Here is a 57,671-nt window from a genome sequence, read left to right on the forward strand (position 1 = left end):
GCGGGTTCTCAGCGGTTCCCTCGCGAGGACAGCGATTTCTCCTGTGGCGGAGCCACCGGTGAAATCGATCCCGCAGCGAGGGAACCGCTGAGGTTCCGCCACCAGAGTGCTGAGCAGCAGGAGCCGAGGATCTCTCAGCAGCCCTTGATCATTTTTTGGATGGAGCCGGAGAGCCCGTGGTTGAACTCCTTGCTGCTCTTCTTCCCCGCCGGCATCGACAGGCACTCCAGCCAGGTGTTCTCCGCGTCGGCGAGCTGCACGCTGACCTTGGCGGTGGTGGAGCAGTGGTTGTTGTAGTAGACGCGGGTGTTGATGGTGCCGGTCGACCAGGACAGGTTCGCCTTGCCGCCGGTGCAGCTGACCGAGTAGGTGTGGTCGGCCTTCGTGGTCGCGTCGGGCGCGGCGGAGGCGGGTGCGACGAGCAGCGCCATGCAGGCGGCGGTGCCCGCGGTCGCTCCGGCGATGCGGCGGAATGCCTTCGAGTTCATGCGAGTTCCTCCCAGTGCGCGGCCGGGTTCGTCGGCCCGGCCATCGGTTTCACCGTGCGGCGCTCACCCCCGGAGCACCGCACGCCGATGACGTTAGGGAGTGCTCGCGGCCGGTTTCCAGCCAACTTTGACCAAAGCCGCCGCGGCCCGGCCGAAGCTTTGTGCGCTTCGCCCCGAACAATGCGCACAATGCGTTGACCTGCGAGGACGGGTCGTCCGGCCTGCCGACGCAGGAAGGGCCCGCACCGCGCGTTCGGCGCGATGCGGGCCCGGACGGCTGCGCCGTCGTTCCCGTTCCCGGCTCCTCCCCGGCCCTGCCCGAGCAATCCGGCCCGATCAGCCGCGGCGCCCGGCGGCGCACTGCCCGACTTCGAATCTGCCCGGCACGAAGACAGTCCGTCAGGCCGGGACGACCGGCACCACCCAGCCGTCGTCGGCGGTGGTCCAGTCGGCTCTGCGGGTCCAGCCGGCTTCGCCGAGCGCCTCGTCCGCCTGTTCCGGGCGGGAGATCTCGGCCGGGAGCGCGAGCCTCGTCACCGGGGACCCGCGGTCGTCCCGCACGATGATCTCCGGGGCTCCGCCCGCGTTGGTGATGAAGTGCGCGTTGTCGGCCATGTGCCGCGGGCCTCCTCGTCTCGGTCCTTCGACTCTTCCCGTCGCGGTACCCACCCGGGCGAGATCTCACTCATCGGACCGGGGCGGCGCCGGTCAGGCGACGAGTTCGGGGGTGCGGGCGGGCGCCGCGGGGAGGTCGACTTCGACGCGGAGGCCGCCGCCGTCGAGCGGGTGCGCGACGGCGGTCCCGCCGTGCGCTTCGGCGACGGCGCGGACCACGGAGAGCCCCAGGCCGGATCCGCGCGGGCGCTGCACCCGGTCCAGGTGCAATCGCCGGAACGGTTCGAACAGCAGCGACTCGTCCGCGGGCTCGATCACCGCGCCGCTGTTGGCGACGGTCAGCGAGGTCCGCCCGCCCGCGGTGCCGGTGCGCAGTTCGATCCAGCCGCCCGGCACGTTGTGCAGGCACGCGTTGTCCACCAGGTTGCGCACCAGCTGGCCCAGCAGCACCGGGTCGCCCGGCACCACCGCCGGTGCCCGTTCGGCGCGCACCGCGAGCCCACCCGCGGCCCGGGAGTCGAGCACGTCCCCGGTCAGCCGGGCCAGGTCGACGGGCTGCTGCTTGTCGCGGAGGGTCTCGGTGTTCTGCGCGAGCGCGAGCAGCCCGGTGAGCAGCGCTTCCTGCCTGGCCGTGTTCTCCAGGACCTTCCCGGCCAGGCGCAGCGCGTCGGGACTGGCGCCGGGCCGGGCCTGGGCGACCTCGGCGAGGGTGCGGGCGGTGGCGACCGGGGTGCGCAGTTCGTGCGCGGCGTTCGCGATGAACCGGCTCTGGCTGGTGAACGAGCTCTCCAGCCGCACCAGCATGTGGTCGAAGGTGTCGGCCAGCCGCTTCACCTCGTCGGACGGCCCGTCCAGGCCGATCCGCACGGCGAGGTCCTGCTCGGCGGCGCGCCGCGCGGTCTCGGTGATCAGGTGCACGGGGCGCAGCGCGCGCACCGCCATGATCCGGCCGAGGACCGCGGCCAGCGCCACGAACACCACGAGCCCGGCGAGACCGGCCAGCAGCAGCGCCGTGGTGGCGTCCGCGCGCACCTCGATGACCTCGGGGTCGATCGGTGGTGGCGGCGGGTTCGGGTCGTCCGCCGACACGGCGGGCACTGCTTCCATCACCTCGTCCGGCAGCTGCCACCAGGCGAGCGCGAGCGTGCCCGCGAGCAGCAGTGCGCCGATGACCGCGGTCAGCGCCGTGTAGGTGATCGTCAGCCGGGTCGCGAGCGTTCTGCCGGGATTCACGGTATCCGGTACCCCGATTTCGGGACGGTTTCGATGACGGCGGGGTCGGCGAGCTTGCGGCGCAGCCCGGACAGCGTCACCCGCACCACGTTGGTGAACGGGTTGATGTTCTCGTCCCACGCGCGCTCCAGGAGGTCTTCGGCGGACACGACGGTGCCGTCGGCGCGCAGCAGTTCTTCCAGGACCGCGAATTCCTTGTGCGACAGGGACAGCGGGCGCCCTTCGCGGGAGGCTTCGCGGCGGCCGAGGTCGAGCCGGACTCCCGAGCGCTCCAGCACGGGCGGGCTCGCGGGGCGGCTGCGCCTGCCGAGCGCCCGCACCCGGGCGACGAGCTCGGCGAACGCGAACGGCTTCGCCAGGTAGTCGTCGGCGCCGAGCTCCAGCCCGGACACGCGGTCCGGCACCTCCGCCGCGGCGGTCAGCAGCAGCACCCGGGTGTCGGCGCCGCTCGCGACGATCCGGCGGCACACCGTGTCGCCGTGCACGGCGGGCAGGTCCCGGTCCAGCACCACCACGTCGTACTCGTTGACGGCGCAGCGCTCCAGCGCCGCGGCCCCGTCGTGCACGACGTCGACCGCGAGCGAGGCGTCGCGCAGCCCTTCCGCCACCGCGTCGGCGAGCAGGCCGTCGTCCTCCACCACCAGGACTCTCATGGGGGCTGTCTACCACAGTGGACGCGGCGAATTCGGTTGCGCGGCAAGGTAAGGAAAACGTAAGCGCCGCGCTGCGCGTGGATTTACGGCTCGCTCCGTAACTTCCTCGCCGTGGCCGGAACCCCGGCTGCGGAAGCTAACGAGGAGAGAACCATGCAGCTGTCCCGCACCTTCGGCACCGCGGCGATCGCGGCGCTGGCCGCCGCCGGTCTGCTCTCCGGCGCGGGAGCCGCACTGGCCGACGCGCCGGTTCCGCCGCCGGTGGAGATCTGCCACGGCGAAAGCGTTCCCGGCGACCCGGGCGCCCCCGGCACCTTGGGCGACAGCGTCCCCGGCGACCCGGGCGTGCCCGGCGACGGCGTGCCCTGCGTGCCGACCGAGCCCTCCGAGGACCCGAACGAGAGCGTCCCCGGCCAGCCCGCCGAAGACCCCGTCGAGAGCGTCCCCGGCCAGCCCGGTGGCGCCCCGGTGGAGACCGTTCCGGGCCAGCCCTCCGAAGACCCGGTCGAAAGCGTCCCCGGCGCCCCCGGCGCTCCGGCCCAGCGCTGACGTTCGGCGCGAGAACGCCCCACCGACTCGTCTCGGTGGGGCGTTCTCGCACGTCCGGCGAAAGACCTCTCGCGCCCCGGGACGCGGGTGGCCGGGTGCGGCGACCGGTGGTCCCGCGGCCCCACCCGGGCACCACCGGCTCCGCTCCCGCGGCCACCCGCGGCAGGTCACTCGGCGGGCGCGCCCTCGACCGGCCGGGCGGGAACCGCGTCCGAACCGGGCTCCACCGGCTGTGCGGGTGCGGCGTCCTGGACGGGCTGGGCGGGCACGACGTCCTGGCCCGGCTGGACCGGCTGCGCGGGCGGCACGTCCTCAGCAGGCGGCACGTCCTCGGCGGGCGGCACGTCTTCAGCAGGCGGCACCTCCTCGGCGGGCGGCACCTCCTCGGCAGGCGGCACGTCGTGGACGGGCTGGGCGGGCACGGCGTCCCGGCCGGGTTCCACCGGGTGGGCGGGCGCGCAGCCGACGATCTCGTCCGAGGCACCGTCGACGAGCTTCGCGGGCTCGACGACCAGGTCGGGCCGATCCCGGTCCAGCGGTGTGGCCGGCGCGCACTCGACCGGGCGGCCCGGCTCGTCGGAGGTCCCGGCGAACGCGACGGCACCGCCCGCGCCGCCGAGCACGACGGCGAGGCCCGCGGCCGCGACGACGACCTTCTTGCGGATGGACTTCATGAGAACTTCCCTTCCCTGCGGGAGAACCGCCCGGTGGGCGGGACCGCGGCGGGGTGCCGCGCTCGGAACCCATCTAGCCAGGGCGGGGTTGTGGCGGGCGTCTGGCCGGCGCCATACGGCCGCCATATGCGCGGTCGCGGATCATGTGCACGCCCCGGCGCGCGGGGTGCGCAGTGGCGGGAGGTTCTTCGGTGCGGGTGCTGGTCGTGGAGGACGAGGAGTTCCTCGCCGAGGCGGTGCGCTCCGGCTTGCAGAAGGAGGGCATGGCCGTGGACATCGCGGGCGACGGCCGCACCGCGCTGGAGAACGTGGCGGTGCACGACTACGACGTGCTGGTGCTGGACCGCGACCTCCCCGGCGTGCACGGCGACGAGGTGTGCAGGCAGGTGGTGGCCGAGCACCCGGAGTGCCGAGTCCTGATGCTCACCGCGGCGGGCAGGCTCGCCGACAAGGTGGACGGGCTGCACCTGGGCGCGGACGACTACCTGGTGAAACCGTTCGACTTCCCGGAGCTGGTGGCCCGGCTGCACGCCCTGCGGCGGCGCGCCGCCCCGGCTCGGCCGCCGGTGCTGACCTTCGCCGACCTGCGGCTCGATCCGGCGCGGCGGGAGGCGCACCGCGGGCTGCGGCCGCTGCGGTTGACCCGCAAGGAGTTCGCGGTGCTGGAGCTGCTGCTGCGCGCGGACGGCGCGGTGCTCAGCGCCGAGCACCTGCTGGAGAAGGCGTGGGACGAGCACGCGGACCCGTTCACGAACGCGGTGCGCATCACCGTGTCCACGTTGCGCCGCAAGCTCGGCGATCCGCCGGTGCTGCGCACCTCGACGGGCGTCGGCTACTTCCTGGGGGCTCCGGCGTGAGCGTGTCGGCGGCGCTGCGGCCCGCCCGGTCGTCGATCCGGGTGCGGTTGATGCTGCTGCTGGGCGGTGCGGTGCTGGCCTGCGGGGTGCTGCTGCTGGTGATGGTGTACGCGTTGATGCGGTACCTGCCGGACTACGTGCCACCCGCGCTGCCGCTGCCGCGGGCGGACGCGCTGCCCGGGGTCGAGGTCCGGCCCGCGCTGACGACCTCGATCGCCACCAGGAACGACTTCCTGGACGTGCTGCTGCAGGTGTCGGGGGTGGCGCTGGCGGGACTGGCGCTGGTGGCGTTCGTGGTCGGCTGGTTCATCGCGGGCCGCATCCTGGCGCCGGTGCACCGGATCGCGTCGACGGCGCGCACGGTGGCGGGCGACAACCTGCGGGAGCGCATCCGGTTGGGCGGGCGCCGCGACGAGTTCACCGAGCTCGCGGACACCATCGACACGATGCTGGACCGGTTGCACGGCAGCTTCGAGGCTCAGCAGCGGTTCGCGGCGAACGCCTCGCACGAGCTGCGCACCCCGCTGGCGACGACCCGCACCATGCTGCAGGTGGCGCTGGCGCATCCCGAGGACCACGAGCTGGCGGTGCTGGGGCCGAAGCTGCTCGCCACCAACGAGCGCAGCATCACGACGGTGGAGTCGTTGCTGGCGCTGTCCCGGGCCGATCACGGCATCTCCGATCCGCGGCCGGTCGACCTGGACGTGGTGGCCGAGGGCGCGCTGGAGCAGGTGCGCGCGGAGGCCGCCGCGGCCGGGGTGGAGGTGCGCGGCGAGCTGCGCCCGGCCCGGGTGGACGGGGACCGGGACCTGCTGCACCACCTGCTGCTGAACCTGCTGCAGAACGCGGTGCGGCACAACCACCGCGGCGGCGGCGCCCGGCTGTCCGTCGAGACCGCCGACGGCGCGGTGACGATCACCGCCGCGAACACCGGCGAGGACCTCACCGCCGCGGACCCCGGTGAGCTGTTCGAGGCGTTCCGCAGGCATCGCGGCCGCACCGGCAACCGCGGGCACGGGCTCGGGCTCACCCTGGTCCGCGCGATCGCGCACTCCCACGGCGGGACGGCGGGTGCCGCCGCGAATCCGGGCGGCGGGCTCACCGTCACCGTCCGGTTCCCCGCAGCGGCCGTCGCGGCGCAGGGCTGAACGACCGTCAGTCCATTGTGGATTCAGAGCCGGGCGAGGGCGTCGGCCGTCCGGCCGCCGGGTTCCGGCGCGTAGACGACGAGCTGCTGGCCGGGCGCCCCGCGCACGTCGAAGGCCTGGTACGTCAGCTCCAGCAGACCGGCTTCGGGGTGGTGGAACCGCTTGTGCGCCACCGATTTCCCGCCTGCCGTGTTGCGCGCCCACAGCCGCCGGAACTCCGCGCTGCGCTCCGCCAGCTCGGCGATCACCTCGTGCAGCCGGGCGTCGCCGGGTCCGCGGCCGAGCGCCAGCCGGAGGTTCCCGGCGGTCACGGCCGCCGCGCCCGGCCAGTCCGAGTAGAACTCGGCCGCGTGCGGGTCGAGGAACGTCAGCAGCGCGAAGTTGTCGAGCCGCGCGAACCCCGAGTGCACGGCCCGCGCGAGGTCGTTCAGCGCGAGCACGTCGAGGGCGTCGCTGAGCACGACCGCCGGAGTGCCCGTCCACGCGTCCAGCAGGGCCCGCAGTTCGGGCGCGACGTCGGCCCGCGGCGACCCCACCGGGGCGGCACCGCCCGCGAGGGCGCGCAGGTGCCCGGTCTCATCCGGGTTCAGCCCGAGCGCGCCCGACAGGGCATCGACGACCTGCGGCGACGGATGCCGCTCCCGTCCTTGTTCGAGCCGGGTGTAGTAGTTGGCGCTCACCCCGGCGAGCACCGCGACCTCTTCCCGCCGCAGGCCGGGCACCTTCCGCGGCCCGCCGGGGGCGAGGTGCCGCGCGTCGGCGGTGGCGCGGCCGCGGGCCGCGCGCAGGAAGCCGCCGAGCGCGGTGGGACGGGTGGCGGTCACGTCCCGGAGCTTACGGCGGACGGGCGGTCCGCGGCGGGGGTGCAGCGCTCCCACCCGCGTTCCGCACTGCCGCAGCGGGCCCCCGGCCTCGCAGGATCGGTGCCGGGCGGTCGACCGGCCGCCCCGCTCGGATCAGCTCGGGTCAGCACGGATCAGCTCGGGTCAACTCGGAAGGCGGCGGATGTCACCCGTTCCCAGCACGTTGCGCGTCGTCGAGGACGGCCCGGTCGCCCGGGTCACGTTCGACCACGCCCCCATCAACCTGTTCGACCCGGCGATGATCGAGGACCTGCGGGCCCTGGTCACGCGGCTGGCGGCCCGTCCCGACCTGGGCGTGGTCGTGTTCGACAGCGCCGACCCGGACTTCTTCGTCGGGCACGCGGACCTGAACCTGTTCCTGGACCCGGTCGAGTCGGTGCCGCCGAAGCCGACGCGGCTCACCGCGCTGCAGCAGCTGTTCGAGGACCTGCGGGCGTTGCCGCAGGCGACGATCGCGGTGGTCGCGGGGCGCACGTCCGGTGCCGGTCCGGAGATCGTCACCTCGTGCGACATGGCGTTCGCGGTGCGCGGCGCGGCGGTGTTCAGCCACTTGGAGGTGGCGCTCGGGTTGTTGCCGGGCGCCACGGGCACGCAGCGGTTGCCGAAGCTGCTCGGCCGATCGCGGGCGCTGGAGGTGATCCTCGGCTGCGACGAGTTCGACGCGGACCTCGCGGCGAGCTACGGGCTGGTGAACCGCGCCCTGGACGCGGCCGAGGCCGGGCCGTTCGTGGAGCGGCTCGTCGGCAGGCTCGCCACGTTCGCCCCGGCCGCGATCGCGCAGGCCAAGTCCGCGGTCGCGGCGGCGGAGCTGCCCACCCCGCTGGGCCTGCTGGAGGAGGCGCACGCCGCGAACCACCTGCTGGTCGGCGGCGAGGCGCAGCGCCGGATGCGCCGGTTCCTCGACCTCGGCGGCCAGCGGCCGGAGTTCGAGCGGCACGGCCTCGCGGAGGCGCTGACCCGCCTCGCCGAGTGACCCGCCGACGTGCGCGCCGGACCCGCGCCCGCGGTGGGCGGCCGGGTCCGGCGGCGGCGGACCGGATCAGCGCTGCGGGCCAGATCAGCGCTGCGGGCCGAGTCCGGCGGCGGGGCGTCGCCGCGGCGGGCGTTCTCGACGAGGTCCGATACCGGGTCCGTGGTGGGCGCGGGCACGCCGGGCTCCGGCACCAGCGAGTCGGTGTCGATGCTGACGACCACGCTGCGCGCGCCGTCCGGGCTGCCCCCGTTGCAGGTCGTGAAGCCGCCCGGCGATCGGGGTCGACCGCGAGGCTCCGACCCGGCGGTGCTTTCTCCGGGTGGTGCCGAAGCTCGGCGGGCCGCGCGGTCGAACCGGGCGCGGGCCTCCCGCGCGTCGCCGGTGGCGGACGAGCCCGCAGCGGGAATCCCGCCGCGCCAACGATTCACCCGACCGGAGATCCCGTCGCACCCCGATTCCGGGAGAACGAACCCGGAACCGGTCAGCTCTTCTTCCGGGCGGCGGCCGCGACCAGCACGGTGCCGACGGCGAACGCGGCGCCCAGCGCACCCCAGCCGAGCAGCGCGCCACGCAGCACGACGACGGTCATGAACGGCGGTCCGACGGCGAACTGCACGGCCTGCCCGAAGTCGAAAGCGCCGAGGTAGGCGCCCATCGACCGCTCCGGCGCGAGCCGGTACGAGAGCTCGAACGCGGACACCGAGTGCATGTTCTCCCCCACCGTCATCAGCACGACGGCCAGCACCGCGACGAGCAGCACCACGTCCGCGGACGCGTTCTCCGCGCCGAAGAAGCAGCCCGTGGCGACCAGCAGCGGCACCAGCGCGCGGATGGCGGTGCGGCGCGCGGCCGGGATCGTGCGGGTCCACCGGGTCAGCGGCACCTGCAACCCGACGGTGAGCACGGTGTTGATCGCCAGCAGCGGACCGACCCAGCCGTCGGCCAGCGGGGTCCGCGTGATGATCCACAGCGGCAGCAGGGTGAACAGCACCGAGTCGTGCAGCAGCAGGATCGCGTTGCCCGCCACCAACGTCAGGTAGCGCGGGTCCTTCAGCACGGCCTTGCGCCGTTCGGGCGATTCGACCGCGGGTTCCGCGGGTTCCGCGGACACCGGCAGCGGGCCGCTGCCGCGCCGGATGAGCAGCCGCACGACGGCCAGCAGCACCGCGAACGACGCCGCGTTGATCGCGAACCCGGTGAAGTAGGCGGTGTCCGTGCCGATGGAGACGACGACGCCGCCGAGCAGCAGGCCCGCGCTCATCCCGATGTTGCGGGCGGTGCGCAGCACGGCCATCGCGCGGCTGCGGTTCTCGGGGCTCTCGGACTGGAGCAGGAACAGCTGCTGCACGGGCGTGCTGGCCCGGTCGGCCAGGCCGAGCACGCACAGCAGCACCGCGTACGCCCAGAACGAGGACACGAACGGGAAAGCCGCGTAGCCGACGGCGCGCACCAGCAGCAGGAACGTCCACACCCCACCGGCGCCGATCCGGTCGGACAACCAGCCCGCGGGCCCCGGCGAGGCGAGCGCGATCAAGTTCGCGACGCCGACGACCACACCGACCTGCACGGGGTCGATCCCCAGCCGCACCACCACGTACACCGGGATGAGCACCAGGAACAACCCGGTCCCCAGCGCATCCACCAGCCCGCCGCCGGCCAGGACCAGGCCCCGGCGGCTCCCTCGGGCGACATGCGTCAACTGCACGACGAAACCTCTCGATACCGCGATCCCCGCGCCGGGAACCGGGGCGGGCCGCGCCCTCTCGGGGCAGACGTGCATGCTGCCAGTCCCCCGTCGCGGCCCGGAATCCGGGCGGTGCGCGGCGCGAGCGGCGGACCGGACTCCACCGAACGCCCCGCACCGAGCGACGCGACATCCGGCGGCCGGGCGGATCAGCGCGCGTAACGACCCGACTCGATGGCGGCGAGGAACTCGTGCCACCGGGCGCCGTCGACGGCCAGGTACCCGGCCGCGCGGTCCTTCGTGTCCCGGACCGCGGCGCCGGACTCGAACCGCCCGACCTCGACGCAGTTGGAAACCTGGTGCGAACGGCTGAACTTCCGCCAGTTCGTGGGCGTCACGTTCATGGGATCTCACCTCCCAGGTCACTAGCCGGGACGACGGCGAGCTTCGCCGAGCACGGTCAGCGCGAGTAGCGGCCGGACTTGACCGCGGTGAGGAACTCGTTCCAGCGGACGTGGTCGGTGGTGAAGTACCCGGCGGCGCGGTCCTTGGTGTCCCGCACGCCAACGACGGCCGGGGTGACCGCCACCTCGACGCAGTAACCTCCGGAGTTCGACTGGGACGACTTGCGCCACTTCGCGTCGTGAAGATCCACTGCTAGCCCTTCTCGTGTCTGCACTGGTGGGCGTCCCGAATGGAGGTCACCCGTTCCAGTGTCGCAGGCACGGGAAGTGCATGGGATCGCACTTCGTCGAAGACGTATCGGAGCGCAGTGACGTCTTCGGCCCGGTCGATGATGTGCCCGCCGAGCGGGGTGTCGAGAAAGCCGATCGACTCGTCCTCCGGCTGGTCGAAGGCCAGCACGACGAACGATCCGCTAGGAGAGGCATGCGCTCCCGCCTCGAACGGAAGCAGCTGCACGATGACGTTGGGTTGTTCGCACAGTTCGAGAACTTGTTGCAGCTGTTCAGCCATGACCGAGTGACTCCCCACGACTCGGTGCAACGCGGACTCGCTGATCACCGCGCGGAGGTACATGGGGGAATCACCGGTGAGGCGTTTCCGACGCTCAACGCGTGCTTTCACGCGTCGAGCTATGTCCTGCGGATTCGTCGTGTACCGCCCTGCCCGGTGAATTTCATAGGCGTAGCGCTCGGTTTGCAGCGGCCCCGGGATCAGGTCGAGTTCGAAGCACGCCGCCTCCGTCGCGAACGACTCGAAGTCGACGAACGGTGCGAACCACTCGGGCACGCGGTAGGACTCCCACCAGCCGCGTTCCTCGGTGTGCAGCCGAGTTTCCTCCAGCTGGGAACGCACTTCGGCGGGCGCGCCGTAGCGCTCCACCAGCAGGTCGAGCTCGGCCTTCTTGACCTTGGACCGGCCCGCTTCGAGGTGCCGGATCTTGGATTCGGAGCAGCCGAGCGCCCGGCTCGCTTCCCCGACGTCGCAGCCGGACTGCTTGCGCAGCTTGACGAGCCAAGAACCTAGTTGCCTGCGGCGAGCTGTCGACATGGACCAAGCCTAACGATCATGCGCACACCAGGTGGATCACCCGAAAAGGGATCTTGCTCAATGATTCTGTCAGCAATAGATTCTGACAGTGTCAGCCACTGAATCAATCCTGAACTTGCATCGGAGGTGGGCGATGGATGTTCCGATCTGGGCCGCGTCGTGTGGTCCGGTGGATTCGCGGTGGCACGTGGTGTGGCGGTCCGACGGTGGTGCGTTGCCCGCGTGGTGCGGGGCGTTCGTGTACGGGCCGGTGCACCTGCGGCGCGGCGCCTGCCCGGAGGGCACGTTCGACCGGGATGCCTGCCGGGAGTGCGCGGCGGTGTCCGATGGTTGACCGGCATTTCTGGCGTCCTGGTGGGGATGTCGTGCGGCACGCGTTCCGGGGTCGTCGTTGGTGTGGTGAGCCGAGTGCGGTCGCGGTGTGCGGTGCCGGGGTGGAGCTGGCCGCGGATCCGTCCGAACAGGACTGGGTGGTGGCGCCGACCTGCACCGGCTGCAACGAGCTGCTGCGCGCTGAACTCCCGAGACCCGAGCCAGGACTGTTCGGCTGAAGACTCCCGGGGCGGACGGGCCCCCTCTCCCCGTCCCGTTCCCGTCCCGGGCGGCCTCCCGCAGGTCGCGGCGCCGGAAACCCCGACCCGGCCCGCACGCGGGAGGCGGAGCGGGGGCGCGCCACTCCGGCGCGCCCCCGCTCACCACCAGGTGAATGGCCCATCAGCCCAACGAAAATGGGCGAATGGGCCACTCACCCGACACGAACCGGCACCCATCCACCAGGTGAATGGCCCACCCGCCCAACCAGAGTGGGCGAATGGGCTATTCACCTGTGGTGGGTGGTGTGGGTGGCTACGAAATCGTCCACTGTGGTGGGTCGGGATTCCCAGCCGAGCGAGCCGGCCAGGCGGAAGAGCTGCGGCAGGCGGTGCGGGGCGGTGTCGGTGAAGACCTCGGCGGGCGCGCCGTCGGCGACCAGCTCGCCGTCGGTGAGCAGCAGCACCCGGTCGAAGTTCTCCACGCAGAAGTCCATGTCGTGCGTGGTGGCGATGACGGTCCGCCCCCACGCCGCGAGGTCCGCGATGATCGCGCTGAGCACGTCCAGCGCGAACGCGTCCTGACCGGTGGTCGGCTCGTCCAGCACCACCACCGGGGTGTTCATGGCCAGCACCGAGGCGATCGCCACCAGCTTCCGCTGCGCGGGCGCCAAGTGGTACGGGTGCGCGTCGGCGACGTCGGTGAGCCCGGTCGCGGCCAGCGCGGCCGCCACCTGCGCCTCCACCTGGCGCGCCGGGTGCCCCAGGTTCCGCGGCCCGAAGCGGACCTCGGCGGCGACGGTCCGCGCGTGCAGCTGGTCCGCGGGGTTCTGGAACACGAACCCGACCCGCGCCGCGAGCGCCGCGATCGGCTGCTCGGCGGTGTCCAGGTCACCGACCAGCACGCGGCCCGCGGTCGGCCGGGCCAACCCGTTGAAGTGCTGCACGAACGTCGTCTTGCCCGCGCCGTTGGGACCGATGACCGCGACCCGCTCGCCCTGGCGCACGGTCGTGGAGATCCCGCGCAGCGCGGTCACGTGCTCGTCGTACTCGTGGGTCAGTGACTCGACCCGGATGTCCACCCGCACGGCGGGGCCTCCTCGACACGTCGTTCCGCCCGGTGCCACCGAAATTCGGGGTCGGGCATTCGGGGTTGGGGCATTCGGGACTGTGAGCGCTCGGGGTGGGGAGCACTCGGGGTGGGGAGCACTCGGGGTTGCGAGTACTCAGGGTTGGGAGCACTCAGGGCTGGGGCATTCAAGGCTGGGAGCACTCAGAATTCGGGCATCCAGGGTTGGGCGCACTCATGCCGGGAGCACTCGGGCCAGGGGCGTTCGGAGCCAAGGGCGTACGGGGCAGGGGCGTACAGACCGGGGATTCGGACCGGGGATTCGGGCCGGGAAACGGGAGCCGGCAGTTCAGGGCCAGGGGCGTACGGACCGGGATTCGGAACCGGGCAACGGGAGCCGCCTGTTCAGAGCCGGGGCGCGTTCGGATCCAGGGCATCGGCGGTCATCGGGGACTGATCGGCTCGGGCGCGGCGAACCCGGCCGCGGCCTCCTCGAACAGCACCGGCAGCGGCCGGTCCGCAGGCCACGCGCCGCGTTCGGCGGCGAGCCGGGCCGCCCGGGTGTAGCGGGTGGCGGACACGCCGAAACCGGCCAGCCGCTCGTCGGTGAACACCTCCTGCGGGGTGCCGTCCAGGGCGATCGCGCCGTCGGCGAACACCAGCACCCGGTCCGCCAGCTCGACCAGCCCGGTCACCCGGTGCTCCACCAGCACCACGGTGATCCCGGACGCGCGCAGCGCCGCCAGCGCGCCGAACACGAGCGCGGCGCTCGCCGGATCGAGCTGCGAGGTCGGTTCGTCCAGCACCACCACCCGCGGCCGCATCACCAGCACCGCGCCGATCGCCACCAGCTGCTGCTGGCCACCGGAGAGCGCGAACGGGGAGCGGTCGGCGAGGTGCGCGATGCCGAGCTCGGCGAGCACCGCGTCGATCCGGCGCACCATCTCGTCCCGCGGCACCCCGAGGTTCTCCAGGCCGAACGCCAGCTCCTCGCGGACGGTGAACTTGGCGCCGGACATCTGGTTGAACGGGTCCTGCACCACCAGGCCCACCTCGGTGACGACCTCGGCGAGCGGGGTGGTGGCCACCGCTCTGCCCGCCACCCGCACCGTTCCGGTCAGCGCGCCGCCGGTGACGTGCGGGACCATGCCCGCGACCGCCGCCGCGAAGGTGGACTTGCCCGCGCCGCCCGCGCCCACCACGCCGCAGACCTGGCCCTCCGGCACGGTCAGGGTGATGCCGCGCAGCGCGACCCCGGTGCTCTCCGGGTAGGTGAAGCGGACGTCCTCGAACTCGATCACCGGGCCACTCCGACGACGTTGGCGACGACGGCGGCCACCGCGACCACCGCCATGAGCACCCGCGCCGCCCGCTGCGCCGGGGAATCGGCGAGGGCGAGCAGCGCGGTCCGGCGGTGGGCGGCGCCGAACGCGCGCGCCTCCATCGCCACGGCACGCGCTTCCAGGTCGGCCAGCGAACCCAGCAGCAGCGGCCCCACCAGCGGCAGCAGCGCGCGCAGCCGCCGCCGCAACCCGGTGGTGTCCAGGCCGCGGGCCTGCTGGGCGCGCAGCACGTTCCGCGCGCGGGTGCGGAACGCGGGCACGATCTGCAGCGTCGCCGACACCACGTAGCTCGTCTTCGGCGACAGGCCGCGCTCGACCATCGCGCTCATCAACGCGCCCGGGTGCGTGGTGAGCAGCAGGAACAGGAACGCGCCGAGCATCGCCACCAGCCGCAGCGCGGTGAGCGCCGCGAACGACAGCCCCTCGGCCGTGACCGACACCGGCCCGAACTCGGCGAGCACCGTGGTGCCCTCCGGGAAGAACAGGCCCTGCAGCAGGAACACCGCGAGGACCGGCGGCGCGGCGAACAGCGGCAGCAGCCGCGCGTAGCCGCGCCCCACCCCCGCGACCAGCACGGCGGGCACCAGCACCAGCAGCACCAGCAGCAGCGGTGCCCAGAACACCGGCAGCGCGAACGCCGCGGTCGTCACGGTCAGGGCCAGCGCCAGCTTCGTCACCGGGTTGAGCCGGTGCACCGGAGAACCGCCCTCTTGGAAGAACAGCGCCGCGCTCACGCACCCACCTCCAGCCGGTCCCGGCCGAACACGCGGTGCTCCCGGGCGAACGGGAACCGCTGGCGCAGCCGGGCGGGCAGCGCGGACAGCACCGCGTAGGCCAGCAGGCACACCACCACCTTGTCCAGCGGATCGGCGATGAGCCCGTTGATGGTGGCGGCCTCCACCATGCTGCTGCCGTAGGCCTGCAAGGTCCCGATCACCACCGACTGCCCCAGCTGCCCGCTGGCGTTGCCGAACACGAACGCGGTGGTCGGCGCGGACACCATCCCGGCGACCACCCCGATCACCACTCCGGCGATGACGACCGTCGGCACCCGGCGGAACAGGCCGAACCGGGCGAACAGGCCCACCAGCATGCCGACGGACGCGGCGGTGACCGCGTACGGCAGCGAACCCGGGTTGATCGTCATGCCGACCGTGATGCTCGACAGCGCCCCGCAGGCCGCACCCGCGGCGGGCCCGGCGAGCGCCCCGACGAGCACGGTGCCGATCGAGTCCAGGTGCACCGGCAGCCCGCTGATCCGCACCACCTGGCCGATCACGATGTTGAGCGTGATGGCCACCGGGAACAGCGTCACCGTCGACGTCGAGAGCCGCGCCATGGCACCGCTGACGACCAGCAGCGACCCGAGCAGGTAGCCGACGAGCGCGAGCAGCGCCGCCGAGCCGCCGACGCCGTGCTCCGACGTCGGCCGCAGCGCGATCAGGTAGGCGTAGGTCAGCACCACCACGGCGGCGCCGAGTCCGATGCGCGTCCGCGGCGACAGCCGGACCGGCGGGGCGAAGCGGGTCGCGGTCATGCGCCGGCACGGCCTTCCTGCCACAGCACCGGGCAGAACTCGGGGTCGGCGTAGTCGGGCACGCCGTCGGCGGTGCGGCGCACCAGCTCGTCGTGCTTGTAGGTGGTCTGCCTGCTGTCGGTGGCCAGCCGGTGGTCCCGGTAGGCGTTCGAGCCGTCCTGCAGGTGCATCGAGATGGCCCGGCGCGGCCGGTCGCCGAGGTTCGGCCCGCTGCCGTGGTAGAGGCGGCAGTGGTGGAAGGTCATGTGCCCCTGGGGGATCGTCATCGGCAGCTTGACCACCTCGGCGCCGTTGCGCCGGGACGCCTCGGTGAGCAGGTGCTCGCGCTGCTGGTCGCCTTCGACGGCGGCGTGCCCCCGGCGGCTGTCCCAGCCGCGGAACTCCGACCACCGGTGGCTGCCGTCGACCACGGTGAGGGTGCCGAGGGTCTCGTCGCAGTGGTGGAACGGGATGAACGCGGTGATCAGGTCCTCGGAGCTGCAGGACGCCCAGTAGTACTTGTCGAAGTGCCAGGGCACGATGTTCGACTTCTCGTCGGGTTGCGGTGGCTTGTAGATGAGCGTGGCCTGGAACATCCGGATCAGGTCGACCTGCGCGAGCCGCGCCGCGGTGGCCGCGATCTCGGGTTTGCGCAGGATCTCGGCGATCGCGTCGCTCTCGTAGTGGATGTAGTCGTTGTTGCGCTGCACGTCGCCGTCGGCGGGCGTCCAGTAGGACAGCTTCGCCGGGTGGTGCGGCAGTTCCCGGTCGCGTTCGCCCGCGTAGTAGCGCTCGCTGGCCTCGACGAGGGTGCCGACCTCGTCGTCGGTGAGCAGCTTCGGGGACAGGTACCAGCCGTGTTCGGCGTAGAACCGCACGTCCTCGGCGGAGGGCAGCAGCGCCGGGTCCGGGGCGGGCGGGGAGGTGGTGTCGGGCACGGTCTCTCCTCTCGGGTGGCGCGGGACGGAGCCGTTCTGGGCGGTCCCGGGCGGTTTCCGGGCGGCCCCGGGCGGTTCCGGTGCCTGCGCGCGCTCGCGGGCTGCCGATCAGCGGTTCCCGGTCCGGACTCGCGGGTTCGACGACGGGCCGCGGTCTCCGCACCCGGTGGGAGGCAGTCCGGCGTCGAATTGACCCTGCTGGTCCGCCTGAACTGCGAAGATGATCACGAGGAGCGAAGCTAGCACGGCTCAAATATGTGCCGCAAGCAATCTTCACGACATTTTCATTGCCGAAGCAACAATGTCGGCGCCACTTCCGCCGGATGATCAGCAGTACTGATATCGGTCACATCACGACGCGATCAGCGAGAACTGCCACAAATTGAGCTGCGTGACCATAGGACTGATTTTCACAGTGTTCACAACCAGCCCATCGCGCCAGGCCCGACCTGTCTGCTGCGCCCGTTTCGCCCGGTAGTCACGGTGCGTGCGACTGCAATGAACTGCTTGCACGGCATGAGAATCCTGGTAATCTCACCAGTGCTCGGGTGCTGGAATCGAGACCAGCCGGGGTTCATCCCATCGGCCCGAGCACATCAGTTCGTGCACGTAATCTCCGATCCCTCCTCCTTGTGGCTGAATGGCGAAACAACCATTCTCGCCACAATGCCCGCGCCCCCGACCGGCGGTTTCCCGCCGTGCCGACGGGTGCGGACAGGCGTGCGGAGGGTCCACCACGGCCTCGAGTGGAGCACAGTGCCTGAATTCGATTCCTTCGCCGACGCTTACACCAGCGGCCTCCGCGAGGTCCTCGACGGCGGAGCCTCCGTCCCCTCGGTGCGCGACCCGCACTCCAAGGCATCGGACTTCGGCCAGAAGGACCGACCGTACCGAGAACTGATCGCGCACTCCTTCCGCGTCCGCGACCCCAGGAAGTCGCTCGCGATCAGCTCGGCGCTGCCGGTCAACCTCCCGTACTGCTTCGGCCTGCTCGCCTGGTCGCTGGACGGGCGCAACGACGTCGACACCCCCGCGCACTACCGGCGCGGCGCGCACGAGTACTCCGACGACCAGCACACCCTCAGCGGCGCCTTCGGCCACCGGCTCATCACCGCCGCGGGCGGCGACCAGGTCGGCGCCATCGTCGAACGCATCCGGCAGGACCCGGCGCACCGCCGCACCTTCGGCCTGGTCCTCGAACCCGCCGACAACTTCCGCCGGTCCCGCGAATACCCGTGCGCGGTGGGCGTGCAGCTGTTCCTGCGCGAGGACCGGCTGACCTGGCTCACCGTGATGCGCGCGCAGCAGGCCCTCACCGTGCTGCCCTACGACGGCTTCCTGTTCATGCTGATGCACCAGTGGGCGGCCGCGCTGCTCGGCGTCGAACCGGGCCCCTACATCCACCAGTCCGGCACGTTCCACTTCTACGACAACGAGATCGACCTCGCCCGCTCCGTCACCGCGGGCACCGTCACCTCGGGTTCGCTGCCCGCGCTGCCGGACACCCCGGAGGCCGCGCAGGCCGCGGTGCGCGAGCTCGTCGACGTCGAACGCGGCGTCCGCGAGGCCGCCGCCGCGGGCGACACCGCCGCCCTGGACCGGTTCGCCGACACCAAGGCCGAAGCCGAATTCGCCGACGTGGCCCGCGCGTGCCTGACCACCTTCGCCTACCGCAAGCTCGGCGACTCCACCACGACGGTGGACTCCCCCGCCGCGACGGCCGAGGTGCGCGACCTGATCACCGCGCTGTGACCGCTCCGGCCCGAACCGCCGAGGGGAGTCCGAAGTGGACGTAGTCGTGCGCGAACCGCTGGTGCAGCGACCGGAACCCGCCGAACCGGACCCCGGTCTCGTCGACCGGCTGCACCGGCGCCGCACCGAGTTCACCGCAGCGGGCGGCGACCGGGAGGCGGCGCTGCGCTTCCCGGTGCTGGCCTCGCTGGTGCCGGTGGCGACCAACCGGGGCGGCGAGGTCGCCTACCCCGGCGACCCGATGTGCCTGTACTCCGCCCTGATCAGCACCGTCGAACGATCCGTGCACCGGCGCGCGACCGGGCCGTCCCCCGAACCGGACGTGGACGACGTCTACCCGGACTGGGGCCACTACCCGGACGTCACCTACCGGCGGGCCCGATCCGGACCGCGCACCGGGCTGGCCGCGGAGAACTCCACCACCGACGGCAAGATCTTCGATCCGCGCATCTGGGACGCGAGCGCGCGCAGCTCGTTCCTCGCCCAGCTGCGCGCGCTGCGGCCGAAGGTGCTGCTGCTCAGCTCGGTGTCCGCGGGCCACCGGTACGCGCTGGAGATGGCGGCGGTGGCGAAGCGGGAAGTGCCCGACTGCCTGGTGGTGCTCGGCGGCAGGCACGCCGACGAGACCATCCGGGAGGAACGCGGCTCCGGCCTCCTCCAGCTGTCCTGGAGCAGCACCGTCGAGGTGCAGCGCGACGGGCGCAGCGACCGGGTGGTGGACTTCGTCGTCGCCGGGGACGGGGCACCGCTGCTCGACCTGCTGATGCAGGCGATCGGGCTGGTGTCCGAACCGGGCTTCGGCCCGACCGACGTCGACGCGGTGATGGACGCGCTGGCACCGCTGGCCGCCACCCGCGCCGACCTGGCCGGGGTCGGCACCATCGTCGGCTTCGGCGCCCGCGACGCGCTGCTGCAACCGGTTCGCGGCCGGGCGCTGAGCCGGTCCGAACTGCCGTCGCCGTACGAGGCCTTCTCCATCCGGGCCCGCTTCGGCGTGTTCGAGCAGGCCGGTTCCTCGCCGCACGGCAGCCGGACCGCGCACATGATGACCTTGGACGCCTGCCCGTTCAAGTGCACCTTCTGCTCGGAGAGCAGCGCCATGAAGCGGCTCCCCACCCGGTTCGCGATCACCGAATCGCAGGAGGTGGCACGCCGGGTGCGCACCCTCGCCGACTGGGGCGCGGAGGCCGTGTTCTTCGACGACCCCGTGTTCTGGGGCGGCAACTGGACGGCCATCAACGAGTTCTGCCGGGACCTGCTCGAACTCGCCGCAACCCACCGCCCGCTGCGACGGCTGGAGTGGGGCGCGCAGCTGACCGTGGACGTGGTGCTGAACAAGGCCAAGCGGGACGAGGTCGCCGCCGGGCTCGACCTGATGCGCGAAGCCGGGTGCACCTACATCTACATCGGCATCGAATCGATGTCCGAACAGGTGATGAAGCACGTCAAGAAGAACCTGCTGCGCCGCAACCCGGAACCGTGGGTCGGCAAGGTCCGCGCCGCGCTGGAGACGATCCGCGACCACGGCATCCGGGTCGGCAGCTCCGTGCTGTTCGGCCTCGACGGGGAGGACCGGGACACCATCGCCGAGACCATCGAGCAGATCGGGCTGCTCATCGACGACGACCTGCTGATCATGGCGAGCCCGAACATCCTCACCTACCACCCGGGCACCGGCGTCGCCCGCGAGCACGGGCAGGACAAGCTCGACTACCACTCCCGCAAGGAGAACACCCCGCCGTACACGTTCTTCGAGGAGGCCTACCCCGAGGTGGTGTCGAAGCTGCTCACCGAGGACGACATCTGGTACATCCACGAAGCCGCGGAACGCCGCTGGGGCAACGTCCGCAACAGCGCCATCGACGAGAGCGGCGTTTCTGTCGGGTGATCTGCGTAGCGGGTCCGGTAGCGGAACCTCAGCGGCCTTCTCGCTGCGGGATCGATTTCTCATGTATGCCCACAGCGAAATCGCCGTCCTCGCGAGAAGGCCGCTGAGAACCCGCCGGTGGTCACCTCGCTCAAGCCGGTCACTGCTCAGCGGGTCCGCCGCTGACAAGACACAGACCGAGAACACGCGGCAAGAACGCCTGATGATCGAGAGGGATACGCGATGTTGGAACAGACGTTGAACCCGCCGCTGGAAGTGGACCGCGGCAGCTACTGGGCGCCCTACTTCACCTACTTCCCCGCCATGTCCCGCTACCTGCCCACCGGCAGGTACGCGCGGGAGGTGCGGCCGCGGGCGTGCGTGCTCGGCGCCTCGGACGGGAAGTTCGCGCTGCCGCTGCTGCGCGCCGGCTGGGAGGTCGTCGGGGTGGAGACCGACGAGCTGTTCCTCGACGGCGGCGAGCTCGACCTCGTCGACGGCAAGCACGAGGTGGTGGGGCTGCGCAAGCGGCTCGCCGACGAAGGGCTGGAAGACCGCTGCACCATCGTCGAGCAGGACTACATGACGCTGCCCGCGAACGGCGACTTCCAGTTCGTGATGGGCAGCGGGCTGTGGTCCATGCCGCCGAACCGGCACCACACGCTGCAGGCGCTGTTCGACCAGGCGATGGGCATGGTCGCGCCGGGCGGCATCTTCTTCGCGGACTGGCTGATCGGGCTCAACCCGGAGGAGCGGGCCTGCGGCTACTACCCGGGCCTGGCGGAGATGGAGCGGATCGTCGCCCGCGACGGCTGGGAGGTCTTCGAGAACGCGGACCTCGGCATCTACGGCGAGAGCCACCTCGGCTTCGAGCAGTGGCACTACCACCGCTACGCCGCCATCGTCGCGCACCGCTTCCACGCACCGGCGGCCGGATGACCACCGCACCACCGCGCCGGGTGTGGGTGCTCGGCGGCTCGGCGAGCGGGAAGACGACGTTCGCCGCGGAGTTCGCGTCCACCGCCGGTGCCCGGCACGTGGAGTTGGACCGGTTGTACTGGCAGCGGGACTGGACGCCCCGGCCGGCGGAGGAGTTCCGCGCGGAGCTCGCGGAACTGCTGCGCTCGCCGAGCTGGGTGGTGGACGGGCAGTACGCGGCGGCGGTGGATTCCTTCGCCGCCGCGGCGGACTGCGTCGTGTGGCTCGACCCGCCGCTGCGGGTGTCCTGGCCGCGGTTGCTGCGCCGCACCCTCACCCGGTACGTGCGGCAGGAGGAGCTGTGGGCGTCCGGCAACCGGGAGACGTTCACCAGCGTCGTCGGCCCGCGCTCGATCCTGTGGTTCGCGCTGCGGCTGCGCGGCCGCATCCGGGACACCAACCGGGGCCTGTTCGCGCGGCTCGACGGCACCGGCCCGGTGCTGGTGCGCAGCCGCACCGCCGATCCGGCCGCGCTGGCCAGGGGGATCGGGCGGGGCGATGCCGGCTGAACCGGGCGTCGAGGCGGTCGCCACCGACCTCGACGGCACCCTGCTGCGCTCGGACGGCTCGCTGTCCGAGCGGTCCGCGCGCGCCCTGCGGGCCGCGGCGCACGTCGTGCACCTGGTGTACGCCACCGCCCGTCCGCTGCGGAGCGCCCGCGAGGTGCTCCGCGACGTGGGCGCCGCGGGCGACCTGATCTGCTCCAACGGGGCGGTGGTCGCCGACGTCGCGACCGGCCGGGTGCTGCGCATCGCCGCGCTGCCCGCCGAGCTCGCCGCCGCCGCGGTCGCCGAGCTGACCCGCCGCTGCCCGGAGGCGAGGTGGGCGCTGGACCGGGTCGAGGACCGGGTGCTGTCCCCGGACTGGCCGGACGTGCTGGCCAGCGCCACCGCGCGGGTGCGGCGGGCCGCGGTCGTGCCGGCGGACTCCGGCGTGCTGTGCCTGATGGTCGTCGGCTGCCCGCCCGAGATCGGCCGGGACGTGGCCGCCGGGCTGGGCATCGGCTGCACCTCCTCGACCGCCGGACTGCTGGAGTTCTCCGCGCCCGGCGCGGACAAGAGCACCGCGCTGCGCTGGGTGCTCGCCCGGCGCGGCACCACGCCGGACCGGGCCACCTGCTTCGGCGACGCCCCCAACGACCTCGGCATGTTCGCGGTCGCGGGCACCGCCGTCGCCGTCGCCGGAGCCGCACCCGACGTGCTGCGCGCCGCCGACCTGATCATCGCCGGGAACGACGAGGACGGCGTCGCGGCCCATCTGGAAGAGTTGACGACCCACCACCGCCGCACCGCAGAAGGACGACCGATGAAGCTGACCGCCTACCACCGCGCCGACGACGTTCCGGGGCAGGCGTGGGATTCCCTCCGCGAGCGGGGCACCACCTACTCGGCGTCGGGCTGGCTGGGCGTGCGCGAGGAGGAGCTGCCCGCCACCGGCGCGGCCCGCCACCTCATCGCCACCGACGACGACGGACCGGTGGCCGGGCTGGAGACCTACGCGTTCACCGAACCGCCGCACCGCCTCTACGCCCCGACCTTCCTGCTGGACGGCATCGTCGACGAGCAACGGGCGCAGGCCTACGAGCGGGAACCGTACGTGCTCGGCGCGGGCTGGTCGGAGTTCCGCGGCCAGCTGCCGGTGCGCCCCGGGCTGCCCGCCGCCGACCGCGCCGAAGCCGTCGAGGCGCTCACCGCCGACACCCTGACCTGGGCGGTGGACCGCGGCGCGCACCTGCTCGGCTACCTGTTCCTGCCGCTGGACCAGGCGCTGGAGGTCGCCCGCGCGCACGAGGACGCCGAACCGGTCGTGGTGCTGCAGGACGTGGAGAACGTGCTGCGCACCGACTGGTCCTTCGACGACTACCTCGCCCACCTGCCGCGCAACCGCCGCACCCGGGTGCGCCGCGAGCTGCGCGAGTTCGCCGAGAGCGGCCGCACCATCCGCGAGGTGGAGCTGGCCGAGGTGGTCGACGTGATCGCCCCGCTGAACAACGCGCTCATGCAGAAGTACGGCCACACCTGGTACAGCCTCGACCGGGCGCTGGAGGTGTACGACCGGCAGGCCCGGCACCTGTCCGCGGACAGCTCGGTGCTGCTCGTCGAGGACGAGGGCAGGCCGGCCGCGTTCGCGCTGCGCTACCGGCGCGGCGACGAGATCTTCTCCCGCGTCGTCGGCTTCGACTACGACCTGCCGAACCGCGCGGACTACTTCAAGGTCCTGATGTACGAGGCGGTGCGCACCGGCGCCGAACGCGGCATCGCGCAGATCGGCCTGGGGCTCGGCACCTACGAGGCGAAACTGGGCCGCGGCGCGCAGCCGGTGCCGCTGTACAGCGTGTTCGTCGGCGTCCGCGAACCGCTGCCCGCCGACCCCGCCGCGGTGGCCGCGCACAACGCGCGCAAGGTCGACGAGTTCGCCGAGCAGTTCGGCCGGTTCGTCGTGGGCGGCGCCGACTTCGACTCCTGGCTCCCCTGACCGGCTCGGCGCTCGAACGGGAACGGCCCACCTGCTCGCCGAGCGGGCGACCGGGCCGTTTCCCGGCGATACCCGAAAGTCGTAGCCGGGATCGGCTCGGAAGGTGATCACCGCGGCGCCGCGGATCCCTAACTTGGCTCGGGCCGGGCGGACGACGCGCTCGGTTCCCGGAAACCGAGCCGCGAAGAAGTGATCCGATGCGAGACAGCGCCCCGCACCCCGGCGCCGACCCCTGGTCCGCCACCCGGCGGCTCCCCCGACCGGGCGCGCAGGACACGGTGCCCATCGCCGTCCCGGTGCCCACCGCCACCCCCGCGCCCGGCGGTTCCTCCGGGCAGCGGGTGACGACGCTCGACGCGCTCCGCGGCTTCGCGCTGTTCGGCATCCTGCTGGTGAACGTCCCGCACGTGCTGGGCATGCCGAGCGAGGTCGGCGGCGTCGAGGCGCCGGTGCGGCGCGCGCTGGACCTGTTCGTGCAGTACCGGTTCAACGTGATCTTCGCGCTGCTGTTCGGGATCGGCTTCGGCATCTTCCTGCAGCGCGCCGCCCGCAAGCACCCCCGGCCGCGGCTGCTGCTGGCCCGCCGGCTGGCGGTGCTGTTCCCGCTCGGCGGACTGCACCAGCTGCTGCACCCCGGCGAATACCTGCTGTTCTACGGCGTGCTCGGAGTCGCGCTCCTGCTGCCGCTGAGCTTCGCGCCGCGGTGGGCGGCACTGCTGGTGGCGCTGCTGATCCCGGTCAGCCCGGTGCCCGGCGCGCTGGTGCTCGGCTACGCCCTCGCCCGCTACGAGATCCCGCAGACGCTGCACGCCCGGCGGAACCAGCTGGTGGTCGTGTTCGCGGTGTCGGCGGCGCTGGCGGTGCCCGCGCTGCTCACCCAGCTCCACGGCCCGCGCGACCTCGGGTTCGCGCTGACCACGGTGCTCGCGGGGCTGTGCCTGGCCGCCGCGTACAGCAGCGGGCTGGCCCTGCTGCTCCGGACCCGGGCCGGGAAGCCGATCGCCGCGGTGCTGGAACCGCTGGGGCGGATGGCGCTGACCAACTACGTGAGCGCGACGCTGCTGATGGTGAGCGCCGGGCGGCTGATCGGGCTGGCGGACTCCACCTCCTGGTGGACGATGCTCGGGTTCGCCGTCGCGGTCATCGCGGTGCAGGCGGTGTGGAGCAGGCTGTGGCTCGCGCACTTCCGCTACGGGCCGTTGGAGTGGGCCTGGCGCCGCCTAACCTGGTGGAACCTGCAACCTATTGCCGGTTCTGCTGCTTCTGCTGCTTAGTGGCGGGGGTGGCGGAACCTCAGCGGTCTTCTCGCTGCGGGATCGTTTTCGCAGGTGGCTCCGCCACATGCGAAAACGCTGTCCTCGCGAGAAGACCGCTGAGAACCCGCTGCGGTGCCGGTTGATCAGGTGGTCGCTGGGCTCAGCGGCTGTGCCGCTGACAAGACTGGGTTGCGGGCGGTGGTGCTGTGGGCGGCTCGCGTAGTGGTCGGCTCGCGTCCTGTTCAGCTCGTGGTTCCGGTGGGGGCCAGGCGGGTGCGGATGGCGTCGACCAGCAGGGTCAGCACGTCGTCGAAGGACGGGAGCCAGATGCCGAGCGTCTCCGGCGTGCCCACCGCGGCGGCGTAGTCCTCCGCGGGCGCGTTCGACAACCCGCGCGCGACGACGGCGGTCGTGGCCGCGCCGAGGACCTGCTGCGAGAGGGCGGTGGCGGCGGTCATCCGGTCCTGCTCCGCTCCGCCGGATTCCTCCAGCGCGCTGATGATCCGCCCGGCCAGCGCCATCGCGTTCGGCCCGATCAGCGGCCGCGTGCCCGCGAACCCGGCGGCCCACGGGTGCGCCGCGAACGCGTCGTAGTACTGCTTCGCGACCCGGAACACCACGTCGTCCCAGGGCACGTCCGCGCCGGGGAGATCGTTCGCGGGCCCGGCCAGCACGTGGTCGAGCGCCAGGTCGATGAGGTCTTCGCGGCGCTGCACGTACCAGTAGAGGCTCGTCGCGTGCACGTCCAGCTCCGCCGCGACCTTGCGCATGGTCAGCGCGCCCGCCCCGTTCCGGTCGAGCAGCGCGACGCTCGCGGTGACGATGCGCTCCCTGCTGAGCGGTGACTCGGTGCGGCGCTTGCGCTGCGGGCGGTAGAAGACGCTGTCCACGTGCGGTTCCGGAGGTGTGTCGGGCATAGGTCCAGCATAATCAAGACATACGTTGTAGGAGAACTCTCCTACAGTGTATGGTTCCGGCATGATCACCGATGCGCCCCAGCGGCAGCTCCCCTCCGACTCCGGCGACCTGGCCCGCACCAGGACCCTCCCGGCCCGCGGCCTCGCCGCCTACTTCCTCCTCGCCTTCGGCCTCTCCTGGTCGATCTGGTTCGCGAGCAAACTGGTCCCCGGCGTGGACCCGATGGCCTTCGTGGTGGCCGGTAGCTTCGGCCCGGCGGCCGCGTCGGTGATCGTCACGGCGGCGACGCAGGGCAAGGCGGGCGTCGGCGCGATGTTCCGGCGGTACTCCCCGCTGCGGCGCGGCGGCGTCCTGCCCTACCTGCTCGCGCTGGTCCCCGGCCTGTTCATCATGATCTCCGGGATGTTCCACCTGCTGCTGCGCGGCGGGCAGATCGACGACACCGCGCTGCAGGCCGCGCTGCTCAGCGCTCCCACCACGTTCCTGTTCATCGCCCTGGTCGGCGGCGGCAACGAAGAGCTCGGCTGGCGCGGTTACGCCCTCCCCCGGCTCCAGTCCGCGCTGTCGCCGTTCGCCTCCAACGTGGTGCTCGGCATCATCTGGGCCGTGTGGCACGCGCCGCTGTGGGAGATCCAGGGCACCTCGCAGGCGGGCATGTCCATCCCGATCTACGTGATGCTGGTGGTCGTCCTCTGCATCGCGATGGGCAACGTCTGGAACTTCTCGCGGGGCAGCCTGCTCGCAGTGGTGATCGCGCACGCCGGCATCAACACCGCCTCCGGACTCAAGGTCGCGGCGTTCGGCTCGGAGGGCGAGGTCGACGCGCTGATCGCGATGACCGTGCTGTGCCTGATCATGCTGGCCGCCACCAAGGGCCGCCTCGGCCTGCCCCGCCGCGAGCGGAGCGAGCAGCCGGAGTCCTGATCCGCCGACCACCCGCACCGAGCCGCAGGCACCGCCGATCCGGGCGATACCTGCGGCTCGCACACGTCCGACCTCGGTGCGTAATCCTCCATACCGCCGTTCGGCCCAATGTGTTCATGATCACGATGCGCTGCGCGCAATGGCCCAGCCCCGAATCCGTTCAGCCGAGGTCTTCCGCCGAATCCCTGAATCAGCGGAGCACGAATCAACCGGCCGATTGATTGTTATCGCAATCAGCGACAGCCATCCCCCTGATCGGCCGTTTCGCATCGGATCCGCATCCATTATTTTCGAAACCAGACGGTTCACGACCAATCTGCGCTCGGCCGGAAAGGCGAGGATCGGTGGACCGTTCGCGACCTGGATGAGCCACTCCGGATCGGCGAGATGGCCGAATGCGCATTGATCCTTCCGGAAGAACGCATACGACCGCGCACCGCGCGAGAAGACCGCCGATCCGTGCCCGCGCAACATTCCGGACCGGTGCACCGGCGTCGATAATCGGCCTAAAACGTCCGCTGAACTGGCACTTCTCCGCGCGCCCCGATTATTCCAGCACCGCAGGCCACCTCGGCCATCCCTCAGAACGGATGCCCCTCCGGTTAGGTAGCGTGGCCGTCGCCTCCTTCGACATGAAGTTCCGCGGGAACAGCCCGACGAGGCCGCGCCACCGTTGCGCGGCCCCATTCGTCGTGCCCGATCTCATTCACCCGGCTCATTCGAACGTAGTGCAGTCATCAACTCGATTCACATGATTGGTGCGACAGCGTTGAGCGGGCGTTACGAGACCACGGAACTGCCGGACCGGCTGCAGAAGTTCTTCAAGATCACCCTCGGAATGGAGTGGCCCGAGGGCAGCGAAGGCGGCCTCCAAGCACTGCACGACGCGCTGAGCAAGTACGCCGAACGGGCCGAGGAGACCCGGCAGCGGCTGACCGCGGCGGGCGGCGACATCGCCACCTCGATGCGCGGCGAGACCGCTGATTCCACGGTGGACTACGTCTCGAACAAGCTGCCCGGCTACCTGGAGGAGCAGGTCGCGGTCGCCTCGGACCTCGCGAGCAAGGCCAGGGACGCGGCCGCCGACATCCAGAAGAACAAGATCCTCTTCGTGGCGATGACCGCGATGACGCTGGCCACCGTCATCTCGCTGATCGCCTCGTTGTTCGGCGCGTTCATGGTCCCCGCGGTGCTCGCCGCCGCGCGGGTGGGCATCACCGCGCTGCTGCGGGAACTGATCAAGCAGATCGCGCAGAACATCGTCAAGCAGCTCGCGCGCGTCCCGCAGGCCATCAAGGCCGGTGGCTGGCAGGCCGGGGCCAAGGCCGCGGGCTCCCAGGCCTGGCAGCTCGGCAAGTACCCCGCGGCGGGCGCCGCGATCGGCGCCGGGGTGATGGGCGGGCTCGACGCGAGCATCCAGGGCATCCAGAAGGCCACCGGCTACCGCGACAACATCAACACCGAGTCCATCAAGGGCATGATGATCGGTGGCGCGATCGGCGGCGCCGCCTCCGGTGCCGCCGCCGGAGCGGTGCGCGGCATCGCGAAGAGCGTCGACGACGTCATCACGGGCATGAACAAGAACATCGCCCAGGCCAACAAGCTCCGCGGCCCGAGCGACCAGCTGCCCGAGAAGACCCTCACCCGCGGGCAGATGGCGTTCGGGCGCTTCGCCGACGGCGCGGCGCAGATCGTCTCCGTCGCGGGCAGCAACCCGCTCGTCTACCTGGCCAGCGGGGACAAGGGCGGCGTCGCCTCCGACGGCATGTTCGGGGCGTTCGCCCGCGGCGGCCTCGGCGGCGGCAAGAACACCGGGGGCGGCACCACCTCCCCCGGTGCCGTCGACGGGCCCGGCACGCTGCAGATCCCCGGGCCCGAGGCGCTGGAGATCCTCGGGCCGGCGGACACCGGGAAGTCCACATCGGACGGCAAGGGCGGCGCGGAGCGGACCGGCGACGACGGGACCGGCGCCGGGGACCGGAAGAGCGGCGGCGTGGAGACGGCCGCGAACGGCCCGGCCTCCAGCGCGGACGTGAAGTCCGGTTCGGCCATCGACTCCGCTGCGGATGTGAAGTCCGAGTCGGCCGTCGACGCCGGTGCGGGCGAGAAGACCGGTGCGAACGCGGACTCCGGTGCGGGGGCGAAGACGGGCGCGGACTCGTACTCCGGCGCGGATGCGAAGACCGGGGCGGACGCGCGCTCCGACGCGGGCGTGCAGACCGGGGCGGACGCGGATTCCGGGACGAACTCGGGTGCGGCGGCGCACGCCGGTGCGAACTCGGGTGCGGCGGCGAACTCCGCGGTGAGCTCCGGTGCGCCCACGAATTCCGGTGTCGGCGGAAATTCCGGTGTCGGCGGAAATTCCGGCGTCGGCGGAAATTCCGGCATCGGCGGAAACGCCGGCATCGGGGGGAACTCCGGCACGACGACGTCCGGCGGCACGGTGTCCGACGGGACCGCCGGGCGCGGCTCGGACACGAACTCCGATGCGGGCACCACCGCAGGCGACCGCAAGGGCGGTGTGGTGGGCACCGGCGGCGCGGACCGCTCCGCGACGACCGACGTCGCCCCGCCGTCCTACGCGACGGTCCTGGCGGAACCGCCGTCCTACGAAACGGTCCTGCACCAGGACGCGGCCCGCGCGGGCGCGGAGGCCGGGACCACCGGCGGCGACTCGGCGGTCGTCCAGGACGGCTCGTCCCGCATCGTCGGCACCGGCGGCGCGGAGCTCGGCACGCTCTTCGCGCAGCCCGGCGACTTCGGGACCGAGTCGCGGGGGCTCGACGGCGACGCGAGCACCGGCGGCTCCCGTTCCGGCGAGGCCCCGGTCGGCACCGAGCAGGGCGGGGCGGCGCGCTCCACCGAGGCGAGCGGCCCGGCGGTCGGCACCACCGCGCAGGTCCAGCCCGCGGCCACCGGGAACCACTCGACGGGCGCCGACTCCGGGGCCGGGCGCTCCGACGGCGCGGCCCGCGGCGGGGCCGCATCCGGCGGGACGCGCGGCGCAGCCGACAGCGCACCCGCCGCGACCGCGCAGAGCTCGCCCACCCGGGCGGCCGGCGGCGCGCCGCGCACCGAATCCACCGGCCTCGGCGACGCCCCGGCTCGCGCCGCGCAGACCGGCGGCGAGAGCTCGCCGTCCTTCGCGCAGACCGCCGAACCCGCCCGGCACGCGACCGACGACGGCCGCACCACCGGCGCGGACCTCGACCAGGCCGCGGACCGGCCGGACACCACCTCGCGCGAAGCGCAGACCGTCGCGCACGACGCCGGACCGGCGCGCGCGGACGAGCAGGCGGCCCGCACCGATCTCCAGCAGGACGGCGGGTCCGCTCCCAACCGCGCGGAATCGGACCAGCACCGATCGTCCGAAACCCGCGCCGATTCCGGCGGCCGCACCGACGCCCCGGCGCACCCTGAAGGCCAGTCACGCCCCGAAGGCCAGTCCCGGACCGAGACCGAGTCGCGCGCCGGGACCGAGTCGCGCGCCGAGGCGCAGTCCCGGCCCGAACCCGGGTCGCGGACCGAGGCCCAGTCCCGGCCCGAGGCCGAATCGCGCGGCGACTCCCGGCCCGAGGCCGAAGCGCGGTCCCGCACCACCCCGGAAACCCGCGCCACCGAGCCGAGCTCGACGCGGGAAGCGCAGTCCCGCCCCGAGTCCGACACCCGCGCCGAGCCGGAGAACCGGGCGACCGCAGAGGACCGAGCCGTCCCCGAATCTCGCGCGACACCGGAAACCCGCACCACGCCGGAGAACCAGGCGACGCCGGAAAGCCGCGTCACGCTGGAAGAGCGGGCGACGCCGGAAACCCGCACCACCCCCGAAGACCAGGCCGCGTCCGAGAACCGCGCCGCACCGGATTCCGGCCCGGCCCGCGACGGCGACGGCACGCCGGACTCCCCGTTCGCCGCCCACCCCGCGGCCCCGGCGGCCCGGCAGGCCGTGCCCGCGGCGACCAGGTCCGACGCACCGGCCGCACAGCCGGACGCGGCCCGCCCGGACACGAACGGTCGTCCCGACGCCACCAGGCCGGACACCACCGGCCGCCACGGCACCAACGCCCGCCCGGACGCGACCGTCCGACCCGACGCCGCAGCTCGCCCCGACGCCACCGCCAGGCCGGACACCACGTCGGGCAGGCCGAACACCGGGAACCGGAGCACGCAGGGCGAAGCCACGCCCCAGCAGGACGGCCGCACCGTCCCCGCCCGGAGCAGCGACGGCCCGGCCCGCGGCGGCGAACGCCCCACCGCCCGCCCGAACCGGCCGTCGACGGAGAGCACCACCACCCCGGCCCGTCCCGGCCCGGACGAGGTGACCGCCCCGGAGCAGCACGCCACCGCCCGCCAGGACGCGGACGGCGGGGAGCGTCCCGCCCCGGCCGCCCCGCGGGACAACCGCCCGGCGGAGCTCACCGATCTCCAGGTGGCCATGGTGGGCAAGAGGATGCGCGAACTCACCGAGCGGACGGTCTCGGAAGAGGAGGTCCGGGCGGCGTACCGGGAGTGGCTGCCGCTGCGCCGACCGGTGCGGAACACGGACCGGCTCGCGTACGAGCTGTCCCACTACGCCGTGTCGGGCGAGCTCCCGGGCCTGAACGGCGGCGCGATGGGGCTGGAAGGCGAGCTGCACAACATCGGCCTCTCGCTGCCGCGCGGCTACACCACGAACGACTTCGAGGTGATCGTGGACGCCCCGGAGTTCTCCATCGTGCTGGACGACGGCCACAGCGGCCCGGTGCTGGAGATCGTTTCCAAGCCGTTCGCGGTGGTGGACGGGGATGTGGGACGGCCGTCGGCGGCGCAGGTGCACACGGCGGTCCAGGACGCGGTGCGCAGGTTGCGGAACGCGCGGGACCGCACCCGGTTGGAGCGGATCTTCGACGACGACCGGTTCGACGTGGACCCGGACGCGGGCGAGTTCCCGATCCGCAAGTACAGCCAGCACAACCAGGACCAGGTCTACGCGCACTACTCGGCGGGCGTGCCGATGGCGGGCCTGCCCCGCTTCATGGGCTACATCAGCGACACGATGCGCACCGGCGGGTTCAACAGCGCGGCGCGGCAGCAGCTGCGGGACGGCATGAGCCTGGCGCGCCGGATCAGCAACGAGGCTGCCGACGCGAACGGCTTCTCCCGGTTCGAGCGCAAGGAGCTCGAAGGGTTCCTGGCCCTCACCTACACGCAGTTCGCGGCCATCGCCGAACGGCACTACGCCGGAACAGGCATGGGGAAGAACTACGCCGCCCTCAACTCCCGGGTCGAGATGTGGGACGTCCGGCGTTCGCTGAGCCAGAACGTCCGGCAGTACCTGGACGGGGCGTCGCGCGACCTGTCCACCCGGTTCGCGGGGAACTTCCGCAGCGGGGTGGTCAACGCGAATCCGGGCACGGCCCTGCTGCAGGAGCGGGTGCCGCCGCGGGTGCGGAACGCGCGCTCCTCCGGGCGGACGCTGGGCGACTACCTCGACGGGGCGTTCTCGTCGCGCCCGGTGCACCGCGTCAGCCAGTACGAGGCGCTGGTCATCCGGACGACGATGGGCATGGACCACAACTACGTCAGCGGCGTCCCCATGCTCGACCCGCCCGCGCTGGTGGCGGAACTGCGGGTGCAGGGCAGTTCGCGCGAGTCGCCGAACGGGCTGCAGCGGACCGCCGAGGACATCGCGCACCACGTCCGGTCCAGCTACCGGGAGGCGCAGGCGCTGCGGGAACAGGGCACCGGGGGCAACAGCCCCACCGGCAGCGGCGGGTCCGGTGGCCGCGGGAACGGCGGCGGCTACGGCGGCTACGACACTTCAGCGGTGCCGAGCACCGCCGGCTACGGCAACGGGTACGACGCCGGGTACGGCACTCCCGCGCCACCTCCCCCGGCACCGAGCACCGCCGGCTACGGCGGCGGGTACGACGCCGGCTACGGCACTCCCGCGCCGGCTCCCGCGAACCCGAGCAACTACGGCTTCGGGGCGTACAGCGGCCGGTACGTCGGGCAGGACTACTACAGCGCTCCGCAGCCGACGCCGAGCACCTACAGCCAGGCCCCCATCACCACGCCGTCCTACCAGGAGCCCGCCCACCAGAGCTCGCACCGCAGGCGCCGCCGCCACCACCGGGACACCTACTACGACGAGACCCCGGCCGCCTACCCGAGCTCGTCGCACACCGTGTACGAATCCAGCTACGGGCAGCCCGCGATCGCGCCGAACCCGTACCGGAACACCTCCGGTTACTACGGCGACGACGGCTACTACTACCCGTCGGCTCCGGCTCGCCCCGAGAACGAACCGGGCGGCGGCACCGGGCCCCACCGTCGGGACGACCGGTCCCCGTTCGCGGTGGACCCCCGCGAGTGGGAGAACTTCCGCCACTCGATCCCGGCGGTCGAACGCGGACGCACCGCAGGCATCCACCACGCGGAGCTGGCGGCTTTCCGCGATCCCGACGTGGACCTGCGCTCCGCGCTCGACGACGTGGCGGCGCGCCGGAACGAACCGCGCGCACCCGTCCTCGACTCGCGGTTCCAGGTGCGCCGGATGAACCACGACGGCGATCAGGTCGCCGAAGTGACGTTGCGGGTGTCGCTGTCCGCGGGACGGGACGCCACCCCGGGCGATCTGAACGCGGCGTGGACGTCGGCGGTCGACGGCATCCACGACGTGGTGAACCGGCCGGGCGCGAAGTTCCGCACCGGTCCCGTCGGGGACCGGCTGTTCGTCCGGCTGGAGCAGGTGGAGCCGGGCCGGGACGCGGACGTGTCCGTGGTCGTCGGCGAGGGCCACCGCGGGCTGAGCAACGCCCGGCAGTGGCGATCCGACATCAGGCCGCGAGAAGCCGCGCACGAGATCATGCACGCGCTGGGCATTCCGGACGAACACAACGAGGGCCACGGACCGCAGGTGCAGCTCGACGTCCCGGGCTCGCTGATGGGCGACTTCTACTCCCCCGCGGAGCACGGGACCACCGCGGAAGGGCTGTCCCAGGGCGGCCTCCGCCCTCGTTACCTGGACCTGCTGGGCGCCGCCATCGGCGACGACGTCCCCACCACCACGTTCCGGAACGACGTCCCCGCCCCGGAGAGCACCCCGGCACCCGGCGGCACGCCGGACGCCCCACGGCCGAACCCGGACGACGCGTCACCCGCGGCGAACCGGGACGACGACGGGTCCGCACCGGACCGGGATGACGAGGGGTCCGCACGGCATCGGGACGACGATGGATCCACGCGAGACCGGAATGACGACGAGTCCGCACCGCGCCGGGACAACGACGGCTCGGCGCGAAACCGGGACGACGAGGGCCCCGCACCGCGCCGGGACGACGACGGATCCACGCGAGACCGGAATGACGACGGTTCCGCACCGCGCCGGGACGACGAGGACGAGCCCGCGGCACCGCAACCCTCCATGCCCCGACGCCGAGCCGCACCGGTGATGCTGCAAGGGCGCTTCCGGACCGAAGACGGCACCCCGGCCACCGTCGACTTCGCGCCGGAAGCCGTCCAACGGCGCATCCTGGGCGACGAGAACGGCAACCCGATCGGCGTCGCCTTCCCCACCCTGGGCGGCGATGCGGACATGTTCCGGGCGTTCACCAGGAACTGGAACGGCCGGGTGACGCGCACGCTCCCCGGGGAGATGAGCCTCGCCCCCGGCCCAGTCAACCGCGACGGCTCCCAGGTGCGGCCGCCGTGGCGGCGGGACACCGACCGGCGCGGGCACCAGCGCACGCCCACCTTCATCTTCATCCACACGAACAACGAGCGGTACGGCATCACCGTCCCCATCAACGGCGTCGACACCGTCATCAGCGTCAGCCAGGACACCGTCGCCTACCTGCTGGACAAGACCCCGGAATTCCAATACATCATGGAGCGCAACGAGAAATCACCACTCGTGTTCGCCGCCTGCGACGCCGGGAACGCGGAGAACTCCACCCGGATCGTCAGCGGACTCCGATCGGGATACTCCGCCGGGCACAACCTGAGCCGCCGCTACGACAACTCCCTCTACTTCGGGTTCAACGAAGTCACCGTCACCCGCACCGGCTACATCGGCGTCGCCGAGAACGGCGGATGGCTCCGCTACGACCGCGGCTCGACGGCACCGCGGATGGACGCGGACACGATCTACACCCCGCAGCAGGTGAGCAACATCAACCGGAACGAGTCGGCGGCGAACGTCCCGCCGGACAACACGCCGACCACGCTCCCGGACTACGGCAACAGCTACGGCAACTCGGCGGTCGGCAGCGGCTACGGCCGCGACTACTCGGGCAGCACGACCCGGCAGGTGCCACTCCCGCCGGTGACCCCCGACTGGGACTGGTCCGGGCCATCGCAGACCAGTTCGAGCCAGGACTACTACGCCACGTCGTCCTACCCGAGCACGTCGTCCTACCCCAGCACGTCGTCCTACCCCAGCACGTCGTCCTACTCCAGCACGTACACCGGGGGCCAAGGCGACTACTACTACGACAACTCCATGGCGAGCAGCTCCACGGTGCCTGCCCCGGACCCGTACAACTCCAGCTACGGCCTCCCGGCCGTGGCACCGAACCCGTACCGGGAACAGGCCCCATACCAGGAACAGCCCCCGTACGACGGCTACGACTCCCACGGCCGCGGCTACTACTACCGCCGCCGCTGACGGCCCACCGCTCGGCGATCGGCGGCGATCGCCGAGCGGTACCGGCCCGGCCGGTTCCGGCGGAGCGGGAACTCGTCGCCCGCCCGCGGCTCAGCGGCGGCGGACGGCGCGGACCAGCGCCGCGGTGTCGCGCCTGCGGAACCAGGCGACGACGCACACCAGGACGAGCGTGATCGCCGGGATGGTGACCAGCTCCGGGTCCTGGACGGCGGTCAGCACCGTCGCCCCGACCATGAGCGGGACCTGGCAGACCGAGGCGAGCCCGCACAGCCGCGGCACGAGCAGCGCGATCGCCCCCGCGAATTCGAGCCAGCCGACGATGATCATGCCCGGGATGCCGATCCCGACGAGGTCGAACGGGTCGACGGCGATCGGGTTCCCCAGCATCTTCGGCAGCGCGATCAGCGCGAACACGACGGCGAGCAGCACCTGCAGCACCCACAGGGCGGCGGTGGCGGCGGCGGGCCGGTTCCGGGTGGCGGGCGAGGTCGTGGTCATGGCGTTTCCGTTCGTCCGGGGCGACCGCGGTTCGGCCGCCGGACGCACCGGGCGCGGACGGCACGACCGCACGTGCCGTGCGAGCGCCTTCCGGTGCGTTGCCACGATGAGAAGCCGTGCCGCCGCGGCACGCTCAAGCCCGATTTCCGCGCACATGGCGCAGCTCACCGGGCCGAGCCGGTGCCACGCGTCCCGGAGCTCCGCCGCCCCGGAACGCTGCGGTGATCCGACTCGGCCACCGCTCGTCCCCGTCCTGCTCAGGCGGTCGGGTGCTGCGCCGCCAGGCGGCTGCTGATCCGCCGCTGGAGCTCGCCGAGCCGCCCGTCGTCCCCGCGGACCCCGGCGTGCGGGAGGAGCTCGCCGGCGTCGTACCGCGGGATCACGTGGAAGTGCAGGTGGAAGACGGTCTGCCCCGCCGCCGCCTCGTTGAACTGGACGACCTGCACGCCCGCGGGACGGAGCTCGTCGGTGACGGCGCGGGCGACGCGCTGCACCACGTGCACGACCGCGGTCAGCTGCCCGGGAGTCGCGTCGAGCAGGGTCCGCGGCTCGCCGCTCTTCGGGACGACCAGCACGTGGCCCGGGGATTGGGGGAAGACGTCGAGGAAGGCGAGCACCTCGTCGTCCTCGTGCACGACGTGCGCGGGCCCCTCACCTCGGATGATCTTCGCGAAGGGGTTCTCGGGGTCGTAGATCTCGGTCACTGGCGGAGCCTTCTCGGTTCGCAGGGGTGCGGCGCCGGGGCCGCGGTTCGTCCCCACCAGCAGACCCCGTGCCGCAGCGGCACGGTCCAGCCGGGGTGGTCGACTCCCGCGCCGCGCGGTGCGGCCGGTCCGGATCCGCCGAGCGCGACGCAGGGCCCACCGGCCGCACGCGCTCGCGCCACCGCCACCAGGTGCGGGCGGGTTCGACGATCGCCGCGGTGTACGCGACCGGCACCACCGCCGTCCCGGCGCACCGGACCGCGCTCCCCGAGCCGACCAGCGGCCGGCGGTCCGCCGAGCGCGCGCGGTCGTGCCCGGTCGTCCGGAAGAGGTCGTCGCGACGCGGCTCGCGCAGAGCTCCTCGCACCGTCCTCGTCGCACCCGAGCTCGCGGTACCGGCCCGGTTCCGACCGGTCCACGGGCTCGGTGCGCCTGGGCGGCAACACTCGCTCGACGCAGCCCGGCTACACCGCGTAGGACGACTAGAGTTGACCCGCCACCGACCCAGCCCCCCGACGCTCCCGGAGATGCCCGCGTGTCTGATCGGTTCGTTCACCTGCACGTGCACACCGAGTTCTCGATGCTCGACGGTGCCGCCAAGCACAACGCACTGTTCGCAGAGGTCGCTCGGCTCGAGCAACCCGCGGTGGCGATGACCGACCACGGCAACATGTTCGGCGCGCACTCCTTCAACGCGCACGCCAAGAAGTCCGGCATCAAGCCGATCATCGGCATCGAGGCGTACGTCGCTCCGGAGAGCCGCTACCACAAGAAACCGGTGTTCTGGGGCGAACGAGCGCGAACCGGCAAGAAAGAGGTCGACGAGTACGGCGAGAGCGGCGATGTCTCCGGTGCCGGCGCGTACACGCACATGACCATGCTGGCGCAGAACTCGACCGGGCTGCGCAACCTGTTCAAACTGTCCTCACTCGCATCCATGCAGGGGTTCTTCCGCAAACCGCGCATGGACAAAGAACTGATCGCCGAGCACGCGGAAGGGATCATCGCGACGAGCGGCTGCCTCGCCGGCGAAATCCTCACCCGCCTCCGCCTGGGCCAGAAACAAGAGGCCGTGCAGGCCGCCTCCGACTACAAGGACATCTTCGGGCCGGACCGCTTCTTCATCGAGGTCATGGACCACGGCATCCAGATGGAACGCAACATCCGCACGGAGCTGCTGGACATCGCGCGCCAACTCGACCTCCGCACCGTGGCCACGAACGACAGCCACTACGTGACCGCCGACCAGGCCGGCCACCACGATGCGCTGCTGTGCCTGCAAACCCGCTCGACGCTCGCCGACACCGACCGGTTCAAGTTCAACGGCGACGGCTACCACATCAAATCGTCGGCGGAGATGCGCGAGTACTGGGACGCCGAGGTCCCCGGAGCCGCCGACAGCACGCTGCTGATCGCCGACATGGTCGAGGGTTACGACGAGGCGTTCGCCTCCACGAACCGGATGCCGCAGGCCAAGATCAAGCCCGGCAGCACCGACGTCGAAGTGCTGCGCGACGAGGTCGAGGAATTCATCCCGACCCGGTTCCCGGGCGACAGCTTCACCCAGGACTACCGCGACCAGCTCGAATGGGAGCTGAAAGTCATCACCGAGAAGGGGTACAGCTCGTACTTCCTGGTCGTCGGTGACATGATCCGGTGGGCCAAGAACAACGGTATTCGCGTAGGGCCGGGACGTGGCTCCGCGGCAGGCGCACTGCTGTCGTACGTCCTGCACATCATCGATATCGACCCCTTGCAACACGGGCTCCTGTTCGAGCGATTCCTGAACCCCGAGCGCGACTCCCCGCCCGACATCGACATCGACTTCGACGAGCGCCGGCGCGATGAGGTCATCGCCTACGCGAAGGAGAAGTACGGCGAAGCGTTCTTCGCCAAGGTCATCACCTACGGCACGATTAAGACGAAAGCGGCCTTCAAGGACGCTGCTCGCGTGCACCTCGGGCAACCCGGGTTCCAGCTCGCCGACCAGTTCAGCAAAGCGCTGCCCGCGCCGATCGCGGCGAAGGACATCCCGCTGTCCGGGATCGTCGATCCCCAGCACGAGCGCTACACGGAGGCCGCCGAAGTCCGCTCGTTGATCGAAACCGATGCTCAGATCGGCAAGATCTTCGATACCGCACGCGGCCTCGAAGGCTTGATCCGGAACGCCGGGGTGCACGCCTGCGCCCACATCATCTCCCGTGAACCACTGCTCGACGTGCTGCCGCTGTGGAAACGGGACGACGGTGAGATCATCACCGGCTGGGACGGGCCGCAATGCGAAGACGTGGGCCTGCTGAAGATCGATATCCTCGGCCTCGTCAACATGACCACGATCGACGACACCGTGCGCATGGTGAAGGCCAATCACGGCGTGGAGATCGAACCGCTCGACATCCCGCTCGATGACGCCCCCACCTACGAGATGCTGGGCAGGGGCGAGAGCCTGGGCGTGTTCCAGCTCGAAGGTGGCGGCATGCAATCGCTGCTCAAGCGCATGGCCCCCACCCGGTTCGGCGACATCGTCGCCTGCGTCGCCCTCTACCGGCCGGGCCCGATGGACGTCAACGCCCACCTCGACTACGCCGACCGCAAGAACGGCAAGAAGCCCGTCGAACCGATCCACGCCGAACTCGACGAACCGCTCGAAGACGCACTCGGTGAAACGTACGGCCTGATCGTCTACCAAGAGCAGATCATGGCGATCGCCCAGAAAGTAGCGGGATACACGCTCGGGCAAGCCGACCTGCTGCGACGTGCGATGGGCAAGAAGAAGAAGGAGGTGATGGACGAGCAGTTCGCCCGGTTCGAAGCCGGTATGGCCGAACGGGAGTACAGCAAGGAGGCCATCGACCAGCTCTGGGCGACCGTGCTTCCGTTCGCCGGATACGCGTTCAACAAGTCCCACGCGGCCGCCTACGGCTTGGTGACCTACTGGACCGCCTACCTGAAAGCGCACTACCCGGCCGAATACATGGCGGCGTTGCTGACCGCCAACGCGCACAACAAGGACAAGACCGGCGTCTACCTGTCCGAGTGCCGCCGAATGGGCATCCGGGTGCTGCCGCCGGACGTGAACGAATCCGTGGTCGGACACGCGGCCGTGGACGGCCGAATCCGCTTCGGCATGGGAGCCATCCGCAACGTCGGCGCGAACGTGGTCGAGTCGATCGGCAAAACGCGCGAGACCAAGGGCCGCTACTCCTCGTTCACCGACTTCCTCGACAAAGTCGAGATCACCGCGTGCAACAAGCGCGTCATCGAGTCGCTGATCAAGGCGGGCGCCTTCGACTCGCTCGGAGCCACCCGCATGGCGCTCACCCAGCACCACGAGGCAGCGGTCGACGCCGTGATCGGGCTCAAGCGCCAAGAGGCGATGGGCCAGTTCGACCTGTTCGGCGGCGGCGACGACACCGCTTCCAGCCCCGACTCCTCCCCGCTGGCACATCTCCAGTTCACCGCTGAGGAATGGCCGCGCAAGCAGCTCCTGGCGTACGAGCGGGAGATGCTCGGCCTCTACGTCTCCGCACACCCCCTGGACGGCGCGGAGCGGTTGCTGCGGCCGTACCAGGACACCACCATCGCAGAACTCGTCGGCGGCGAACGCGAGCCCGGATCCGGCGGAAGAGAAGAGGCCAAGATCGCCGGGATGATCTCGGGGATTCAGCGGCGCCTCAACAAGAACGGGCAACCCTGGGCCATCGTCACGCTCGAGGACTTCGATGCCAGCGTCGACGTGCTGTTCTTCCCGAAGTCCTACGAGCTGTTCTCCGACTGCTTGGCCGAAGACACCGCGCTAGCGGTCAAGGGCCGGGTCAACGAACGTGAAGGCGAGATCAGCGTGTTCGCCTCGGACGCCGTACCGGTGGACATCGCCGCGGCCGAGCACTCGCCTGGATCGGCGCCACCGTTCGTGCTCCGCGCGGACGCCAAGAAGATCGACAAGGAACTCATCGGCGAACTCCGGAACACGCTCGGCACCTATCGCGGCGAAACCCCGGTGCACGTCCACTTGGGTGCGACCCGACTCGAACTGCCGGCTTGGCCGGTGAAGGTGTGCACGGAACTCGTCTCGGAGCTCAAGTCACTGCGCGGAATCGTGATCGAACGCGTGAGCTGAACGCGGTGGACGAACCGGAGGTCGATTCGAGGCTCGCACCGCGAGCACGACTCGACCCCGGCTCGCATCGAGCACCGTGCCGGGGACGCCGAACCCGATCGGGCCGGATCGACGGCGATCGGGTTCCCCGGCACCTTCCGGCGGCCCCGGGCGGCGGGGAGGGGGCGGCCACGTCCGCGGCGATTCCGCAGCCGCGAGATCGACCAAGCGCTGAAGACGTCGTTCGGAACGGGTTCCAGCAGGCGCTTCGCAGCTGCGGAGGTGCCGGCCGGGCGCGAGATCGTCGTCGCCACTGGCACCACGACGGGCGCGCCGATACCGGAGTAGAACGAATTCCGCCTGCCGACCCGGCGCCGCTCGCTCGGGCCGACCGATGCTGATTTCGGCCTGCGCACAATGCTGGTGCGCGATACCGGGCTAGTGCTCGATACCGAGTTGGTGCGCGATACTGGGATCGAACCAGTGACCTCTACCGTGTCAAGGTAGCGCTCTCCCGCTGAGCTAAACGCGCTTGTTGTTGTAGGTGCAGCGTAGCGGACGGGTGATCACGTCCCGTCGGCGACCCCCGGCACCCGCCGCACCGGGCGGCCGGGCCGCATCGGCGGGCGCGGGACCGGGGGTTCGCCGGTGCTCAGACCTCGCGTTCGAAGGTGACCAGGAGGCCTTCGACGCCGCCGGGCCCGAGGCGGCCCTTCACGTCGGCGCCGGTGATGGTCTTCATCCGCCAGCCGTCGGCGGCGTGCTCGTTGAGCACGCCTTCGAGCTTGTCCCCGGACATCTTGCCGCCGAGCCACTTCTCCCGGAGCTCCACGACCTTGTACTGGTACGGCATCCGTTCCTCCTCCGCATCGGGTACCGCGATGATCTCAGCACGGGGCCGCCCCGGAACGCGAAAACGCCACTCCCACCCCGGGAAGCGGGGCGAGGGTGGCGTTCAGCGGATGCCTTCAGGAGAAGATCAGCGGTCGGCCATCTTCTTCTGCAGGTTCTCGTCCAGCGAGGCCAGGAACTCCTCGGTGGTCTGGTAACCCTGGTCGCCGCCGACGAGCAGCGCCAGGTCCTTGGTCATCTTGCCGCTCTCGACGGTCTCGATGACGACCTGCTCCAGCGCCTGGGCGAAACCGGTGACCTCCGGGGTGGAGTCCAGCCGGCCGCGCTGCTCCAGGCCGCGGGTCCAGGCGAAGATCGACGCGATCGGGTTGGTCGACGTCGGCTTGCCCTGCTGGTGCTGGCGGTAGTGGCGGGTGACCGTGCCGTGCGCGGCCTCCGCCTCGACCTTGCCGTCCTCGGTCATGAGGACCGAGGTCATCAGGCCCAGCGAGCCGAAGCCCTGCGCCACGGTGTCGGACTGCACGTCACCGTCGTAGTTCTTGCACGCCCAGACGTAGCCGCCCTCCCACTTCATGGCCGTGGCGACCATGTCGTCGATGAGGCGGTGCTCGTAGGTCAGGCCCTTGGCGTCGAAGGCCTCCTTGAACTCGTTCTCGAAGACCTCTTCGAAGACGTCCTTGAAGACGCCGTCGTAGGCCTTGAGGATCGTGTTCTTGGTGGACATGTACACCGGGTACTCGCGCTCCAGCCCGTAGCGGAAGGACGCGCGGGCGAACTCCTCGATGGAGCGCTTGTAGTTGTACATGGCCATGGCCACGCCGCCGTCGGTCGGGAACTGCGCGACCTCCTGCTGGATCGGCTCGGAGCCGTCCGCGGGCGTGTAGGTGATGGTGACCGTGCCGGGGCCGGGGACCTTGAAGTCCGTGGCCTTGTACTGGTCACCGTGCGCGTGGCGGCCGATGATGATCGGCTTGGTCCACGTGGGCACGTAGCGCGGGATGTTCGAGATCACGATGGGCTCGCGGAAGATGACGCCACCGAGGATGTTGCGGATGGTCCCGTTCGGGCTCCGCCACATCTTCTTGAGGCCGAACTCCTCCACGCGCGCCTCGTCCGGCGTGATCGTGGCGCACTTGACGCCTACGCCGTGCCGCGCGATCGCCTTCGCCGCGTCGACCGTGACCTGGTCGTCGGTGGCGTCCCGGTGCTCGATGCCCAGGTCGTAGTAGTCGAGGTTGATGTCCAGATACGGGTGGATCAGCTTGTCCTTGATGAAGGACCAGATGATCCGGGTCATCTCGTCGCCGTCGAGCTCGGCGACGGTTCCCTGGACCTTGATCTTGCTCATGTGGCGGGGTGCTCCTCTCGCGAGAATGCAAGCGGTACAAGCGTACTGCTATCGGTATCGATTGTGCCCCCGCCCCGGCTCCCGCGACACCGCCCTGAGACGAAAACGCCCACCCGACCACCCGGCGGGAGATCACCTTCTAGGCTCGCGGGGTCCACGATCACGGGGAGGCGGCATTGTCGACAGGACCCACGCACGCCATGAGCGGACTGGCCGCCTGGGCGGCGGTGACCGCGCTCGCGGACCAGCACCTCATCGGACAGCTGTCCCCGAAGACGTGGGTCGTCGGCGCCACGCTCGCGTCCGGTGCCGCTCTACTACCCGACATCGACCATCCCAAATCCACCGTGGCCAGCACTTTCGGCTCGCTGTCCCGGGGCGTGTCGGCGATGTTCAGCGGCATCAGCGGGTTCCTGTACCGGCTCACCCGCACCAAGCACGACAGCGACCGGGAGGGCACCCACCGCGGGTTCACCCACACCGTCGTGTTCGCCGTCCTCGCCGGGCTGATCACCACCGCCATCGTGCAGAGCACCAGCTCGATCGCGATCGGCGTGCTCATGTTCACCTTCGCCGGGCTCGCCGTGCGCGGCATCATGCACACCTGGAACCCGCGGCGGGACGCGCTGCTCATCACGGTGGCCTCGCTGGCGCTCACCGTCGCCTGCTGGGCGTGGACCGGTGACCAGGGGACGGAGGCCGCGGCGCTCGGCGTCGCGGTGATCCTGGGCTGCGTCATGCACTTCCTCGGCGACGCCATCACCGAGCAGGGCTGCCCGATGCTGTGGCCGATCCCGCTGGACGGCCAGACCTGGTACCCGGTGGCGCCGCCGAAGACGATGCGGATGCGCACCGGGGGCAAGGTCGAGATGGTGCTGGTCGGCCCCGCCCTGACGATCGTCGCGGTGGTGCTGGGCGCGGTGGTGCTCTACCGGGTCGGCGCCGCCCCGTGGATCGCGACGCTGGACCTGCCGCCGGAGATCATGAAGTGGTTGACCCCGCGACCCTGAACCCCGTTGCGCCGAGCGCGTGAAGTGACGCAAAACGCCCACCACGGCACGAGTCGCTCGATAGGGTGAAGAGCAGGTGGCGCGCGGGCGCCGACGAACCGCGGGGGAGATCGATGCGAGCCGGTCGGCAGCTCATGGTCCTGGCGGCGCTGGTGCTGCCGGTGCTCGCCGGGTGTGGGGAGCTCCAGGAAGGCCAGGAACGGCTGGGTCAGGCCCAGCGGGGACTGGACAAGGCCGGCGCCTGCATGGACGCGGTCGACGCGGCGGGCTACACCCCGAACCTCGCCGACCTGGACCGGGCGCAGGACGACGCCCGCGCCAAGGCCGACGAGATCAGCGCGCTCGCGCAGCGCGTGGGCGACGCGGACCTGCAGGACCGGCTGCTCGACGTGCAGGCCTCCCTGGACCAGGTCGCCACCGGCCAGATCACCCTGCAGAACGGGCTCAACTGGTCGCAGCAGCACCTGGAGAAGACCGCCGCCGTCGCCGACGCCTGCGCCGACATCACCGGATGATCGCGCAGGTCAGCGACCTGCGAACCGCGCCTCCCCGGCCCTAGCCTGGACGTGGAGGTGAGCGTGATGCGAGCGACCATCGGCGATCAACTGCACGTGCACAGCCGGACGGTCGAGGAGACCGACCGCACCGGGCTGATCCTGGAGGTGCGCGGCACGGCGGGCGCCCCGCCGTACCTGGTGCGCTTCGACGACGGGCACGAGCGGCTCGTCTACCCGGGTCCCGACTGCATCGTCGAACCGCGGCGCGTGCCGGAGGCCTGACCGCGGACGGGTGCCGTCCGGTGCGCGGGCGGCACCTACCAGGGCTCGGCGAGCAGCGCGTCGAGCTCCGCGCGGAACAGCAGTTCGGGATCGACTCCGGTCCCGGCGAACTGCCCTTGCACCTCCAGGCTGATGAGTCCGTGCAGCCGGGTCCAGGCCAGCACCCCGCGCCGCAGCGCGGCGGGCGGCGCCGGTTCCCCTCCCGCCCGCTCGGCGCGCCACGCGGTGAGCTGCCGGTCGAGCGCGGTTCGGCTCGGCGGCAGGTCGGCGGGCGCGAGCTCCGCGAACACGCTCAGCAGCGGCCGCATCCCGCGGTCGGCGAGGTCGTAGGTCTCCTCCGGCGCCGCGTAGCCGGGCACCGGGGTGCCGAACAGCAGCAGGTAGCGGTGCGGCTGGGCCAGCGCCCACCCGCGCCACTCCAGCGCGATCTCCCGCAACCGCCCCGCGGGCGCCTTCTTCCGATGCCGCTCGGCGGCCCCCTCCACCGCTTCGGCCAGGTCCCGGAAGGCGTCGACGATCAGGGCGCTGAGCAGCGCGTCCCGGTTCGCGAAGTAGCGGTACAGGGCGGGGCCGGTGACCCCCATGCGCTTCGCGATGGCGTTCACGGAGATGCCCGCCGGGCCGGATTCGGCGAGCTGCTCCAGCGCGACCTGCTTCGCCTCGGTCCGGTTCTGGTCCCGGTAGCGCTCCCGCGGACTGCGGACCTGCTCGGCCATGCGCTCTCCCCTCCGGATTGACAAGGCGATCGTAACAGGTGCACTCTTTTGTTAGAACTTCTAACACCCGCTAATGCTTGTCACTCAGGAGTGGACCATGGACGAGAACACCGGCCGCGAACTCGTGCTCACCGGGATCGGCGCGCCAGAAGACGTCTTGACCAGCAGGAACACCCGCCGTTCGCACCCCGGCCGAGGGCGGGTGCTGGTCCGGGTCGAGGCGACCGGAGTCTCGTTCGCCGAAGTGCAGATGCTGTCCGGGCGCTATCCGATGCAACCCGCCTTCCCCTTCGTGCCGGGATACGACCTCGTCGGCGAGGTCGTCGCCGTCGGCGCGGGGGTCACCTCGTGCCGACCCGGGCAGCGGATCGCCGCGATGCCGCGCACCGGCGCGTGGTCCGACTACGCGGAGATCGCCGCGAACTCCGCGGTCGTCGTCCCGGACGGGGTGCCCGCCGACGAGGCCGTCGCGCTGATCACCAACGGCGTCACCGCGTGGCAACTGCTGCACCGCAGCACCCGGGTCCGGAGCGGAGACGTGGTGCTCGTGCACGGTGCGGGCGGCGGCGTCGGCGCCACGCTGCTGCAGCTGTGCCGGCTCGCCGGGATCCGCGCCATCGGCACCGCCTCCGGCCACCGGCACGACGCGCTGCGCGAACTCGGCGCGGACCTGGTCGACCACCGCACCGAGGACGTCGCCCGGCGAGTGCGCGAACTCGCGCCCGGCGGGGTGCACGCCGTGTTCGACCCGATCGGCCTCGACAGCCTCCGTCGTTCCTGGGAACTCCTGGCACCGGGGGGAAAGCTGGTCAGCTACGGCAGCGCGGACACGATCGACGAGACCTCCGCGTCGTGGCGACCGCACCTGGACATCGCGCGGCAGCTCGCCGGGTGGGAGGTGCGGCGCCGCCTCGGCCGCACCGGCGGCCGGAGCGCGAGCATGTACTACGTGCGGCCCGACGGCCGGTACCGCGCGGACCTCGGCGGACTGCTGCGGCTGCTCGCCGGCGGTGAGCTGCACCCGCTGATCTCGCACCGCATTCCGCTGTCGGACGCCGCGCACGCCCTCGACCTGCACCGATCGGGGAAGTCCACCGGCAAGATCGTGCTGCTGCCGTGAGCGCGGGCCTGCCGCCACCGCCGTGCGGATCACGAAAAGGCGGCAGGTTCACCGGCCGCCCGGCACCCCTGATTAGGGTGGGCGCGGCGTGACGTCAGGTGAGGAGGCGGTGACGAGTTGGACGACGACCAGGCCACCGAGATCCCTGCCGACCTCTCCGAGCTGCTCGCCAGGGCCTCCGGAATCGCCCCCTCCGTCCCGCTCCCCGACGGCGAACTGCTCACCGAGCAGTCCACCCGCGCCACCGGGGACGAGCCGCCGCTGTGCTGGATCAGCTTCGACCGGCCCGCGCCGCGGCTGCTCGGGGCGCTGCGCGCCGACCACCGGCGCACCGGGCTGTGGCCGCTGCTGCTGTGCGACGACACCGAGACCTACGGCAGCCGGTGCACCGTCGGCGTCGTGCCCCCGGAACCGCTGGAGCACATCGACCTGTGGCGGGCCGAGGACGTGATGCTGCGGATCTGGGACGGGCTGTGCCGGGCCGACGACGACCTCGGACCCGCCTACGACATGGATTCGCTGGCGCCGTTCGACTCGAACTGCCCCGAGCTGGCGCCCGCCGGGAACCTGCTGGCCGACGCGGACATCCTCGCCAACCAGCAGGCCGCCCGGTTCGTCGACGAGGACACGCGGCTCGGGCTGGTGCCGGTGCGGCGCGGGGCCGACGCGCTCACCGTGCTCGGCTGGTCCGGGGCGTCGAACCACGTGTCCCGCACCGCGGGCATGTCCGCGCTGCTGCGCAGCTGGGAGGACCGGTTCGGGGCGCGGCTGCTGCGGCTCGGCCCGGACCGGCTGGACGTGAGCGTCGCGGCGCCGCCGCAGGACCCGGCGCACGCCACCGCGGTGGCCGCGGAGCACTGGGCGTTCTGCCCGGACCGGGTGCTGCAGGACGCGGGCAGCATCGCCTCCTACGCCCGGGAGATCCGCGGCCGCCGCACCTGGTCCTTCTGGTGGGAGTGAGCGGGCCCGCCCCGCCTTCGTCCGGTCGGCGGCGAAGCCGCTGAGCAGCGACCACCCGAGCAACGGGACCACCAGCGGGTTTCGCGCGAGTCCCCTCGTGGCGGAGCCGCTCGGGAGGAAGATCCCGCCACCGCACCCCTCCGCGAGGCGAGCGGAAGATCGACCTCAGAAGTCCAGCGGGCCGCCGACGATGGTGACGGCCACGGCGAGCAGGACGAAGCCGAACCCGCCGTAGAGGATCAGGTCCACCTTCCGGGAGCGGACCGCGATCAGCCCCACCTGCTCGCGGGACAAGAACGCCCGCGCGGCCGCCGCCAGCAGCAGCGCGAGGCTCAGCAGCATCGAGCCCTCCCGCCACGCGTGCATCGCGATCCGCAGGAACCCGATCGCCGCGACCAGCAGCACCAGCGCGAACGGCACGTGCACCGCCCACTTCGCCCGGTCCCCGAAGCGTTCGTTCATGCCGGCCTCCCACGCTTGCCCGAACTGCCGGGTCATCGTAGAGCCGAGCCCGCGGGAGCCGTCCGATCCGTCACGCGACATGGCGCTCCGCCGCTTCCACGACGTTGGTGAGCAGCATCGCCCTGGTCATCGGCCCGACCCCGCCGGGGTTCGGGGAGAGGTGGCCCGCGACCTCGGCGACGTCGGGGTGCACGTCCCCGGCGACGCCGTCCTCGGTGCGGGTGACGCCGACGTCGAGCACCGCGGCGCCCGGTTTCACCATGTCGGGGGTGATCAGGTTCGGGCGCCCGGCGGCGGCGACCACGACGTCGGCGGTGCGGACCAGATCGGCCAGGTCGCGGGTGCCGGTGTGGCAGAGGGTCGTGGTGGCGTTCTCGTCGCGGCGGGTCAGCAGCAGGCCCAGCGGGCGGCCGACGGTGATGCCGCGGCCGACGACGGCGACGTGCGCGCCGTCCAGCGGCACGTCGTGGCGGCGCAGCAGTTCCACGATGCCGCGCGGGGTGCACGGCAGCGGCGCGGGTTCGCCGAGCACGAGGCGGCCGAGGCTGATCGGGTGCAGCCCGTCGGCGTCCTTGTCGGGGGCGACGCGCTCCAGCAGCGGACCGGCGTCGAGGTGCGCGGGCAGCGGCAGCTGCACGATGTAGCCGGTGCAGGCCGGGTCGGCGTTGAGCTCGTCGAGCACCGCCTCCAGGTCGGCCTGGGTCCTGTCGGCGGGCAGGTCGCGGCGCAGCGAGGCGATGCCGACCTTCGCGCAGTCGTTGTGCTTGCCGCGCACGTACGACTGGGAACCCGGGTCGTCGCCGACCAGCACGGTCCCCAGCCCGGGGGTGGCGCCGCGCGCGGCGAGCGCGGCGACGCGGCCGCGCAGCTCCTCGTAGATCGCGTTCTTGGTGGCCTTGCCGTCCAGGATCGTGGCGCTCACGGTTGTTCATCGTGGCAGACGCGGGCCCGGCGGGTCCGGCGGGATCATGCTCGGGCGAACCGGTCCGGCAGCGAGGCGACGGCGACCGCGACGAAGGTGAGCGCGACGCCGACGACCGTGGTCAGCGGCACGCCGGTGCCGGGTGCGGGCACCAGCAGGTCCAGCAGCAGCGCCCCGAACAGCTGCCCGGCGACCATGCCCATGCTCAGCACCAGCACCCCGGTGCGGTGCACCAGCGCGGCCGCACCGCCGATCACGAAGATGCCGAGCACTCCGCCGAGGTACAGCCACGGCTGCGGCGGCAGCGGGCCGGGCAGGCCGCGCACCGCGACCTCCACCAGCCAGGCCAGCAGCAGTCCCGTCGCCCCCACCCCGAAATTGATCACCGCGGCGGAGGCGGGCGACCCGGCGGTCTGCTTCACCCGGCCGTTCACCGCCTGCTGCCAGGCCACGCCGATCCCGGCGAGCGCGGGCACCAGGATCAGCCAGCTCGCGCCGGACCCGGTCAGCTCCTCCCACACCGCGACCAGCACGGCGACCACCGCGAGCGCCGCCCCGACCACGCGCGGCGCCGTCACCCGCTGCGGCCCGGCGGGCCCGAGCCCGATCCGGTCCACGACGAGCCCGCTGCCGACCTGCCCGGCGACGACGGCGACGGTGAACAGCGCGACGCCCAGCGCCGCCGCCGAGAGCCCCTGCCCGAACACGAGGAATCCACCCGCGACGCCGCCGAGGCACTGCCACCAGCGCAGGCCGCCGCCGCGCAGGGCCATCACCACCGCGCGCAGGCCCGCGCGCGCGACGGGCAGGAACGGGGTGGCCAGCAGCAGCACGACCAGCCCGGAGCCGAAGGAGATCAGCGCGGCGCCGAGCCCGTCCCCGAGCTGCGCGCCGAGCGCGCCGTTGAGCCGGGACTGCACCGACAGCACCACCCCGACCAGCACGGCACCGGCCATGCCGAGGGCTCGGCCGCGGGTCGCGGAAGGTTGAGCACTCACGGGACGGGAGTGTCCTCCGGGGAGCGCGCCCGCACGCTCGGATGTGCGGCGAGGCACACCGCGGCCAGCGCCAACGCGGTCCCCGCCGCCGCGGCCGCCGCGGGCCCGGACGCGTCCAGCAGCGCCCCGGTCAGCGGGGCCGCGAGCGCGGCCCCGGCCATGCCCGCGCTCGCCAGCCAGCCGAACGCCTCCACCCGCCTGCCCTCCGGGGCGAGTTCGCCGACCCGCGCGTTGTTCGCCGCGAACATCGGCGCGATCGCCAGGCCGCCCACCAGCAGCACCGCGCTCACCAGCCACGGCGATCCGGGATCGGCGACCGGCGGCAGCACCGGCACCAGCGCCGCCACCCCCGCGGCCACCAGCGCACCGCGCAGCCACAGCCGGGGTCGCCGCGACGAGGCGCCCAGCAGCAGCCCGCCGATCAGCGATCCGACCGCCCACACCGCGGCCAGGTAGCCCGCCAGCTCCGGGGTGCCGCGGTCCCGCGCCCAGCCGACCATCAGCAGGTCGACCGAGATCACCCCGGCGATCATCAGGCAGGTGAACGCCAGCGCCAGGGCGAACCCGCGGGCGGCGAACAACGGCTCGGCGACGTCCCGCCGCTCCGCCGCGGGCACCGCGCTGATCCCGGCCCGGCGCAGCACGAAGGCGAACACGACCGCCCCGGCCGCGCCGACCACCCCGCACCACACCGTCGCGGTGAACGCGCCCTGCGCGGCGACGACGAACGCGGCGAGTATCGGGGAGATCACGAACAGCAGCTCCTGCGCGGTGGCCTCGACCGCGAACGCGGCCTGCCGGGCCGGGCCGTCCGCGATCCGCACCCACACCGCCCGCCCCACCTGGCCGGCGGGCGGGAACGACAACCCCGTGGCGAACGCCACGGGCACCAGCAACCACCACGACTCCGCGGGCAGCAGGCCGTCCGGCCCGCCAGCAGCGCGATCGCGCCCAGCCCCAGCCCGTAGCCGAAGCCCGTGATCAGCAGCACCCTGCCGGGTCCCGCGCGGTCGGCAGTCCGGCCGCGCAGCGGACCCGCCACGGCCTGACCGACGGTGATCGAGCCGCCGATCACACCACCGGCCGTGTAAGAACCGGTGCGGTCCGCGATCAGGAACGTGAGCACCAAGTTGATCGCCGGTTGGTGCAATCGAGCCAGCAAACCTGCGCCGAGCAGCGCGAACGCATGCGGAACCTGGGCCAACAACAGGTACGGGCGCAGCACGCGGTTCACTGTGCCGGTCGACGTCCGCAACGGCCAGCGATTTTCGTACGGCGGATCACACCTGGTGGTGTGATGTCGCTCCGGACGTCCACAAGGCAGGCTTTGGAGCTCGGAACGACCCACCCGATGATCACCGCCGCGCCCACGGCGCCGAACCACTGCACCGAACTCACCCGGGACGACACACCACGAACGACCCTTCGAGTAGCGTTTTCGCGGGGCGGGGTCGGTGGGCCCGGTTGAGAGGGGGAGGATGTCACCCATGTCGCGTCCGACAGCGATCAGTCCGGAAGAGCAGGAACAGATAGCCCGCAGGATCGGCGTCCTGCTGTTGCAGGCCGCACCTGAGGACTGGCAGCAGATCACGGTCGAGTACCGCGCCACGGGCGAGTACCAGGATCTGCTCGGGGAGGTCGCCGCCCAGGACGGTGGCACCGAACCGTGGGAGCCGCCCGAAGAGCTGTGGGGGATCTTCGAGCACCTGCGGGAAGGCATGTACCGCCCCGACGTGGGTACGTGGCTCAGCGCGCTCTACGTGGTGGAGCGGCCGTCGAGCTACCGCATCGACATCAACTTCGACGCCGAGCCGCAGTGGCAGCGCCCGCTGCCGCGCGCCGCGTACGTCGACGAGCTCCGCCGCTACCCGCGCACCGACGACAACGTGCCGGACTGGATGCGGGAGAAGCTGGACGGCGCGACCGCTCCCGCCGAACCCGCCGCCCAGCCGCCGGAGCCCGCGCAGCAGCAGGCCCCGCAGGCCGCGCAGCAGGAGGCCGCGCCCGCGCTGCCCCGCCGGGACTCGCACCGCGCCGAGCAGCCGCGCGAACCGGAGCCCGCCGCGCTCGCCCCCGAACCCTCCACATCGGACGATTCGGACGCGTACTTCCGGACTGCGCTGGTCTTCGACGACTTCGACGACCAGGGCCGCCCGCTGGTCGCGACCCGCGCGCCCGTTCCCCAGGACGAGGTCGGCGCGCTGCGCCACTACCTGGAGAACGCGCCGATCGTGCTCGCGTCCCGCGACAACGACGACGACCTGCTCGATCCGAACGCCCCCGCCTCGGTGCCCTCGACCTGGCACACCGACGGGACGTGGGTCTGGCCGGGCGCGGTCCCCTACTACCTGATGCAGTACGGCGTGCCGCCGCAGCCGGAACTGGTCGAGCACATCCGCTCGCGCCGCTTCGCGCTCGTCGAGGTGGACGACCGCACCCGCGACGCCGCGGTGCGCGAACTGTTCGACCAGCCCGAGCACGACGACTCCGGGTACGACGAGCAGGCCACCGGCGAGACGCCGCGCGTCGCCGACGACTTCGCGGTGCAGCTGCCCACGCCGTCGGAACCGACCGAGATCGACCGGTCCGGCGACACCTGGCGGGACGAGGCCTCGTTCGAGTCGAGCGGTGCGGTGCTGGGCCGCCGCGAGAAGCCCGCCGAGCAGCCTCCCGCCGAGGAACCGCCGCTGATCACGCACGGCGAGGAGCCCGAGACGGCCTTCGAACCGGGCACCCCGGTGCTCGGTCGCCGCGAGAAGCCCGCCGAGCAGTCCGCACCGGACGCCGGGCTCCCGCTGATCACGCACGACGAGGAACCGGTCGACCAGGCACCCGCCGGGCTCGGCCTGGACGAGGACGCGGCCGAGGAGTCCGGGTCGCGGCACGGCCTCGGCAGCGGCGTCGACGAGGACCTCGACGAGACGCAGGCCGTGCTGGCGCGGCTGCACGACCGGCTCACCGAGCTGGGCGTGGCCGGCGACGAGTACCGCGTCGGCAGCCACTCCCCCGACGCCCGCTGCCTGCTGCGCGACGAGCCCGGCTGGGTCGTCACCGCGGGCGAGGACGACCTGCACGGCGACGTGCACTTCGAGCACGCCGACCAGGCGGCGGCGTTCCTGCTCGGCAGCCTGCTGCTGTCCAGCACCGAACCGCTGCCCGCCGCCGAGGACCAGCGGCGGAGCTCGCTGCCGGAACCGGAGGTCCCGGAGCCCGCTCGCGAGCCGGAAGCCACCGAGCTCGACGGCGCGGACGGGTCCGAGGTGGAGCAGGGCCGTTCGGAGCGGTTCGCCGCGTTCGGCAGCACGCCCGAGTCCTCCGCCGCCGGCCTGTTCACCGACCAGCGGGTGGACGAGGGCGCCGAACTCCCCCAGCGCGGTGACCGCGCGGCCCGGGAGACCGCGGATGCCCGGGCCGAGGCGCCCGCCGCCGAAGCGCAGCCGTTCGAGTCCCAGCCGTTCGAAGCGCAGCCGTTCGAAGCGCAGTCCTTCGAGTCCCAGGGATTCGAAGCGCAGGGCTTCGGCTCGCGGGGCTTCGAGGCGCAGGGCTTCGAGGCCCAGTCCTCCGAGGGGCAGCCCGCCGTCGACGCCGCCGGATCCCAGGTCACCGAGGGCGGGCAGGCCGAGCTCAAGGCGCCGGAGCAGGAGACCGCGGACGGCGCCGACCAGCGCTCCCCCCTCGGCGAGCTGCCGCGGCGCGGCGCACCGGCCGAGCCCGCGCAGCGCCAGCCCGCATCCGGCACCGGCGGGCACTTCCTGTTCACCGCGAACCAGGACTCCGAGCAGGAAGCCGTGGACGAGGGCGGGTTCCAGACCGGGGCACCGGACGCGGAGGCGACCCGCTTCCAGCCGATGCCGAACGTGAACGGCTCGGCGCCGAACGGCTTCGCCCCGAACTCGGCGGCGCAGAACCCTGCGGCGCAGAACCCGGCGGGCCCGAACGCTGCGGCGCAGAACCCGGCAGGGCCGAACCCGGCGCAGCCCCCGGCCCAGCAGAACCCGCAGGCCCAGCAGCCCGGCCCGCAGGGCCCGGCACCGCAGGGCCCGCAGGCCGGTCCCAGTGGCCCGGCGAACCCGCCGCTGCCGCAGCGCGGCCCGCGCCCCGAGCAGGACCAGACGGGACGCCCGGGTGCGCCCGGCCCGCAGGGTCCGCACGGCGGCCCCGGCGCCGCCCCGACCGGGGGCGCCGACCGGCGTCCCGGCCCGTCCGGGCCGGGGATGGCCGGACCGCCGCGGCAGGCACCGGGCCCGCAGGGCCAGGCGCCCGGCGAACCGCAGGGCCGGCCCGGTGGGCCGATCAAGCGCCCGCCGCAGAACGGCCCCGGCGAGCAGCCGCACCCGCCGCAGCAGCAACAGCAGCCGACCGGGAACATCCAGCCGCTGCGCGGCGAACCGCCGTTGACGCTGTACCGGGACCGCCGCAACCTCGTGCTGCAGCCCGGCACCGAGCTGGACCGCTTCGGCGACCCGGCAGGCAACGTGACCTACGCGGTCCACACGCCGTACAACCAGCGGTCGCTGCCGCCGCAGTGGGCCACCCGCGGGTACGCGGCGTTCCGCGTCCAGCGGCCCCTGCAGGCGCTGCGCGGCACCGCGGTGCCGTGGTTCGAGCAGCCCGGCGGGGGCACGGCCTACGTGCTGCCCGGCTCGATCAGCGACCTCGTCGCCGACGGCACCCTCCAGGAGATCGGGGACGCCCAGCGCCCGCCGATGGAGTGAGGCTCAGCGCAGGACCGAGGAACCGGCATCGCCCCCGCGGCGGTGCCGGTTCTTCTTGTCGGCCTCCCGCCCACCCGCGAACAGGCCGGTCAGTCGATGCGGAGGCCCTTGGCCGCGGCGAACGCCAGCGCCGTGTTCACGTCCACCCGTGCGCCCGCCAGCACGCTCTGCGCGAGCCCGTCGGCGTCGACGACCGCGCCGCGCAGGTCGGCCTCCTCGAACCGGGTGCCGAGCAGCCGCGCCCCCATCAGGTCGGCGTCCCGCAGGTCGCAGCGGCGCAGGTCGGCCTCGCTCAGGTTCGCCTCCCGGAACCGGACGCCGCGCAGGTCCAGCCCGCGCAGGTCGGCGCGCCCCATCCCCACCAGGGTCAGGTCCGTCTCCCCCGGCTTCCACTGCCGCAGCCTGCAGTCCACGAAGGACGAACCGAGCAGGCTGCACCCCTCCCACCGGGAATCGCGCAGCACCACCCGGTCGAACCGGCAGGACCGGAACGCGCACGCCCGAATCCGCGACTCGGCGAGATCGGTGCGGGTGAAGGTGCATTCGGTGAACACGCAGTTCCGCGCGCGCAGCAGACCCAGGTCGGCATCGGTGAAATCGCAGTGCGCGAATTCGCGGCCATCCCATTCCGCACCGGTCAGCACCGCGTCGGAGAAGTCCTCGCCGATGGCGCGCAGATCCTCTGGCATACCGCTCAGCTTCGCAGAAAGCACCGACCGCGCCGGCGGCACCCGGCTGCCGGGACCACGGCGGGAGTGTGCACCGAGCTGCTCAGCTCGGCGGTTGCAACCCCGGCAACCTGCCTGATCCGCCGCAGTGCGGGCAGCTGCGCCACTCGCCCATCGACATGCCCGTCTCGGTCTCCCGGGTGGCCTGGATCGCGTACAACCGCGGTTCGCTCACCTTCCGGAAACCGGCGCAGGTGAAGCACACGGTGTTCGGCCCTTCCTCGAATCCGGGCCCGTCCTCGCTCATGCCCGCCATCCTCACACGGATGGGCCGGTGGTGACGCCCGATCAACGCGCTCATTCGCACATCCACCATTCGGCGGAATCGGCACCACTAACAGCGAAACGATCGCATTTTCAATTAATAGCGGTGACGATGATCAGGGGACCACGACGACCGGTCGCACCGCTTCCACCACCAACGTCGCGGGCACCGTGCCCAGCAGGCCGCCGCGGCGCCGGGACCGGCCCACCACGATCAGGTCGGCCCGGTACTGCTCGGCCACCTGCTCCAGGCCCACGGCCGGATCACCGCGGTGGTGCACGAAGTCCCAGTCGATGTCGATGTAGCGCAGGTGCGCCACGACCTCCTTCTTCAACTCCTCGACGAGGCTCTCGGCGGCTTCGCTGGCCACCGCCACCCCCATCGGGGACCAGTAGGCGACGCCGCCCACGGCCTCCACGTAGACCAGGACCAGGCGCGCGCGCTCGCGACGGGCCAGTCCCGCCGCCCACGAGGCGGCGTGGAAGCTCGCGGGGCTGCCGTCCATGCCCACGACGATGCCGCCCAGCCCGTCTTTCCCGATCTCGAACTCGCGCTCGATCTTGTCGCCCTCGGCCACGCCGGAATGGTAGTAGCAGCCCTTCAGCCGCTGACGACCATGCGCCACACTCGGGTCGTGACCACCTCGCGCAGCGGCACTGAGCACCGCGAACCCGCCCGCACCGACCTCGAACGGGCCGCGCTGGACGCCGTCGACCTCGACGGGGTGCTGCGGGACCTGCGCGAGCTCGTCGCCATCCCCAGCGTCGGCGGCACCCGCGGCGAGCAGGACGCGCAGCAGTGGTGCGCCGACCGGCTCCGCGGGCTCGGGCACCGGGTGGACCACTGGCGCATCGACCTCGACGACCTCGCCGCGCAGCCCGGGTTCCCCGGGCAGGAGGTCGAGCGGGACGTGGCGCACGGCTGCGTCGGCGTCGCAGGCGACGGGGAACCGGCGCTGGTGTTCTGCGGGCACACCGACGTGGTGCCGCCCGGCGACCTGGACCGCTGGCCGGACCGCGACCCGTACGCGCTGCGCGTGCACGACGGCGTCGCCGCCGGGCGCGGCACCTGCGACATGAAGGGCGGCATCGCGGCGTTCCTCGGCGCCCTGGAGGCGCTGCGCACCGCGGGCATCCCGCTGCGGCGGCCGGTCGGGGTGCACGCGGTCGTCGGCGAGGAGGACGGCGGGCTCGGCGCCTTCGCGACGCTGCGCCGCGGGCACCGGGCGCAGGCCGTCGTGCTCGCCGAACCCAGCGGCGGCGACGTCGTCGCCGCCAACGGCGGCTCGCTCACCTTCCGGCTGGAGGTGCCCGGGCAGAGCACGCACGGCTCCACCCGGCTGCGCGGGGTGAACGCCGTCGACGGGCTCGCCGCGCTGCTGCCCGCGCTGCGGGAACTGGAGGCGGAGCGCAACGCCGACCCGGACCCGCTGGTCGCGCACCTGGACCTGCCGTACCCGCTGTCGGTCGGCGTGGTGCGCGCCGGGGACTGGGCCAGCACGGTCCCCGACCTCGCCGTCGCCGAAGGCCGGTACGGGGTGCGGCTGGACGAGGACCTCGACACCGCGAAAGCGCAGTTCACCGCGGCCGTCTCCGCAGCCTGCGCCGTCGACCCGTGGCTCGCCGAGCACCCGGTGCGGGTCAGCTGGCCCGGCGGCGTGTTCGCCTCCGGCCGGCTGCCGCAGGGGCATCCGCTGCTGGCCGAGACCCGCGGCGCGATCCGCGACGCCGGTGGCGCGGAGCCACGGGTGCTCGGCGCCCCGTACGGCACCGACCTGCGGCTGTACGCGGCCGCCGGGGTGCCGACGCTGCAGTACGGGCCCGGCGACATCCGCTACGCGCACGCGCACGACGAGCACGTCCCGCTCGCCGACCTGGAGCAGGCGGTCCGCAGCTACGTGCTGCTCGCCCTCCGCCACTGCGAACCGGCCGGCTGAGCAACGCACCCGCCCCGGGTCGGACACGTCACCACCTGTTCCTCCCGGCGGGCCGTGCCGTCTTCCTGTCAGCGGCGAAGCCGCTGAGCGGAGACCACGC

49 protein-coding genes and 1 tRNA gene are annotated in these 57,671 nt (G+C 72.3%); 21 read left to right on the forward strand and 29 right to left on the reverse strand.

Translation table 11 applies throughout. The features are described from left to right. Nucleotides 1-134: 134 nt before the first annotated feature. The 4 genes from ABZ805_RS17270 to ABZ805_RS17285 form a co-directional block, all read right to left on the reverse strand. Nucleotides 135-488 (reverse strand): hypothetical protein, encoded by a 354-nt coding sequence (locus tag ABZ805_RS17270; RefSeq protein WP_358440851.1) that lies wholly within the window; start codon nucleotides 486-488, stop codon nucleotides 135-137. Nucleotides 489-887: 399 nt separating this feature from the next. Further along, entirely contained in the window at nucleotides 888-1,103 is a 216-nt protein-coding gene (locus ABZ805_RS17275) for a hypothetical protein (RefSeq protein WP_358440854.1), read from the reverse strand. A gap of 93 nt (nucleotides 1,104-1,196) precedes the next feature. Beyond that, complete coding sequence (locus ABZ805_RS17280) at nucleotides 1,197-2,336, reverse strand: HAMP domain-containing sensor histidine kinase (protein ID WP_358440857.1); 1,140 nt, start codon at nucleotides 2,334-2,336, stop codon at nucleotides 1,197-1,199. Further along, a complete protein-coding gene (locus ABZ805_RS17285; protein ID WP_358440859.1) occupies nucleotides 2,333-2,989 on the reverse strand; it encodes a response regulator transcription factor in 657 nt (218 codons plus the stop codon). The genes ABZ805_RS17280 and ABZ805_RS17285 overlap by 4 nt, the downstream gene beginning before the upstream one ends. A gap of 153 nt (nucleotides 2,990-3,142) precedes the next feature. Between ABZ805_RS17285 and ABZ805_RS17290 the strand changes: the two genes are divergently transcribed. Further along, the gene (locus tag ABZ805_RS17290; protein WP_358440861.1) at nucleotides 3,143-3,538 is read left to right on the forward strand and encodes a hypothetical protein; all 396 of its coding nucleotides are present in this window, start codon (nucleotides 3,143-3,145) and stop codon (nucleotides 3,536-3,538) included. A 167-nt stretch (nucleotides 3,539-3,705) separates the two neighbouring features. Here the strand turns inward: ABZ805_RS17290 and ABZ805_RS17295 are convergent, their stop codons facing one another. Next, the gene (locus ABZ805_RS17295; protein WP_358440863.1) at nucleotides 3,706-4,212 is read right to left on the reverse strand and encodes a hypothetical protein; all 507 of its coding nucleotides are present in this window, start codon (nucleotides 4,210-4,212) and stop codon (nucleotides 3,706-3,708) included. Between the two features lie 191 nt (nucleotides 4,213-4,403). Between ABZ805_RS17295 and ABZ805_RS17300 the strand changes: the two genes are divergently transcribed. Both ABZ805_RS17300 and ABZ805_RS17305 read left to right on the forward strand, forming a co-directional pair. Beyond that, nucleotides 4,404-5,069 (forward strand): response regulator transcription factor, encoded by a 666-nt coding sequence (locus ABZ805_RS17300; RefSeq protein ID WP_358440865.1) that lies wholly within the window; start codon nucleotides 4,404-4,406, stop codon nucleotides 5,067-5,069. Continuing rightward, nucleotides 5,066-6,217, forward strand: coding sequence for an ATP-binding protein (locus ABZ805_RS17305; RefSeq protein WP_358440867.1), 1,152 nt, complete (start codon nucleotides 5,066-5,068; stop codon nucleotides 6,215-6,217). Before ABZ805_RS17300 ends, ABZ805_RS17305 begins: the two co-directional genes overlap by 4 nt. Before the next feature lie 23 nt (nucleotides 6,218-6,240). On the opposite strand, the gene ABZ805_RS17310 is transcribed toward ABZ805_RS17305, so the two are convergent. After that, complete coding sequence (locus tag ABZ805_RS17310; protein WP_358440869.1) at nucleotides 6,241-7,041, reverse strand: helix-turn-helix transcriptional regulator; 801 nt, start codon at nucleotides 7,039-7,041, stop codon at nucleotides 6,241-6,243. Between the two features lie 181 nt (nucleotides 7,042-7,222). On the opposite strand from ABZ805_RS17310, the gene ABZ805_RS17315 reads away from it, so the two are divergent. After that, nucleotides 7,223-8,053 carry an enoyl-CoA hydratase/isomerase family protein gene (locus ABZ805_RS17315; protein WP_358440871.1) on the forward strand — a complete coding sequence of 277 codons (831 nt, stop codon included), beginning with the start codon at nucleotides 7,223-7,225 and terminating at the stop codon, nucleotides 8,051-8,053. Between the two features lie 481 nt (nucleotides 8,054-8,534). On the opposite strand, the gene ABZ805_RS17320 is transcribed toward ABZ805_RS17315, so the two are convergent. From ABZ805_RS17320 to ABZ805_RS17335, 4 genes are all read right to left on the reverse strand, one after another. Continuing rightward, on the reverse strand, nucleotides 8,535-9,758 hold the full coding sequence (locus ABZ805_RS17320) for an MFS transporter (RefSeq protein WP_358440873.1): 1,224 nt from the start codon (nucleotides 9,756-9,758) through the stop codon (nucleotides 8,535-8,537). A gap of 188 nt (nucleotides 9,759-9,946) precedes the next feature. Further along, complete coding sequence (locus ABZ805_RS17325; RefSeq protein WP_358440875.1) at nucleotides 9,947-10,141, reverse strand: DUF397 domain-containing protein; 195 nt, start codon at nucleotides 10,139-10,141, stop codon at nucleotides 9,947-9,949. A 56-nt stretch (nucleotides 10,142-10,197) separates the two neighbouring features. Beyond that, nucleotides 10,198-10,392, reverse strand: coding sequence for a DUF397 domain-containing protein (locus ABZ805_RS17330; protein WP_358440878.1), 195 nt, complete (start codon nucleotides 10,390-10,392; stop codon nucleotides 10,198-10,200). Between the two features lie 2 nt (nucleotides 10,393-10,394). Next, complete coding sequence (locus ABZ805_RS17335; RefSeq protein WP_358440881.1) at nucleotides 10,395-11,249, reverse strand: helix-turn-helix transcriptional regulator; 855 nt, start codon at nucleotides 11,247-11,249, stop codon at nucleotides 10,395-10,397. A 169-nt stretch (nucleotides 11,250-11,418) separates the two neighbouring features. Here ABZ805_RS17335 and ABZ805_RS17340 point away from each other — a divergent pair, with 169 nt between their 5' ends. Then, a complete protein-coding gene (locus ABZ805_RS17340) occupies nucleotides 11,419-11,583 on the forward strand; it encodes a hypothetical protein (protein WP_358440884.1) in 165 nt (54 codons plus the stop codon). 486 nt (nucleotides 11,584-12,069) lie between these two features. Here ABZ805_RS17340 and ABZ805_RS17345 read toward each other — a convergent pair whose 3' ends face one another. The 5 genes from ABZ805_RS17345 to ABZ805_RS17365 form a co-directional block, all read right to left on the reverse strand. Further along, a complete protein-coding gene (locus ABZ805_RS17345; protein WP_358440886.1) occupies nucleotides 12,070-12,867 on the reverse strand; it encodes an ABC transporter ATP-binding protein in 798 nt (265 codons plus the stop codon). 424 nt (nucleotides 12,868-13,291) lie between these two features. Beyond that, complete coding sequence (locus ABZ805_RS17350) at nucleotides 13,292-14,149, reverse strand: ABC transporter ATP-binding protein (protein WP_358440889.1); 858 nt, start codon at nucleotides 14,147-14,149, stop codon at nucleotides 13,292-13,294. After that, on the reverse strand, nucleotides 14,146-14,925 hold the full coding sequence (locus ABZ805_RS17355; protein ID WP_358440892.1) for an energy-coupling factor transporter transmembrane component T: 780 nt from the start codon (nucleotides 14,923-14,925) through the stop codon (nucleotides 14,146-14,148). The genes ABZ805_RS17350 and ABZ805_RS17355 overlap by 4 nt, the downstream gene beginning before the upstream one ends. Beyond that, the gene (locus ABZ805_RS17360) at nucleotides 14,922-15,728 is read right to left on the reverse strand and encodes a hypothetical protein (RefSeq protein WP_358440895.1); all 807 of its coding nucleotides are present in this window, start codon (nucleotides 15,726-15,728) and stop codon (nucleotides 14,922-14,924) included. The genes ABZ805_RS17355 and ABZ805_RS17360 overlap by 4 nt, the downstream gene beginning before the upstream one ends. Beyond that, nucleotides 15,725-16,645 carry a phytanoyl-CoA dioxygenase family protein gene (locus ABZ805_RS17365; RefSeq protein WP_358440898.1) on the reverse strand — a complete coding sequence of 307 codons (921 nt, stop codon included), beginning with the start codon at nucleotides 16,643-16,645 and terminating at the stop codon, nucleotides 15,725-15,727. The genes ABZ805_RS17360 and ABZ805_RS17365 overlap by 4 nt, the downstream gene beginning before the upstream one ends. 756 nt (nucleotides 16,646-17,401) lie before the next feature. Between ABZ805_RS17365 and ABZ805_RS17370 the strand changes: the two genes are divergently transcribed. From ABZ805_RS17370 to ABZ805_RS17395, 6 genes are all read left to right on the forward strand, one after another. Beyond that, nucleotides 17,402-18,397 carry a thymidylate synthase gene (locus ABZ805_RS17370; protein ID WP_358440900.1) on the forward strand — a complete coding sequence of 332 codons (996 nt, stop codon included), beginning with the start codon at nucleotides 17,402-17,404 and terminating at the stop codon, nucleotides 18,395-18,397. 34 nt (nucleotides 18,398-18,431) lie between these two features. After that, entirely contained in the window at nucleotides 18,432-20,285 is a 1,854-nt protein-coding gene (locus tag ABZ805_RS17375) for a radical SAM protein (protein WP_358440903.1), read from the forward strand. Between the two features lie 222 nt (nucleotides 20,286-20,507). After that, the gene (locus ABZ805_RS17380) at nucleotides 20,508-21,203 is read left to right on the forward strand and encodes a class I SAM-dependent methyltransferase (RefSeq protein ID WP_358440905.1); all 696 of its coding nucleotides are present in this window, start codon (nucleotides 20,508-20,510) and stop codon (nucleotides 21,201-21,203) included. Further along, nucleotides 21,200-21,751: a hypothetical protein gene (locus tag ABZ805_RS17385; RefSeq protein ID WP_358440908.1), complete on the forward strand. Its 552-nt coding sequence runs from the start codon at nucleotides 21,200-21,202 to the stop codon at nucleotides 21,749-21,751. Before ABZ805_RS17380 ends, ABZ805_RS17385 begins: the two co-directional genes overlap by 4 nt. After that, nucleotides 21,741-23,717 carry a GNAT family N-acetyltransferase gene (locus ABZ805_RS17390; protein WP_358440911.1) on the forward strand — a complete coding sequence of 659 codons (1,977 nt, stop codon included), beginning with the start codon at nucleotides 21,741-21,743 and terminating at the stop codon, nucleotides 23,715-23,717. Before ABZ805_RS17385 ends, ABZ805_RS17390 begins: the two co-directional genes overlap by 11 nt. A 197-nt stretch (nucleotides 23,718-23,914) precedes the next feature. Beyond that, nucleotides 23,915-24,991 (forward strand): DUF418 domain-containing protein, encoded by a 1,077-nt coding sequence (locus ABZ805_RS17395; protein WP_358440914.1) that lies wholly within the window; start codon nucleotides 23,915-23,917, stop codon nucleotides 24,989-24,991. Nucleotides 24,992-25,215: 224 nt separating this feature from the next. Here the strand turns inward: ABZ805_RS17395 and ABZ805_RS17400 are convergent, their stop codons facing one another. Next, complete coding sequence (locus tag ABZ805_RS17400; protein WP_358440916.1) at nucleotides 25,216-25,890, reverse strand: TetR/AcrR family transcriptional regulator; 675 nt, start codon at nucleotides 25,888-25,890, stop codon at nucleotides 25,216-25,218. Between the two features lie 61 nt (nucleotides 25,891-25,951). Here ABZ805_RS17400 and ABZ805_RS17405 point away from each other — a divergent pair, with 61 nt between their 5' ends. Together ABZ805_RS17405 and ABZ805_RS17410 are read left to right on the forward strand one after the other, a co-directional pair. Continuing rightward, on the forward strand, nucleotides 25,952-26,815 hold the full coding sequence (locus tag ABZ805_RS17405; RefSeq protein ID WP_358440918.1) for a type II CAAX endopeptidase family protein: 864 nt from the start codon (nucleotides 25,952-25,954) through the stop codon (nucleotides 26,813-26,815). Between the two features lie 751 nt (nucleotides 26,816-27,566). After that, nucleotides 27,567-35,459, forward strand: coding sequence for a hypothetical protein (locus tag ABZ805_RS17410; protein WP_358440919.1), 7,893 nt, complete (start codon nucleotides 27,567-27,569; stop codon nucleotides 35,457-35,459). Between the two features lie 90 nt (nucleotides 35,460-35,549). Here the strand turns inward: ABZ805_RS17410 and ABZ805_RS17415 are convergent, their stop codons facing one another. Next, entirely contained in the window at nucleotides 35,550-35,957 is a 408-nt protein-coding gene (locus ABZ805_RS17415) for a DoxX family protein (protein WP_358440921.1), read from the reverse strand. Between the two features lie 257 nt (nucleotides 35,958-36,214). Then, entirely contained in the window at nucleotides 36,215-36,661 is a 447-nt protein-coding gene (locus ABZ805_RS17420) for an HIT family protein (protein ID WP_358440923.1), read from the reverse strand. A 535-nt stretch (nucleotides 36,662-37,196) separates the two neighbouring features. On the opposite strand from ABZ805_RS17420, the gene dnaE reads away from it, so the two are divergent. Continuing rightward, complete coding sequence (gene dnaE, locus ABZ805_RS17425; protein WP_358440925.1) at nucleotides 37,197-40,781, forward strand: DNA polymerase III subunit alpha; 3,585 nt, start codon at nucleotides 37,197-37,199, stop codon at nucleotides 40,779-40,781. Between the two features lie 436 nt (nucleotides 40,782-41,217). Here the strand turns inward: dnaE and ABZ805_RS17430 are convergent. The 3 genes from ABZ805_RS17430 to ABZ805_RS17440 all read right to left on the reverse strand — a co-directional run bounded on the left by ABZ805_RS17430 (nucleotide 41,218) and on the right by ABZ805_RS17440 (nucleotide 42,960). Beyond that, nucleotides 41,218-41,292: transfer RNA gene (locus tag ABZ805_RS17430), tRNA-Val, on the reverse strand. Nucleotides 41,293-41,412: 120 nt separating this feature from the next. Next, nucleotides 41,413-41,613 carry a DUF4177 domain-containing protein gene (locus tag ABZ805_RS17435; RefSeq protein ID WP_358440927.1) on the reverse strand — a complete coding sequence of 67 codons (201 nt, stop codon included), beginning with the start codon at nucleotides 41,611-41,613 and terminating at the stop codon, nucleotides 41,413-41,415. A 126-nt stretch (nucleotides 41,614-41,739) separates the two neighbouring features. Continuing rightward, complete coding sequence (locus ABZ805_RS17440; protein WP_358440929.1) at nucleotides 41,740-42,960, reverse strand: NADP-dependent isocitrate dehydrogenase; 1,221 nt, start codon at nucleotides 42,958-42,960, stop codon at nucleotides 41,740-41,742. Between the two features lie 176 nt (nucleotides 42,961-43,136). Here ABZ805_RS17440 and ABZ805_RS17445 point away from each other — a divergent pair, with 176 nt between their 5' ends. The 3 genes from ABZ805_RS17445 (at nucleotide 43,137) to ABZ805_RS17455 (ending at nucleotide 44,749) form a co-directional block, all read left to right on the forward strand. Then, nucleotides 43,137-43,970 carry a metal-dependent hydrolase gene (locus ABZ805_RS17445; RefSeq protein ID WP_358440931.1) on the forward strand — a complete coding sequence of 278 codons (834 nt, stop codon included), beginning with the start codon at nucleotides 43,137-43,139 and terminating at the stop codon, nucleotides 43,968-43,970. 113 nt (nucleotides 43,971-44,083) lie between these two features. Next, entirely contained in the window at nucleotides 44,084-44,485 is a 402-nt protein-coding gene (locus tag ABZ805_RS17450; protein ID WP_358440934.1) for a hypothetical protein, read from the forward strand. Nucleotides 44,486-44,551: 66 nt separating this feature from the next. Beyond that, nucleotides 44,552-44,749 carry a DUF1918 domain-containing protein gene (locus tag ABZ805_RS17455; protein WP_358440936.1) on the forward strand — a complete coding sequence of 66 codons (198 nt, stop codon included), beginning with the start codon at nucleotides 44,552-44,554 and terminating at the stop codon, nucleotides 44,747-44,749. Nucleotides 44,750-44,784: 35 nt separating this feature from the next. Here the strand turns inward: ABZ805_RS17455 and ABZ805_RS17460 are convergent, their stop codons facing one another. Further along, nucleotides 44,785-45,465 (reverse strand): TetR/AcrR family transcriptional regulator, encoded by a 681-nt coding sequence (locus tag ABZ805_RS17460; RefSeq protein ID WP_358440939.1) that lies wholly within the window; start codon nucleotides 45,463-45,465, stop codon nucleotides 44,785-44,787. Nucleotides 45,466-45,562: 97 nt separating this feature from the next. Here ABZ805_RS17460 and ABZ805_RS17465 point away from each other — a divergent pair, with 97 nt between their 5' ends. Beyond that, nucleotides 45,563-46,585 (forward strand): zinc-binding dehydrogenase, encoded by a 1,023-nt coding sequence (locus ABZ805_RS17465; protein ID WP_358440942.1) that lies wholly within the window; start codon nucleotides 45,563-45,565, stop codon nucleotides 46,583-46,585. Nucleotides 46,586-46,702: 117 nt separating this feature from the next. Beyond that, on the forward strand, nucleotides 46,703-47,545 hold the full coding sequence (locus ABZ805_RS17470) for a DUF4253 domain-containing protein (RefSeq protein ID WP_358440945.1): 843 nt from the start codon (nucleotides 46,703-46,705) through the stop codon (nucleotides 47,543-47,545). A 165-nt stretch (nucleotides 47,546-47,710) separates the two neighbouring features. Here the strand turns inward: ABZ805_RS17470 and ABZ805_RS17475 are convergent, their stop codons facing one another. The 4 genes from ABZ805_RS17475 to ABZ805_RS17490 form a co-directional block, all read right to left on the reverse strand. After that, on the reverse strand, nucleotides 47,711-48,007 hold the full coding sequence (locus tag ABZ805_RS17475; RefSeq protein ID WP_358440948.1) for a DUF3017 domain-containing protein: 297 nt from the start codon (nucleotides 48,005-48,007) through the stop codon (nucleotides 47,711-47,713). Between the two features lie 70 nt (nucleotides 48,008-48,077). Beyond that, a complete protein-coding gene (locus tag ABZ805_RS17480; protein WP_358440951.1) occupies nucleotides 48,078-48,929 on the reverse strand; it encodes a bifunctional methylenetetrahydrofolate dehydrogenase/methenyltetrahydrofolate cyclohydrolase in 852 nt (283 codons plus the stop codon). A gap of 44 nt (nucleotides 48,930-48,973) precedes the next feature. After that, on the reverse strand, nucleotides 48,974-49,927 hold the full coding sequence (locus ABZ805_RS17485; RefSeq protein WP_358440953.1) for a DMT family transporter: 954 nt from the start codon (nucleotides 49,925-49,927) through the stop codon (nucleotides 48,974-48,976). Beyond that, nucleotides 49,924-50,817 carry an MFS transporter gene (locus ABZ805_RS17490; RefSeq protein ID WP_358440956.1) on the reverse strand — a complete coding sequence of 298 codons (894 nt, stop codon included), beginning with the start codon at nucleotides 50,815-50,817 and terminating at the stop codon, nucleotides 49,924-49,926. Before ABZ805_RS17490 ends, ABZ805_RS17485 begins: the two co-directional genes overlap by 4 nt. 597 nt (nucleotides 50,818-51,414) lie before the next feature. On the opposite strand from ABZ805_RS17490, the gene ABZ805_RS17495 reads away from it, so the two are divergent. After that, the gene (locus tag ABZ805_RS17495; protein ID WP_358440958.1) at nucleotides 51,415-54,642 is read left to right on the forward strand and encodes a glycohydrolase toxin TNT-related protein; all 3,228 of its coding nucleotides are present in this window, start codon (nucleotides 51,415-51,417) and stop codon (nucleotides 54,640-54,642) included. A gap of 89 nt (nucleotides 54,643-54,731) precedes the next feature. Here ABZ805_RS17495 and ABZ805_RS17500 read toward each other — a convergent pair whose 3' ends face one another. The 3 genes from ABZ805_RS17500 to ABZ805_RS17510 all read right to left on the reverse strand — a co-directional run bounded on the left by ABZ805_RS17500 (nucleotide 54,732) and on the right by ABZ805_RS17510 (nucleotide 56,212). Then, nucleotides 54,732-55,331, reverse strand: a complete 600-nt coding sequence (locus ABZ805_RS17500) for a pentapeptide repeat-containing protein (protein ID WP_358440961.1) — start codon at nucleotides 55,329-55,331, stop codon at nucleotides 54,732-54,734. 82 nt (nucleotides 55,332-55,413) lie between these two features. Then, on the reverse strand, nucleotides 55,414-55,617 hold the full coding sequence (locus ABZ805_RS17505; RefSeq protein ID WP_224957946.1) for a hypothetical protein: 204 nt from the start codon (nucleotides 55,615-55,617) through the stop codon (nucleotides 55,414-55,416). A 133-nt stretch (nucleotides 55,618-55,750) separates the two neighbouring features. Then, a complete protein-coding gene (locus tag ABZ805_RS17510; RefSeq protein WP_224957948.1) occupies nucleotides 55,751-56,212 on the reverse strand; it encodes a universal stress protein in 462 nt (153 codons plus the stop codon). A 57-nt stretch (nucleotides 56,213-56,269) separates the two neighbouring features. Between ABZ805_RS17510 and ABZ805_RS17515 the strand changes: the two genes are divergently transcribed. Next, entirely contained in the window at nucleotides 56,270-57,571 is a 1,302-nt protein-coding gene (locus ABZ805_RS17515) for an ArgE/DapE family deacylase (RefSeq protein ID WP_358440964.1), read from the forward strand. Nucleotides 57,572-57,671 lie beyond the last annotated feature (100 nt).

The sequence above is a fragment of the Saccharopolyspora sp. NPDC047091 genome (genome assembly GCF_040643635.1).
Lineage (GTDB): Bacteria > Actinomycetota > Actinomycetes > Mycobacteriales > Pseudonocardiaceae > Saccharopolyspora_C.

Coding starts and splice junctions, on each gene's coding strand:
- ABZ805_RS17270 (WP_358440851.1), bottom strand. CDS start 488: ATGAACTCGAAGGCATTCCGCCGCATCGCCGGAGCGACCGCGGGCACC.
- ABZ805_RS17275 (WP_358440854.1), bottom strand. CDS start 1,103: ATGGCCGACAACGCGCACTTCATCACCAACGCGGGCGGAGCCCCGGAG.
- ABZ805_RS17285 (WP_358440859.1), bottom strand. CDS start 2,989: ATGAGAGTCCTGGTGGTGGAGGACGACGGCCTGCTCGCCGACGCGGTG.
- ABZ805_RS17290 (WP_358440861.1), top strand. CDS start 3,143: ATGCAGCTGTCCCGCACCTTCGGCACCGCGGCGATCGCGGCGCTGGCC.
- ABZ805_RS17295 (WP_358440863.1), bottom strand. CDS start 4,212: ATGAAGTCCATCCGCAAGAAGGTCGTCGTCGCGGCCGCGGGCCTCGCC.
- ABZ805_RS17315 (WP_358440871.1), top strand. CDS start 7,223: ATGTCACCCGTTCCCAGCACGTTGCGCGTCGTCGAGGACGGCCCGGTC.
- ABZ805_RS17325 (WP_358440875.1), bottom strand. CDS start 10,141: ATGAACGTGACGCCCACGAACTGGCGGAAGTTCAGCCGTTCGCACCAG.
- ABZ805_RS17335 (WP_358440881.1), bottom strand. CDS start 11,249: ATGTCGACAGCTCGCCGCAGGCAACTAGGTTCTTGGCTCGTCAAGCTG.
- ABZ805_RS17360 (WP_358440895.1), bottom strand. CDS start 15,728: ATGACCGCGACCCGCTTCGCCCCGCCGGTCCGGCTGTCGCCGCGGACG.
- ABZ805_RS17380 (WP_358440905.1), top strand. CDS start 20,508: ATGTTGGAACAGACGTTGAACCCGCCGCTGGAAGTGGACCGCGGCAGC.
- ABZ805_RS17385 (WP_358440908.1), top strand. CDS start 21,200: ATGACCACCGCACCACCGCGCCGGGTGTGGGTGCTCGGCGGCTCGGCG.
- ABZ805_RS17390 (WP_358440911.1), top strand. CDS start 21,741: ATGCCGGCTGAACCGGGCGTCGAGGCGGTCGCCACCGACCTCGACGGC.
- ABZ805_RS17395 (WP_358440914.1), top strand. CDS start 23,915: ATGCGAGACAGCGCCCCGCACCCCGGCGCCGACCCCTGGTCCGCCACC.
- ABZ805_RS17400 (WP_358440916.1), bottom strand. CDS start 25,890: ATGCCCGACACACCTCCGGAACCGCACGTGGACAGCGTCTTCTACCGC.
- ABZ805_RS17405 (WP_358440918.1), top strand. CDS start 25,952: ATGATCACCGATGCGCCCCAGCGGCAGCTCCCCTCCGACTCCGGCGAC.
- ABZ805_RS17410 (WP_358440919.1), top strand. CDS start 27,567: ATGATTGGTGCGACAGCGTTGAGCGGGCGTTACGAGACCACGGAACTG.
- ABZ805_RS17415 (WP_358440921.1), bottom strand. CDS start 35,957: ATGACCACGACCTCGCCCGCCACCCGGAACCGGCCCGCCGCCGCCACC.
- ABZ805_RS17435 (WP_358440927.1), bottom strand. CDS start 41,613: ATGCCGTACCAGTACAAGGTCGTGGAGCTCCGGGAGAAGTGGCTCGGC.
- ABZ805_RS17440 (WP_358440929.1), bottom strand. CDS start 42,960: ATGAGCAAGATCAAGGTCCAGGGAACCGTCGCCGAGCTCGACGGCGAC.
- ABZ805_RS17450 (WP_358440934.1), top strand. CDS start 44,084: ATGCGAGCCGGTCGGCAGCTCATGGTCCTGGCGGCGCTGGTGCTGCCG.
- ABZ805_RS17455 (WP_358440936.1), top strand. CDS start 44,552: ATGCGAGCGACCATCGGCGATCAACTGCACGTGCACAGCCGGACGGTC.
- ABZ805_RS17460 (WP_358440939.1), bottom strand. CDS start 45,465: ATGGCCGAGCAGGTCCGCAGTCCGCGGGAGCGCTACCGGGACCAGAAC.
- ABZ805_RS17465 (WP_358440942.1), top strand. CDS start 45,563: ATGGACGAGAACACCGGCCGCGAACTCGTGCTCACCGGGATCGGCGCG.
- ABZ805_RS17475 (WP_358440948.1), bottom strand. CDS start 48,007: ATGAACGAACGCTTCGGGGACCGGGCGAAGTGGGCGGTGCACGTGCCG.
- ABZ805_RS17495 (WP_358440958.1), top strand. CDS start 51,415: ATGTCGCGTCCGACAGCGATCAGTCCGGAAGAGCAGGAACAGATAGCC.
- ABZ805_RS17500 (WP_358440961.1), bottom strand. CDS start 55,331: ATGCCAGAGGATCTGCGCGCCATCGGCGAGGACTTCTCCGACGCGGTG.
- ABZ805_RS17505 (WP_224957946.1), bottom strand. CDS start 55,617: ATGAGCGAGGACGGGCCCGGATTCGAGGAAGGGCCGAACACCGTGTGC.